Origin of the sequence: Streptomyces sp. NRRL S-118 (assembly GCF_000716335.1) — a bacterium.
GTDB lineage: Bacteria > Actinomycetota > Actinomycetes > Streptomycetales > Streptomycetaceae > Streptomyces.
This window is the reverse complement of the sequence record NZ_KL591007.1, coordinates 435-57066: the sequence shown is the minus strand read 5'-3', so window position 1 is coordinate 57066 and position 56632 is coordinate 435. Positions and strand designations below refer to the sequence as shown.

50 protein-coding genes and 3 pseudogenes (1 of these 53 running past the window's edge) are annotated in these 56632 nt (G+C 72.5%); 35 read left to right on the top strand and 18 right to left on the bottom strand.

Going from position 1 to position 56632, the window contains the following annotated elements; translation table 11 throughout:
• On the top strand, positions 1 to 817 hold the end of the coding sequence (locus IH00_RS0114665; RefSeq protein WP_031073558.1) for an MMPL family transporter. It extends 1394 nt beyond the left edge of the window; only the last 817 of its 2211 coding nucleotides appear in the window; its start codon lies off the left edge, out of view; the stop codon is at positions 815 to 817.
• Positions 818 to 912: 95 nt separating this feature from the next.
• Here the strand turns inward: IH00_RS0114665 and IH00_RS0114660 are convergent, their stop codons facing one another.
• The gene (locus IH00_RS0114660; protein WP_031073556.1) at positions 913 to 2307 is read right to left on the bottom strand and encodes a S41 family peptidase; all 1395 of its coding nucleotides are present in this window, start codon (positions 2305 to 2307) and stop codon (positions 913 to 915) included.
• A 410-nt stretch (positions 2308 to 2717) separates the two neighbouring features.
• Between IH00_RS0114660 and IH00_RS0114655 the strand changes: the two genes are divergently transcribed.
• The 3 genes from IH00_RS0114655 (at position 2718) to IH00_RS0114645 (ending at position 6700) form a co-directional block, all read left to right on the top strand.
• Positions 2718 to 3275 (top strand): GNAT family N-acetyltransferase, encoded by a 558-nt coding sequence (locus IH00_RS0114655; RefSeq protein ID WP_031073554.1) that lies wholly within the window; start codon positions 2718 to 2720, stop codon positions 3273 to 3275.
• Between the two features lie 139 nt (positions 3276 to 3414).
• Entirely contained in the window at positions 3415 to 3612 is a 198-nt protein-coding gene (locus IH00_RS0114650; RefSeq protein ID WP_031073552.1) for a hypothetical protein, read from the top strand.
• 10 nt (positions 3613 to 3622) lie between these two features.
• Positions 3623 to 6700, top strand: coding sequence for a helix-turn-helix transcriptional regulator (locus IH00_RS0114645; RefSeq protein WP_420710876.1), 3078 nt, complete (start codon positions 3623 to 3625; stop codon positions 6698 to 6700).
• On the opposite strand, the gene IH00_RS45425 is transcribed toward IH00_RS0114645, so the two are convergent.
• From IH00_RS45425 to IH00_RS0114635, 3 genes are all read right to left on the bottom strand, one after another.
• On the bottom strand, positions 6581 to 6895 hold the full coding sequence (locus IH00_RS45425; RefSeq protein WP_420710878.1) for a DUF6191 domain-containing protein: 315 nt from the start codon (positions 6893 to 6895) through the stop codon (positions 6581 to 6583). The genes IH00_RS0114645 and IH00_RS45425 overlap by 120 nt on opposite strands.
• Positions 6896 to 6920: 25 nt before the next feature.
• Positions 6921 to 8075, bottom strand: a complete 1155-nt coding sequence (locus tag IH00_RS0114640) for a PQQ-dependent sugar dehydrogenase (RefSeq protein ID WP_031073549.1) — start codon at positions 8073 to 8075, stop codon at positions 6921 to 6923.
• 165 nt (positions 8076 to 8240) lie between these two features.
• Complete coding sequence (locus tag IH00_RS0114635; RefSeq protein WP_031073547.1) at positions 8241 to 9260, bottom strand: aldo/keto reductase; 1020 nt, start codon at positions 9258 to 9260, stop codon at positions 8241 to 8243.
• 47 nt (positions 9261 to 9307) lie between these two features.
• Between IH00_RS0114635 and IH00_RS0114630 the strand changes: the two genes are divergently transcribed.
• The 6 genes from IH00_RS0114630 (at position 9308) to serA (ending at position 19017) form a co-directional block, all read left to right on the top strand.
• Positions 9308 to 10258 carry a 2-hydroxyacid dehydrogenase gene (locus IH00_RS0114630; RefSeq protein ID WP_199819757.1) on the top strand — a complete coding sequence of 317 codons (951 nt, stop codon included), beginning with the start codon at positions 9308 to 9310 and terminating at the stop codon, positions 10256 to 10258.
• Between the two features lie 340 nt (positions 10259 to 10598).
• Positions 10599 to 13484: a putative bifunctional diguanylate cyclase/phosphodiesterase gene (locus IH00_RS0114625; RefSeq protein WP_234334849.1), complete on the top strand. Its 2886-nt coding sequence runs from the start codon at positions 10599 to 10601 to the stop codon at positions 13482 to 13484.
• A 219-nt stretch (positions 13485 to 13703) separates the two neighbouring features.
• Positions 13704 to 15557, top strand: coding sequence for an acetolactate synthase large subunit (locus IH00_RS0114620; protein WP_031073541.1), 1854 nt, complete (start codon positions 13704 to 13706; stop codon positions 15555 to 15557).
• 20 nt (positions 15558 to 15577) lie between these two features.
• Positions 15578 to 16102 (top strand): acetolactate synthase small subunit, encoded by a 525-nt coding sequence (gene ilvN, locus IH00_RS0114615; protein ID WP_019889675.1) that lies wholly within the window; start codon positions 15578 to 15580, stop codon positions 16100 to 16102.
• Positions 16103 to 16177: 75 nt separating this feature from the next.
• Entirely contained in the window at positions 16178 to 17179 is a 1002-nt protein-coding gene (gene ilvC / locus IH00_RS0114610; RefSeq protein WP_031073538.1) for a ketol-acid reductoisomerase, read from the top strand.
• 248 nt (positions 17180 to 17427) lie between these two features.
• Positions 17428 to 19017: a phosphoglycerate dehydrogenase gene (gene serA, locus IH00_RS0114605; protein WP_031073536.1), complete on the top strand. Its 1590-nt coding sequence runs from the start codon at positions 17428 to 17430 to the stop codon at positions 19015 to 19017.
• Between the two features lie 84 nt (positions 19018 to 19101).
• Here the strand turns inward: serA and IH00_RS0114600 are convergent, their stop codons facing one another.
• Positions 19102 to 20589, bottom strand: a complete 1488-nt coding sequence (locus IH00_RS0114600) for a PucR family transcriptional regulator (protein WP_031073535.1) — start codon at positions 20587 to 20589, stop codon at positions 19102 to 19104.
• Between the two features lie 182 nt (positions 20590 to 20771).
• On the opposite strand from IH00_RS0114600, the gene IH00_RS0114595 reads away from it, so the two are divergent.
• The 3 genes from IH00_RS0114595 (at position 20772) to IH00_RS0114585 (ending at position 23816) form a co-directional block, all read left to right on the top strand.
• The gene (locus IH00_RS0114595; protein ID WP_031073534.1) at positions 20772 to 21698 is read left to right on the top strand and encodes a proline dehydrogenase family protein; all 927 of its coding nucleotides are present in this window, start codon (positions 20772 to 20774) and stop codon (positions 21696 to 21698) included.
• Between the two features lie 16 nt (positions 21699 to 21714).
• A complete protein-coding gene (pruA, locus tag IH00_RS0114590; RefSeq protein ID WP_031073532.1) occupies positions 21715 to 23346 on the top strand; it encodes an L-glutamate gamma-semialdehyde dehydrogenase in 1632 nt (543 codons plus the stop codon).
• 122 nt (positions 23347 to 23468) lie between these two features.
• Complete coding sequence (locus IH00_RS0114585; protein WP_052411386.1) at positions 23469 to 23816, top strand: hypothetical protein; 348 nt, start codon at positions 23469 to 23471, stop codon at positions 23814 to 23816.
• A 104-nt stretch (positions 23817 to 23920) separates the two neighbouring features.
• Here IH00_RS0114585 and IH00_RS0114580 read toward each other — a convergent pair whose 3' ends face one another.
• A complete protein-coding gene (locus tag IH00_RS0114580) occupies positions 23921 to 24625 on the bottom strand; it encodes a nitroreductase family protein (protein ID WP_031073528.1) in 705 nt (234 codons plus the stop codon).
• 135 nt (positions 24626 to 24760) lie between these two features.
• Between IH00_RS0114580 and IH00_RS0114575 the strand changes: the two genes are divergently transcribed.
• Entirely contained in the window at positions 24761 to 25306 is a 546-nt protein-coding gene (locus IH00_RS0114575; RefSeq protein ID WP_031073526.1) for a GNAT family N-acetyltransferase, read from the top strand.
• A 79-nt stretch (positions 25307 to 25385) separates the two neighbouring features.
• On the opposite strand, the pseudogene IH00_RS0114570 reads toward IH00_RS0114575, so the two are convergent.
• Positions 25386 to 26051: pseudogene (locus IH00_RS0114570) on the bottom strand (zinc-binding dehydrogenase); the annotation flags it as partial.
• Here IH00_RS0114570 and IH00_RS41840 point away from each other — a divergent pair.
• From IH00_RS41840 to IH00_RS0114550, 4 genes and pseudogenes are all read left to right on the top strand, one after another.
• Positions 26022 to 26183, top strand: a pseudogene (locus tag IH00_RS41840) (LysR family transcriptional regulator); the annotation flags it as partial. The pseudogenes IH00_RS0114570 and IH00_RS41840 sit on opposite strands and share 30 nt — an antisense overlap.
• Before the next feature lie 176 nt (positions 26184 to 26359).
• On the top strand, positions 26360 to 26494 hold the full coding sequence (locus tag IH00_RS45055) for a hypothetical protein (protein ID WP_267882567.1): 135 nt from the start codon (positions 26360 to 26362) through the stop codon (positions 26492 to 26494).
• 171 nt (positions 26495 to 26665) lie between these two features.
• Positions 26666 to 27709, top strand: a complete 1044-nt coding sequence (locus IH00_RS0114555; RefSeq protein ID WP_031073520.1) for a 3-isopropylmalate dehydrogenase — start codon at positions 26666 to 26668, stop codon at positions 27707 to 27709.
• 261 nt (positions 27710 to 27970) lie between these two features.
• A complete protein-coding gene (locus IH00_RS0114550; protein WP_031073518.1) occupies positions 27971 to 29059 on the top strand; it encodes a branched-chain amino acid aminotransferase in 1089 nt (362 codons plus the stop codon).
• A 73-nt stretch (positions 29060 to 29132) separates the two neighbouring features.
• On the opposite strand, the gene IH00_RS0114545 is transcribed toward IH00_RS0114550, so the two are convergent.
• Positions 29133 to 30545 carry a cytosine permease gene (locus tag IH00_RS0114545; protein ID WP_031073516.1) on the bottom strand — a complete coding sequence of 471 codons (1413 nt, stop codon included), beginning with the start codon at positions 30543 to 30545 and terminating at the stop codon, positions 29133 to 29135.
• A 160-nt stretch (positions 30546 to 30705) separates the two neighbouring features.
• On the opposite strand from IH00_RS0114545, the gene ureA reads away from it, so the two are divergent.
• The 6 genes from ureA (at position 30706) to cimA (ending at position 37391) form a co-directional block, all read left to right on the top strand.
• Positions 30706 to 31413, top strand: coding sequence for an urease subunit gamma (ureA, locus tag IH00_RS0114540; RefSeq protein WP_031073515.1), 708 nt, complete (start codon positions 30706 to 30708; stop codon positions 31411 to 31413).
• Entirely contained in the window at positions 31410 to 33131 is a 1722-nt protein-coding gene (locus IH00_RS0114535) for an urease subunit alpha (RefSeq protein ID WP_031073512.1), read from the top strand. Before ureA ends, IH00_RS0114535 begins: the two co-directional genes overlap by 4 nt.
• A gap of 11 nt (positions 33132 to 33142) precedes the next feature.
• Positions 33143 to 34153, top strand: a complete 1011-nt coding sequence (locus tag IH00_RS0114530) for an agmatine deiminase family protein (RefSeq protein ID WP_031073510.1) — start codon at positions 33143 to 33145, stop codon at positions 34151 to 34153.
• Positions 34154 to 34196: 43 nt separating this feature from the next.
• Entirely contained in the window at positions 34197 to 34751 is a 555-nt protein-coding gene (locus IH00_RS0114525) for a hypothetical protein (protein ID WP_063835371.1), read from the top strand.
• 92 nt (positions 34752 to 34843) lie between these two features.
• Complete coding sequence (locus IH00_RS0114520) at positions 34844 to 35386, top strand: TetR family transcriptional regulator C-terminal domain-containing protein (protein WP_234334853.1); 543 nt, start codon at positions 34844 to 34846, stop codon at positions 35384 to 35386.
• 391 nt (positions 35387 to 35777) lie between these two features.
• On the top strand, positions 35778 to 37391 hold the full coding sequence (cimA, locus tag IH00_RS0114515; RefSeq protein WP_031073504.1) for a citramalate synthase: 1614 nt from the start codon (positions 35778 to 35780) through the stop codon (positions 37389 to 37391).
• Between the two features lie 43 nt (positions 37392 to 37434).
• Here the strand turns inward: cimA and IH00_RS0114510 are convergent, their stop codons facing one another.
• The 3 genes from IH00_RS0114510 to IH00_RS0114500 are packed head-to-tail and all read right to left on the bottom strand — an operon-like array spanning position 37435 to position 39844.
• Positions 37435 to 37755 (bottom strand): STAS domain-containing protein, encoded by a 321-nt coding sequence (locus IH00_RS0114510; protein WP_031073502.1) that lies wholly within the window; start codon positions 37753 to 37755, stop codon positions 37435 to 37437.
• Positions 37749 to 39044 (bottom strand): PP2C family protein-serine/threonine phosphatase, encoded by a 1296-nt coding sequence (locus tag IH00_RS0114505; RefSeq protein ID WP_052411385.1) that lies wholly within the window; start codon positions 39042 to 39044, stop codon positions 37749 to 37751. Before IH00_RS0114505 ends, IH00_RS0114510 begins: the two co-directional genes overlap by 7 nt.
• Positions 39041 to 39844 carry an alpha/beta fold hydrolase gene (locus IH00_RS0114500; protein WP_031073497.1) on the bottom strand — a complete coding sequence of 268 codons (804 nt, stop codon included), beginning with the start codon at positions 39842 to 39844 and terminating at the stop codon, positions 39041 to 39043. The genes IH00_RS0114505 and IH00_RS0114500 overlap by 4 nt, the downstream gene beginning before the upstream one ends.
• Positions 39845 to 39952: 108 nt before the next feature.
• Between IH00_RS0114500 and IH00_RS0114495 the strand changes: the two genes are divergently transcribed.
• A complete protein-coding gene (locus IH00_RS0114495) occupies positions 39953 to 41296 on the top strand; it encodes a hypothetical protein (protein ID WP_031073495.1) in 1344 nt (447 codons plus the stop codon).
• Positions 41297 to 41384: 88 nt separating this feature from the next.
• On the opposite strand, the gene IH00_RS0114490 is transcribed toward IH00_RS0114495, so the two are convergent.
• Positions 41385 to 41627 carry a DUF397 domain-containing protein gene (locus tag IH00_RS0114490; protein WP_031073493.1) on the bottom strand — a complete coding sequence of 81 codons (243 nt, stop codon included), beginning with the start codon at positions 41625 to 41627 and terminating at the stop codon, positions 41385 to 41387.
• The gene (locus IH00_RS0114485) at positions 41624 to 42448 is read right to left on the bottom strand and encodes a helix-turn-helix domain-containing protein (RefSeq protein WP_031073492.1); all 825 of its coding nucleotides are present in this window, start codon (positions 42446 to 42448) and stop codon (positions 41624 to 41626) included. Before IH00_RS0114485 ends, IH00_RS0114490 begins: the two co-directional genes overlap by 4 nt.
• A gap of 112 nt (positions 42449 to 42560) precedes the next feature.
• Here IH00_RS0114485 and IH00_RS40220 point away from each other — a divergent pair.
• A pseudogene (locus IH00_RS40220) lies at positions 42561 to 42959 on the top strand (ATP-binding protein); the annotation flags it as partial.
• Between the two features lie 18 nt (positions 42960 to 42977).
• Here the strand turns inward: IH00_RS40220 and IH00_RS0114480 are convergent.
• Complete coding sequence (locus IH00_RS0114480) at positions 42978 to 43586, bottom strand: YceI family protein (RefSeq protein ID WP_031073490.1); 609 nt, start codon at positions 43584 to 43586, stop codon at positions 42978 to 42980.
• 245 nt (positions 43587 to 43831) lie between these two features.
• Between IH00_RS0114480 and IH00_RS0114475 the strand changes: the two genes are divergently transcribed.
• Entirely contained in the window at positions 43832 to 44341 is a 510-nt protein-coding gene (locus IH00_RS0114475; protein WP_031073488.1) for a hypothetical protein, read from the top strand.
• Positions 44342 to 44398: 57 nt separating this feature from the next.
• On the opposite strand, the gene IH00_RS0114470 is transcribed toward IH00_RS0114475, so the two are convergent.
• On the bottom strand, positions 44399 to 45091 hold the full coding sequence (locus tag IH00_RS0114470; RefSeq protein ID WP_031073486.1) for a DUF4386 domain-containing protein: 693 nt from the start codon (positions 45089 to 45091) through the stop codon (positions 44399 to 44401).
• Positions 45092 to 45206: 115 nt separating this feature from the next.
• On the opposite strand from IH00_RS0114470, the gene IH00_RS0114465 reads away from it, so the two are divergent.
• On the top strand, positions 45207 to 46007 hold the full coding sequence (locus IH00_RS0114465; protein ID WP_031073485.1) for a TetR/AcrR family transcriptional regulator C-terminal domain-containing protein: 801 nt from the start codon (positions 45207 to 45209) through the stop codon (positions 46005 to 46007).
• An 84-nt stretch (positions 46008 to 46091) separates the two neighbouring features.
• Here the strand turns inward: IH00_RS0114465 and IH00_RS0114460 are convergent, their stop codons facing one another.
• Positions 46092 to 46649 carry a TetR/AcrR family transcriptional regulator gene (locus IH00_RS0114460; protein ID WP_031073483.1) on the bottom strand — a complete coding sequence of 186 codons (558 nt, stop codon included), beginning with the start codon at positions 46647 to 46649 and terminating at the stop codon, positions 46092 to 46094.
• Positions 46650 to 46723: 74 nt separating this feature from the next.
• Between IH00_RS0114460 and IH00_RS0114455 the strand changes: the two genes are divergently transcribed.
• Together IH00_RS0114455 and IH00_RS37305 are read left to right on the top strand one after the other, a co-directional pair.
• Positions 46724 to 47878, top strand: coding sequence for an FAD-dependent monooxygenase (locus IH00_RS0114455; RefSeq protein ID WP_031073481.1), 1155 nt, complete (start codon positions 46724 to 46726; stop codon positions 47876 to 47878).
• 270 nt (positions 47879 to 48148) lie between these two features.
• A complete protein-coding gene (locus IH00_RS37305) occupies positions 48149 to 48490 on the top strand; it encodes a DUF6191 domain-containing protein (RefSeq protein WP_063835377.1) in 342 nt (113 codons plus the stop codon).
• 356 nt (positions 48491 to 48846) lie between these two features.
• Here IH00_RS37305 and IH00_RS0114440 read toward each other — a convergent pair whose 3' ends face one another.
• Positions 48847 to 50079, bottom strand: coding sequence for a glycoside hydrolase family 64 protein (locus IH00_RS0114440; RefSeq protein ID WP_420710875.1), 1233 nt, complete (start codon positions 50077 to 50079; stop codon positions 48847 to 48849).
• Positions 50080 to 50205: 126 nt separating this feature from the next.
• Between IH00_RS0114440 and IH00_RS44045 the strand changes: the two genes are divergently transcribed.
• Positions 50206 to 50529, top strand: coding sequence for an NPCBM/NEW2 domain-containing protein (locus tag IH00_RS44045; protein ID WP_234334848.1), 324 nt, complete (start codon positions 50206 to 50208; stop codon positions 50527 to 50529).
• Positions 50530 to 50612: 83 nt separating this feature from the next.
• On the opposite strand, the gene IH00_RS0114435 is transcribed toward IH00_RS44045, so the two are convergent.
• Positions 50613 to 51644, bottom strand: coding sequence for a substrate-binding domain-containing protein (locus IH00_RS0114435; RefSeq protein WP_031073474.1), 1032 nt, complete (start codon positions 51642 to 51644; stop codon positions 50613 to 50615).
• Positions 51645 to 51789: 145 nt separating this feature from the next.
• On the opposite strand from IH00_RS0114435, the gene IH00_RS0114430 reads away from it, so the two are divergent.
• The 4 genes from IH00_RS0114430 to IH00_RS0114415 all read left to right on the top strand — a co-directional run bounded on the left by IH00_RS0114430 (position 51790) and on the right by IH00_RS0114415 (position 56414).
• Entirely contained in the window at positions 51790 to 52014 is a 225-nt protein-coding gene (locus IH00_RS0114430) for a hypothetical protein (RefSeq protein ID WP_031073472.1), read from the top strand.
• Between the two features lie 160 nt (positions 52015 to 52174).
• A complete protein-coding gene (locus tag IH00_RS0114425; RefSeq protein WP_078887769.1) occupies positions 52175 to 54469 on the top strand; it encodes a polysaccharide lyase 8 family protein in 2295 nt (764 codons plus the stop codon).
• 154 nt (positions 54470 to 54623) lie between these two features.
• Positions 54624 to 56207 (top strand): acyl-CoA carboxylase subunit beta, encoded by a 1584-nt coding sequence (locus IH00_RS0114420; protein WP_031073468.1) that lies wholly within the window; start codon positions 54624 to 54626, stop codon positions 56205 to 56207.
• 12 nt (positions 56208 to 56219) lie between these two features.
• Positions 56220 to 56414, top strand: a complete 195-nt coding sequence (locus IH00_RS0114415) for an acyl-CoA carboxylase subunit epsilon (RefSeq protein ID WP_031073466.1) — start codon at positions 56220 to 56222, stop codon at positions 56412 to 56414.
• The last annotated feature ends 218 nt before the right edge of the window (positions 56415 to 56632 follow it).

Genomic DNA, 56632 nt, shown 5'->3' with positions numbered 1-56632 from the left:
CCTCACCGTCGTCCCCGACTCCGCACCCCAGTCCCAGCAGACCAGCGACCTCGTCGACCGGCTGCGCGACGACGTCCTGCCGCGCGCCGGGCACGGCACCTCCCTGGAGGTGCACGTCGGCGGCGTCACGGCCGGCTACGACGACTTCGCCCAGGTCATCATCGGCAAGCTGCCCCTCTTCGTCGGCGTCGTCATCGCCCTCGGATGCCTGCTGCTCCTGCTCGCCTTCCGCTCGATCGGCATCCCGCTCAAGGCCGCCGCGATGAACGTCGCCGCCGTCGCCGCCGCCTTCGGCATCGTCGTCGCGGTCTTCCAGTGGGGCTGGGGCAGCGAACTGCTCGGCCTCGGCCGGGCCGGGCCCATCGAACCCTTCCTCCCGGTGATCGCCGTCTCCGTGCTGTTCGGCCTGTCCATGGACTACCAGGTCTTCCTGGTCAGCCGGATGTACGAGGAGTGGCTGGAAACCGGCGACAACCGGCGGGCTGTCCGGGTCGGCCTCGCCGAGACCAGCCGTGTGATCAACTCCGCCGCCGTCATCATGATCGCCGTCTTCCTGGCGTTCGTCCTGTCCGGCGACCGGGTCATCGCGATGTTCGGCATCGGTCTGGCGGCCGCCGTCGCCCTCGACGCCTTCGTCCTGCGGACGCTGCTCGTGCCCGCCCTGATGCACCTGCTCGGCGGCGCCAACTGGTGGCTGCCGCGCTGGCTGGACCGGATCCTGCCGCGGATCAGCATCGAAACCCCCGAGGCCCGCGCCACGACCCGTGCGAGGATCGCCGGTCAGCGCACGAGCGAGGACGGGGAACTCGTGCCCTAGGTTCTGTCGTCGAATGTCACGCCCCCATCAGGAGTGAGGCGAGGGTGACGGCTGCTTCGAAGGACGGGGCGACATGATCCACCAGCGATGATCATTCAAGACGCCGCCCGGTCCCGCAGGACCTTCACGGCCCGGTCGAAGGCCGAGTCCTTGTTCTGGTCGAACTCCTCCGCGGTGAAGACCGGCTCGGTGAGGTGCGGCGGAATGCCCGCGCCGTCGAAGGTCCTGCCCGACCGGCTCAGCAGCTCCTCGTTCGGCAGCCAGACCGACATGCCGTTGGGGAGCTTGCGCACCATGACGTCCGAGAAGACGCCCTGCGTGGGCTGCCCGATCCGCACGGTCCGGCCGGGCCGGTCCATGAGGGCCTGGGTGAAGGTCTCTCCCGCGCTGACGGTCGAGCCGCCGGTCAGCACGGCGACCGGTCCGGTGTAGCGGGGGCCCTGGGCGGGCGTGACGTACAGGGGCTGGGGGCGCGTGTGCCGGGTGGGGTCCGCGGGATCGTTGCGAGCCCGCTTGGAGTAGGCGAGGTAGGGGGTGTCGGTCAGCCGCCCGGCGATGTGGAGCCCCATGGCGTCGGAGCCGCCGCCGTTGATCCGCAGGTCGATGACCAGGCCCTTCAGGTGCCGGGTGCGCTCCTGGTCGAGGACCGTGTCGAGCGCCTTGTCGAGCTCGGCCAGCTCGGCGGCGTAGGAGGCCTCGCCGCCCGCGTAGCCGCCGAAGCCGGAGATCCGCAGGTAGCCCTGCCCGCCGGGGAGGTCGGCGTAGGTGATCCGCCCGGCGGCGAAGTCCTGGAGGGTCCGGGCGTTCTTGAGGTCGCGCTCCACGACGAACTTCTTGACCTTGGCGTCGAGCTTCCCGTCGGGCCGGACGGTGCCTGGGCGGACCTGCGCGAAGGCCCGGTCGGGGTCGCCGTCGCCGTCGCCGTCGGCGTCCCGGACGGCGACGTGGGCGTCGTGGAGCGGCTCGACCATCCTGCTGAAGACGGCGAAGAGTTCGTCCGGGGTCGTCCCTTCGTGGACGGTGGGCCGGTAGCGGTCGCGTACGGCGTGCCAGTCGATGCCCTTGGCGGCGAAGAAGGGGTAGTTCTCCTCGAAGGACTGCCAGAAGACGTCGAAGGAGGCGAGCGGGCCCCCGGGGGCGGGACGCCTGCAGGCGTCGGGTAGTTCCGTCATCCGGCGCAGGTTCCGTTCGCCGACGTCGCCGTCCAGCCGTACGGAAGCGCGGTCGCGGTCCCCGCGGGTGCGCACGGTGAGGACGGTGCCTCCAGGCGCGGTGTAGGCGCCGGGGCCGGTCCGCTGCGCGGTGTCGCCCGCGATGCAGCTGACGGCGGTGATCTGGTACTCCTGGAGGGTTCCGTTCCGGATGGACAGCACGGTGCCGTAGCCGTCGGTGCGCCAGATTCCGTCGGTGGCCGGCTGGTGGGCGGTGGCGGCCGGCGCGGCTGCGCCGACGAGGGCCAGGACGACGGCGGTGGCCGTGACGATGCGCACGATCTTGCCTTGTCTGTGGGTGACTTGCTGGGTACCACCCCACGGTCGCCGACAGGGGATCCACCGGGCCATCCGGCTGCCCGGCCGATCGGGGGTGGGGCCAGCCCCCGCTACCCGCGGTACCCGGGGAGCACACACCTGGGGAGTGTCCTCGAAGTGGCGCCAGCCGGACGAGACTTCGACGACACGGCCCAGGGGTGTCCTGCCGGCCGGGTCGGCCCGACGAGCGGTGTCCGGTGCGTGCAGCTGCCAGGCGGAGGAGGGAGCCACCGCGGTGGGGGCGCCTCCCGTGCCGAAGGGCGACGGGGGACACGGGCGGCCGGCCACAGCCGGTAAATGCGTGTGCCGGACGCCGCCGGCCCGGCATGATCGGCAGGACACCCCCTGCCGGTCGTGGAGGACTGAGGACGATGTACGCGATATCCCTGGGCGACGACGGAGCGGAACTGCGTCCCCTCGAACCGTGGCAGGCCGAGGAGTACCTCGCCCACCTCGACAGGGGACGCGACTACATCGGCCGGTACGTCGGCCTGCCCGACGTCTGCACGGACCTGCCCGCGACGCGGGCCTTCCTCCAGGGCTACGCCGACAAGGCCGCCGCCGACACCGGCCGCATCTGCGGCATCTGGCTGGAGGACGTCCTGGTGGGCGGGGTCATGCTGCGCACCATGGACGTGGCCACAGGGGTGTGCGAAGCCGGCTGCTGGCTGGAACCCACGGCCGCCGGACGCGGGCTCGTCACCCGCGCCGCCCGCGTCCTGATCGACTGGGCGGTCGAGCAGCGCGGCATGCACCGCGTCGAATGGCACGTCTCCTCCGAGAACACCGCCAGCATCAACGTCGCAAAGCGCCTCGGCATGAGCAAGGACGGCGTGCTGCGCGAGTCGTACCCCTACCGGGGCGTCCGGCACGACATGGAGGTCTGGTCCGTCCTCGCCCCCGAATGGCGTGCCCTGCGCACGACTTAGACCCCGCCCCGGGGCGGGCGGGTGCCCGCCTAAGGCCCTCCGGGGCCCCGGGATGAGGCACTCGCCCGATGCGGCCGCCCCACCTGGCGCACGAGAGTGGAGACACACCGCACGTCCCACCTCGACCAGGGAGAACACGATGTTCGCGTACGAACTCCACCGGGCCCGCCACGCCGACCTCGTCCGCCAGGCGGAGGCCCACCGGCTGGCCGGACTCGTCCGCAACGGCCGCCGCGCCCGCCGCACCACCGTCCGCCGCCCCGGCGGCAACGGCCCCGAAGGGCCGGTGAACAGCACCGGCGACAGCCCGCGGTCCCGCTTCGCCCGGGCCGCGTGAGCCCGGCGCCATGGCGGCCGCGCCCGTCCTGCCGAAATCCTGTCCCGCGTGGTCGGACGCCTGTGCGATGCTCGGCGACGTGGAAACCAGGTCCGTCAGCCCGGTGTTCGTCGGCAGAGCCGGCGAACTGACCGAACTCACCGAAGCGCTCGCCCGCGCCGCCGCGGGCGAGCCGCAGGCACTGGTCGTCGGCGGCGAGGCAGGCGTGGGCAAGACCCGGCTCCTGGAGGAGTTCCTCGACCGGGCGCGCGCCGAGGGCGCCGTCGTCGCCGTCGGCGGCTGCGTGGAGATCGGCGCGGACGGGCTGCCCTTCGCCCCCTTCTCCGCCGCCCTGCGCTCCCTGCGCCGACTGCTCCCCGACGAGCTCGTCGCCGCCGCCGAGGGCCAGGAGGGCGAACTGGCCCGGCTGCTGCCCGAACTGGGCGACGCGGCCGGTCACGAGCCGCACCACGAGGACAGCACCGCCCGGCTGTTCGAGCTGACCGTCCGCCTGCTCGAACGCATCGCCGCGGACCGTACCGTCGTCCTCGCCCTGGAGGACCTGCACTGGGCCGACGCCTCCACGCGCCACCTCCTCGCCTACCTCTTCCGCACACTGCGCCGAGGACGGCTCGTCGTCGTGGCCACGTACCGCGCGGACGACATCCACCGCCGCCACCCGCTGCGCCCCCTGCTCGCCGAGCTGGACCGGATGCGCACCGTGCGCCGCATCGAGCTGCCCCGCTTCACCCGCACCGAGGTGCACCGCCAGCTCACCGGCATCCTCGCCGCCGAGCCCGCCCCCGCCCTGGTCGACGACATCTTCGGCCGCTCCGACGGCAACGCCTTCTTCGTCGAGGAGCTCGCCGTCTGCAGCGACTGCGGCCCCGGCGAGCTCAGCGCGTCGCTGCGCGACCTGCTGCTCGTCCGCGTCGAGCGGCTCCCCGAGGACGCCCAGAAGGTCGTCAGGACCGTCGCCGAGGGCGGCTCCACCGTCGAGTACGGACTGCTGGCCGCGGTCGCCCGGCTGCCGGAGGACGACCTCATCGAGGCGCTGCGGGCCGCCGTCAACGCCAACATCCTGCTCGCCGTGCCCGACGGCGAGGGGTACCGCTTCCGGCACTCCCTCGTCCGCGAGGCCGTCAGCGACGACCTGCTGCCCGGCGAGCGCTCCCGCCTCAACCGCCGGTACGCCGAAGCGCTGGAGGCCGAACCCGCGCTCGTACGGGCCGACGAGCGCGCCACCCGGCTCGCCAGCTACTGGTACCACGCCCACGACGCCGCCAAGGCCCTCCCCGTCGTCCTGCAGGCCTCCGTCGAGACCCGCAAGCGCCACGCGTACGCCGAGCAACTCCGCCTGCTGGAGCGGGCCATGGAGCTGTGGGACGACGTCCCCGAGGAGGTCCGCGCCTCCCTGCGGCCGATCGACCACGCCGACGCCTACCCCGCGTGCGGCTGCGACTCCGACGCCACCCCGCTGCGCTACCTCGACCTGCTCGCCGAGGCCGCCGTCGCCGCGCGGCTGTGCGGCGAGCGCGAACGGGCCCTGAAGACGGTCAAGCGGGCGCTGCGCCTCCTCGACGAGGAGAACGACCACCTGCGCGCCGCCTGGTTCTGGGCCGAGCGCTCCCGCCTCATCTCCAACCTGGGCCGCGGCGACGGCTGGGCCGAGATCGCCAGGGCCCAGGAACTGGTCAGCGGTCTGCCGCCGTCCGCCGTGCACGCCCGGGTCCTCGCCGTCGCCGCCGGCTGGGGCATGCTGCACGCCCCCGGCCCGGAGAGCCTCGCCGCCGCCGAACGGGCCGTCGAGTACGCCCGGCTCGTCCAGGCCGAGCCCATCGAACTCAACGCCCGGCTCACCCTCGGCGGCCTCATGGTCGACGCGGGTGACATCGAGGACGGGCTGGCCACCATGTACGCGGTACGGGACCGGGCCCGCGAACTGTGCCTGCGCGCCGAGACCGGGCGCGCCTACACCAACCTCAGCTCCTGCCTGGAGGCCGTCGGCCGGTCCCGTGAGTCGGTACGGGTCGCCACGGAAGGCGTCGCGTACTCGCGCAGCCGCGGCCTCATCGACAACGAGGGCTGGGTCCTCAGCAACCTGATCGAGGCACAGATCTCGCTGGGCCACTGGGACGAGGCGAGCGAGGGCGCCCACCGGCTCCAGCGCATCGCCTACAGCACCAAGCCGCGCGGCTCCGCGCACCAGAAACGCGCCGAGATGGCCCTGCTCCGCGGCGAGGCGTCCCTGTGCCAGGAGCACGTGGCGCTCGCCCACGAGGCCTACGGCAAGCACGACCCGATGATGCAGTACCTGCTGCCGCTGGACCGGCTCGCCCTGGGCGCCGCCGCAGCGCGGGGCTGCATCGCCGACGTACGCACCGGACTCGCCCGCACCGCGCGGACCGGGTTTCCGACCGGCAGCCATCGGTACGCCTGGCCGCTCCTGCTCACCGCCGCCACCGCCGAGGCGGACACCCTGGGGCTGCCCTCCTCGGCCGAGGGGCGACCCGAGGCGCTGGAACTGATCCGCTCCTGCGCCCGGCAGCTCGCCACGCCCGTCCCCCTCTGGCGTGCCTACGCCCTTTACGTCGCCGCCGAGCTGGACCGCGCCGAGGGCCGCACCGACGCCGACCGCTGGGCGGAGGTGGCCGGCGCCTTCGCTCCGCTGGAGCGCCCCTACGACCTCGCCCGCGTCCGGCACCGCTGGGCCGACGCGCTGCTGGTCGAGGGCGGCAGCCGCGAGCGGGCCGCCGCGCTGCTGCGCGAGGCGCACCTGGTCGCCGTCCACCTCGCGGCCCATCCCTTGCGCGAGGAGCTCGAACTGCTCGCCGCCCGTGCCCGGCTTCCCCTGAGTCCCGAGCCCGCCGCGCCCGGCCCCGGGGAGGAGACCGGTGACGGCTTCGGCCTGACGCCCCGCGAACAGGACGTCCTGCGACTGGTGGCGGAGGGCCGCACCAACCGCCAGATAGCCGAGGAGCTGTTCATCTCACCGAAGACGGCGAGCGTCCACGTCTCCAACATCCTGTCCAAGCTCGGCGTCTCCGGCCGTGGCGAGGCGGCCGCCCTCGCCCACCGCCTCCACCTGCTGTCCGGGGCCACCGCCTGACGCCCCGCGGGGCGCCGGCGCCGGGGGCTCGGGAGTGTCGCCGGCCCGGGGAGCGACGCGGATCGTGACCCGGCCCGACGTGAGGTCTATCGGACCGCGCGAGGGGTCGTTGTCCCCCAGGTCCTCACGGGTCAGGGCGAGGCGGCGCTCCTCGTCACGGGTGTGCTTGCGGCCCGGCGCGAAGAGCTCTTCCATCAGGTTGAACACCGGCTGCCGCCTCTCAGGTCACCTCCAGCAGGAGGATCTTGTCGTCGCCCGGCTCCGGCGTGCCCCTGGTGTCCGTCTCGCTGGTGACCAGCCAGAGCCTGTTCCCGCCCGCCGACAGCACCGTGCGCAGCCGGCCGTGCTCCTGACCGAGGAACGCCTGCGGGTCCGCGGAAGGTTCCGCTCCGGCCAGCGGCACCCGCCACAGTCGCTCGCCGCGCAGCCCCGCCATCCACACCGAGCCCGCGGCGACGGCGATCCCGCTCGGTGAGGCGTCCTCCGGCTTCCACTGCGCCACCGGGTCGACGAGCCCGCGCCGGCCCGCCCGGCCCTCCGCCTCCGGCCAGCCGTAGTTCTTCCCGGGCTCGACCAGATTGAGTTCGTCCCAGGTGTTCTGCCCGAACTCGGCCGCCCACAGCCGCTTGTCGGCGTCCCAGGCGAGCCCCTGCACATTGCGGTGCCCGGAGGAGTAGACGACGGAGTCCTCCGCCGGATTGCCGTGCACCGGCTGCCCGTCCGGGGTCATCCGCAGGATCTTGCCGCCCAGCGAGGACATGTCCTGCGCCAGGCTCGTGTCACCGGTCTCACCCGTGCCCGCGTACAGCATCTTGTCCGGGCCGAAGGCGATCCGGCCGCCGTTGTGGACGGTGCCCTTCGGGATGCCCCGCAGCACCGTGTCCGGCGCTCCGAGCTGCTGGCCGGCCGGCTTCTTCTCGTCGTACAGCATCCGGGCGATGCGGTTGTCCGACTCGGTGGTGAAGTAGGCGTAGACCAGGTGGTCCGAGGCGTACGACGGCGACACCGCGAGCCCCATCAGGCCGCCCTCGCCCGCCGGAGCCACCCCGGGCACGGAGCCGATCACGGTCTCCTCGCCGCTCTCCGCGTCGATCCGGCTGATCGTGCCCTCGTCACGCGAGGAGACCAGCAGGTCCCCGCCGGGCAGCGCGGCCAGGCCCCACGGCGACTTCAGCCCCTCGGCCAGGGTCCGCACCACCTTCACCGTGCCCTTGGCGGGGGGCGCGGACGGCGACGGCGAGGGGGACGCGTCAGGTGAGGCGGGCGAGGACCTGGCCGGGGGCGAGGTGCTGGCGGCGCCGGCGGGCCCCGGGCCCCCGCTCCCCGAGCAACCGGCCGCGAACACGAGCGCGGAAGCGGCCAACACGGCCGTCACAGCGGGACGTTGCACGGTACGAATTCCTTCCACAACGGCGGTGCGAGCTGCATGACACCCCTTGATACACCGCCCGGGTCGATCAGGTTCCCCTCCCGGCCGGGCCGATCCGACGAGGTTCCCGTTCCCGTCCCCTGTCCGGCCCGGCCGGCCCGGACCGGCGGGTCAGTCCCACGAACCCTGCGCCGGCGGCAGCGCCGCGATCTCCGCGAGGTCCTCGGCCGAAAGCCTCAGCGCGGCCGCCCGCGCGTTCTCCACCGCCCACCGCTCGTGCTTCGTGCCCGGCACCGGTACGACATGGCGGCCCCGCGTCAGCGCCCACGCCAGCGCCACCTGCGCCGTCGTCACCCCGGCCGCGGGGCCGCCGTGCCGCGCGGCGATCCGGCGCAGCCCCGCCACCACCGGCTGGTTCGCCGCCATCATCTCGGCCGTGAAGCGCGGGTGCCGCGCCCGCAGGTCCTCCGGCTCGAAGCCGCCGCCCGGCGTCAGTGTGCCGGTCAGGAAGCCGTTGCCCAGCGGCATCGCGGCCAGGAACCCCACGCCCCGCGACTCGCACCACGGCAGCAGCCGCCGGAGCGCCTCCGGCGACCACACCGACAGCTCGGCCTGCACGGCGCTCACCGGGAAGACCTGCTGGACCCGCTCCAGCTGGCGAATCGTTCCGTCGTACAGGTCCGCCGCACCGTCCCCGCCCCCGCGCCGGCCCGACCGGACCGCCATCGCGCACAGCCCCAGCGCCCGCACCTTCCCCGCCGTCACCAGCTCCGCCATCGCGCCCCACGTCTCCTCGACGGGCACCTCCGGATCGGCGCGGTGCAGCTGGTACAGGTCGATCACGTCGGTCTGGAGGCGCCGCAGCGAGGCGTCGCACGCCCGGCGCACGTACCCGGGGCGGCCGTTGGCGACGATGTGCTGGTCCCCGACGAGCAGTCCGCACTTCGTCGACACGAAGGCATCCGCCCGGCGCTCCTTCAACACCCGCCCCAGCAAAAGCTCGTTGGTGAACGGCCCGTACATGTCGGCCGTGTCGAGCAGGGTCACACCCGCGTCGAGCGCGGCGTGCACGGTGCGCACGGAGCGGTCGCCACGCTGCTGCGAGGCGCTGTACGCCCAGCTCATCGGCATGCAGCCCAGGCCGATCGCCCCCACTTCGAGCGCCGTCGCCCCGATTGTCCTGCGCTCCAACTCCCCGTACCCCTCCTCGTGCCGCTCCCCAAACTAACCTCCTGGCCATGACTACCGATGTGTGGCTCCCCTTTCCCGCCGAGGAGATCGACGGGCTCCCCGACCCCGCCGACTCGGGCCTGACGTACCGCCTGTGGGACGGGGAGCCCGACTTCCCGGCCGACCCGGCCGACTGCGTCTTCTACGTCGTCCCGTACATGAAGCCGACGAGCGTCGCGGTGCGCCCTTTCGCAGGCATGACCTCCCTGCGCGTCGTGCAGACCCTCACCGCCGGGATGGACCACGTGACGCCGGGCATCGGCTCGCTCCGGCCCGGTGTGGTGCTGTGCAACGCCAAGGGGGTGCACGAGGCCAGCACCGCCGAGCTCACGCTGGCGCTCATCCTCGCCTCGCTGCGCGGCATCCCGGGCTTCGTGCGCGGCCAGGAACGGGAGGAGTGGCGGTCCGGCTTCTACCCGGCGCTCGCCGACAAGTCCGTGCTGATCGTCGGGTACGGATCGATCGGCGCCGCCATCGAGGACCGGCTCGCGCCCTTCGAGTGCGCGCGGGTGGTACGCGTCGCGCGCTCCGCCCGTGCCACCGAGCGCGGTCCCGTCCACGCGCTGGCCGAGCTCCCCGCGCTCCTTCCGCACGCCGACGTGGTCGTCCTGTCCACGCCGCTCACTCCCGACACCCGCCACCTCGCCGACGCCGGTTTCCTCTCCCGCATGAAGGACGGCGCCCTGCTCGTGAACGTCTCGCGCGGTCCCGTCGTCGACACCGAAGCCCTGATCACCGAGGCCGGCAAGGGCCGCATCACGGCTGCCCTGGACGTCACCGACCCCGAGCCGCTGCCCGCCGGCCACCCCCTGTGGCACACCCCCGGCGTGCTGATCAGCCCCCATGTCGGCGGTTCCAGCTCCGCCTTCCTGCCGCGCGCCCGGCGGCTCCTCGCCGGGCAGCTCTCCCGCTTCGTGCGGGGTGAGCCGATGCGGAACCTGGTGTTCACTACCACGTGAGCACGGTGCGAAGTCGTATGCGCGCGGTACGCACTCGTAACTCCGATGATCGTCACGGAGCGTAGAGAACCCCTGTCCCTGAGTGACGGATCTGGTGTATCGTCCCGATCTGGGGGACGCGTCGAGCATGACGACGCGGGGGAACGACGTGATGAGCGATCACAATCCGAGGGGGGCGACGGGCGATGCACGGTCGATGGACCAACGAACCGACGCGACGGGGAACTCGGCTGCGAACCTGCGGGACGCCGGTCGGCGTCTCCACCGGCACCCGTGCGCGGACCTCCGCGCAGGCACCCGTCCGGCCGCCGCGGCGGCACGCACGCGCAGGGGCGTTCCGGTGAGCGCCCCGGGGATGCTCATCGAGCGGCCGCCGGTGGCGGGCGGCGGTCCCGGGCGGGGCTCCGGAAGTGAAGCGGGCAGGGCGCGCGGTCTCCACTACCAGCTCGCCCTCGCCGTCGTCTGCGCGGCCTACGCCACCGGGGCCGCGGTCGGCTGGGGATCCCAGAAGGTGGCCCAGATCATGGGGGACTTCGGCCTCAGTGTCGCCGCCCTGACCGCCTCCGTCTCGTGCTTCCTGTACGCCCGCGCGCCGGGCAGCCGCTTCCGGCCGGCCTGGCTGCTGTTCGCGTTCTCCTCCGCCATGGCCGCCGCCGGCAACGGCGTATGGGGCTGGTACGAGGTCGTCCTCGGCCGGCCGGTGCCCAGCCCCTCCGTGGCCGACCTGTTCTTCCTGCTCTTCGCGCCGCCCGCCATCGTCGGGCTGCTCGTCCTCGCCAAGCGGCCCGTCACTCGCGCGGGCTGGGTCTGCCTCGGGCTGGACTCGTGGCTCATCGGCGGCTCGCTGCTGACCCTGTCCTGGAGCCTCGCCCTCACGCACACGGCCCAGGTCGAGGGCGAGAGCGTCGCGCGGGCCGCGCTGTCCCTGGCGTACCCGCTGCTCGACATCGTGCTGGTGAGCATGGTGCTCGCGCTGCACTTCCGGCGTTCCCAGGCCAACCGCTCGGCCATCCACACGGCCATCGCGGCCCTCGCCCTGACCGTCCTGTGCGACGCCCTGTTCACCTCGCCGCTGCTGCGTGAGAACTACCGCTCGGGCCAGTTGCTGGACGCCGGCTGGTTCGCCGGGTCGCTGCTCCTGGCGTACGCCCCCTGGGGCGCGCGCCGCACCGTCGAGAGCGCCGCACCCGCGCGCGGGCAGCGGCACCTGCGCCACCTCAGCCGACCCGTCGCCGGCTCGCTGGCGGCCCTCACCCCGTACCTGGCGGCGGCCGTGTGCACCCTGGGGATCCTGTACAACGTCATCGAGGGCCGCCGCGTGGACCGCGTCGTGGTCTTCACCGGCTGCACGGTCGTGCTCGCGCTCGTCGTCCGGCAGGGCATCATGCTCGTCGACAACATCGCCCTCACCCACGAGCTGGCCCAGAAGGAGAACCACTTCCGGTCACTCGTGCAGGGCTCCAGCGACGTCATCATGATCGCCGCGCCCACCGGTGTCCTGCGCTACGTCAGCCCGGCGGCCTCCGGGGTGTACGGACGGGAGGCCGAGGAGCTCATCGGCTCGGAGCTCGCTTCCCTCATCCATCCCGACGACCTCGGCGCCGTCGTCCACGAGGTACGGCGCTTCCTGGCCGCCTCCCCGTCGGAGGAGCCCACCACCCGGATCGAGTGCCGCTTCAAGTCCGGCACCGGCGAATGGCTCAACGTCGAGTCCACCGTCAACCGCCACCAGGGCGGCTTGATCTTCAACAGCCGGGACGTCACCGAACGGGTCCGCCTCCAGGCCCAGCTCCAGCACAACGCCGAGCACGACCCCCTCACCGACCTGCCCAACCGGGCCCTGTTCACCAAGCGCGTCCGGCAGGCGCTCAGCGGGCGCCGGGCGGGCGACTCGGGCACCGCCGTGCTCTTCATCGACCTCGACGGCTTCAAGGGCGTCAACGACCGGCTCGGCCACCAGGCCGGTGACGAGCTGCTCGTCCAGGCCGCCCGCCGCCTCCAGGACTCGGTACGCGCCGGGGACACCGCCGCGCGGCTCGGCGGCGACGAGTTCGCCGCGCTGATCCTCGGCGACGGCGGCCACGACCGGTCCGGCCGCGAGCTCCGGGTCCACGAGATCGCCGACCGTCTGCGGCTCACCCTCTCCGAGCCGTACCGGGTCGAAGGCCAGGAGGTGCGGGTCGCCGCCTCCATCGGGGTCGCCTTCGCCGAGCCCGGCATCGGAGCCGGGGACCTCCTGCGCAACGCCGACCTGGCCATGTACCGGGCCAAGGCCGGCGGCAAGAACCGCGTCGAGTTGTACGCCCCCCAGATGCAGACCGAGGTGGTGCGCAGCACGGCGGTCGCCACCCGGCTGCGCACCGCCCTGGAGGACGGCGAGTTCAACCTGGTCCACCAGCCCGTGGTCGACCTCACCACCGGACGCGTCACCGCCGTCGCCGCCCAGGCCCGCTGGCGCTCCGCCCAGAGTCTGCTGTTCACCCCGGCCGAATTCCTCCGGGTCGGCGAGGACAGCCGCCGCACCGGCGAGCTCGGCCGCTGGCTGCTGGAGGAGGCCGTCGAGCAGGCCGCCGAACGCGCCCGGCAGGGCCACCGCGTCCCGGTCGCGGTCCGCCTGCCGGCCCGCGGACTGCTCGACCGGTCCCTGCCGCTCAGCACCGTCGAGAACCTGCTCACCAAGCACGAGATGCCCACCGGCGCCCTGATCATCGAGCTGGCCGACAGCGACCCGAGGATCTCCTTCGACGAGCTGGAGCAGCGCCTGGTGGCCCTGCGCAGGCTCGGCGTGCGCATCGCCCTCGACGGTTTCGGCAGCGGATACGCCGCGATCACCGCGCTGCGGCGCCTTCCGGTGGACATACTGAAACTGGACAGAGGACTGGTCGAAGGTGTGGTCGAGTCTCCTCGGCTGCACAAGATCACCAGTGGGCTGCTCCGGATCGCCCGCGACCTCGGCATGCAGTCGGTGGCCGACGGCGTCGACGTGCCGGAGCAGGTCCTGGCGCTGCGGGCGATGGGGTGCACGCATGGGCAGGGAATGGCCTTCTCGGGGCCGCTCGACGAGTACCGGCTGCGGCGCGCCCTGGTCAGGGACGAGTTCCCGGTGCCGGACCGCGTCGCCCTGCCCGTCCTCACCGGTTCCGCCGTGCCCTCGGCCCTGCCCGGACTGCCCGCGGGGCTTCCCTCGATGCGCTCACATGATGAGACGCGCGTCCCACCCACTTGACACTGGTAGTGCGCCGGGTGGAGGGTCAATGCCATGCGCACCCGAATTCTCGTACTTGGAAAGCGCGTCGGCTGAGCACGGCCCCCTGTTGGCCGTGCGGACCCACACCGGCGCGCTCCCCTCGCTTGCCTCACGGCACGAGGGGTTTTTTGTTGCACTGGCACCCCGCCAAACCAGTCAAACCTCGCGAAAACCCTCAGCTTCGAGAAGAGAATGCCGATGACCGAGCAGGCCACCGGGGCCCACCATCCGCAGCCGCGGGCCCGTACCGGCGGACAGTCCTCCGCCACCGTTGAGCACGTCACGGGCGCGCAGTCCCTCATCCGCTCTCTCGAGGAAGTGGGTGCCGACACGGTGTTCGGCATCCCCGGCGGTGCCATCCTCCCCGCGTACGACCCGATGATGGACTCCACGAAGGTCCGTCACATCCTGGTCCGGCACGAGCAGGGCGCGGGCCACGCCGCGACCGGCTACGCCCAGGCCACCGGCAAGGTCGGCGTCTGCATGGCCACCTCCGGGCCCGGCGCCACCAACCTGGTCACCCCGATCGCCGACGCCCACATGGACTCCGTCCCGCTGGTCGCGATCACCGGTCAGGTGTCCTCCAAGGCGATCGGCACGGACGCCTTCCAGGAGGCGGACATCTGCGGCATCACCATGCCGATCACCAAGCACAATTTCCTGGTCACCAAGGCCGAGGACATCCCGAAGACGATCGCCGAGGCGTTCCACATCGCCTCCACCGGCCGCCCCGGCCCGGTCCTGGTCGACATCGCCAAGGACGCCCTCCAGGCGCGGACCGTCTTCAGCTGGCCGCCGCAGCTGGACCTGCCCGGCTACCGCCCGGTGACCAAGCCGCACGCCAAGCAGATCCGCGAGGCCGCCAAGCTGATCACCCAGGCCAAGCGCCCCGTCCTGTACGTCGGCGGCGGTGTCCTGAAGGCCGGTGCCACCGCCGAGCTGCGGGTCCTGGCCGAGCTGACGCAGGCCCCCGTCACGACCACCCTGATGGCGCTGGGCGCGTTCCCCGACAGCCACCCGCTGCACGTCGGCATGCCCGGCATGCACGGCAGCGTCACCGCCGTCACGGCCCTGCAGAAGGCCGACCTGATCGTCGCCCTGGGCGCCCGCTTCGACGACCGCGTCACCGGCAAGCTCGACAGCTTCGCCCCGTTCGCCAAGATCGTCCACGCGGACATCGACCCGGCGGAGATCGGCAAGAACCGCGCCGCCGACGTGCCGATCGTCGGCGACGCCCGCGAGGTCATCGCCGACCTGGTCCAGGCCGTCCAGGCCGAGCACACCGAGGGCAACGCCGGCGACTACACCGCCTGGTGGAGGGACCTCAACCGCTGGCGCGAGACCTACCCGCTCGGCTACGACCAGCCCGAGGACGGCTCCCTCGCCCCCCAGCAGGTGATCCAGCGCATCGGGCAGCTCGCCCCCGAGGGCACGATCTACGCGGCCGGCGTCGGCCAGCACCAGATGTGGGCCGCGCACTTCATCGACTACGAGAAGCCCGCCACCTGGCTGAACTCCGGCGGCGCCGGAACCATGGGCTACGCCGTCCCGGCCGCCATGGGCGCCAAGGCGGGCATGCCGGACCGCACGGTCTGGGCGATCGACGGCGACGGCTGCTTCCAGATGACCAACCAGGAACTGGTCACCTGCGCGCTGAACAACATCCCCATCAAGGTCGCCATCATCAACAACGGCGCCCTCGGGATGGTCCGCCAGTGGCAGACCCTCTTCTACAACCAGCGCTACTCCAACACCGTGCTGCACTCCGGCCCGGAGGCGACCGGCAAGGAGCCGAGCGCGGGCACCAGGATCCCGGACTTCGTGAAGCTGTCCGAGGCGATGGGCTGCGTGGCCCTGCGCTGCGAGCGCCCCGAGGACCTCGACAAGGTCATCGCCGAGGCCAACGCCATCAACGACCGCCCGGTCGTGATCGACTTCATCGTCCACGAGGACGCCCAGGTGTGGCCCATGGTCGCAGCCGGCACCTCCAACGACGAGGTCATGGCCGCCCGCGGCGTCCGCCCCGACTTCGGCGACAGCGAAGACGACTGAGAGAGAGCTGAGTCAAGAACATGTCCAAGCACACGCTCTCCGTCCTGGTGGAGAACACCCCCGGCATCCTCGCCCGGATCGCCGCGCTGTTCTCCCGCCGCGGATTCAACATCGACTCGCTCGCCGTCGGCGTCACCGAGCACCCCGACATCTCCCGCATCACGATCGTGGTCAATGTCGAGGACCTTCCGCTGGAGCAGGTCACCAAGCAGCTCAACAAGCTGGTCAACGTCCTGAAGATCGTCGAACTCGAGCCCAGCGCCGCGATCCAGCGCGAGCTCGTCCTGGTGAAGGTCCGCGCCGACAACGAGACCCGCTCCCAGATCGTCGAGATCGTCCAGCTGTTCCGCGCCAAGACCGTGGACGTCTCGCCCGAGGCGGTCACGATCGAGGCCACCGGTTCGAGTGACAAGCTCGACGCCATGCTGAAGATGCTCGAGCAGTTCGGCATCAAGGAGCTGGTCCAGTCCGGCACGATCGCCATAGGGCGTGGCGCCCGGTCCATCACGGACCGTTCGCTGCGGGCGCTCGACCGTTCCGCGTAGCGAGACCCCCCGACTTCCACATCCCTCCCCACCGTACGGTGGGACGCAACACCAGCACACCAAGGAGAAGACCCAGTGGCCGAGCTGTTCTACGACGACGACGCCGACCTGTCCATCATCCAGGGCCGCAAGGTCGCGGTGATCGGTTACGGCAGCCAGGGCCACGCCCACGCGCTGTCGCTCCGTGACTCGGGTGTCGACGTCCGCGTCGGTCTGCACGAGGGCTCCAAGTCCAAGGCCAAGGCCGAGGAGCAGGGCCTGCGCGTGGTGACGCCCGCCGAGGCCGCCGCCGAGGCCGACGTCATCATGATCCTGATCCCGGACCCGATCCAGGCCCAGGTCTACGAGGAGTCCGTCAAGGACAACCTGAAGGACGGCGACGCGCTGTTCTTCGCCCACGGCTTCAACGTCCGCTTCGGCTTCATCAAGCCCCCGGCCGGCGTCGACGTCGCCCTCGTCGCCCCCAAGGGCCCGGGCCACCTGGTCCGCCGCCAGTACGAGGAGGGCCGCGGCGTCCCGGCGATCGCCGCCGTCGAGCAGGACGCCACCGGCAGCGCCTTCCAGCTCGCCCTCTCCTACGCGAAGGCGATCGGCGGCACCCGCGCCGGCGTCATCAAGACGACCTTCACCGAGGAGACCGAGACCGACCTGTTCGGCGAGCAGGCCGTGCTCTGCGGCGGCGCCTCGGCGCTGGTCAAGGCGGGCTTCGAGACCCTGGTCGAGGCCGGCTACCAGCCGGAGATCGCGTACTTCGAGTGCCTCCACGAGCTGAAGCTGATCGTGGACCTGATGTACGAGGGCGGCCTGGAGAAGATGCGCTGGTCGGTCTCCGAGACCGCCGAGTGGGGCGACTACGTCACCGGCCCGCGGATCGTCACCGACGCCACCAAGGCCGAGATGAAGAAGGTCCTCTCCGAGATCCAGGACGGCACGTTCGCCAAGAACTGGATGGACGAGTACCACGGCGGCCTGAAGAAGTACAACGAGTACAAGACGCAGGACTCCGAGCACCTGCTGGAGACCACCGGCAAGGAGCTGCGCAAGCTCATGAGCTGGGTGGACAACGAGGAGGCGTGAGCCTCGCGGCGGCGGGTCCGGGGCTTCTCCGGGCCCGCCGTCCCCGTGTTGTTCGCCGTTGGACAACCAGTCCAACCACGGACGGGTGATCCTTCCGCCACGGCGGAATGAATGGCACCGACCGCCACTACACTTCAGAACAACAAACGCGTCAGGCCCACAGCGTCGTGCGTCTTCCACGCGGCATGCCCCCCTCCACCGCCTGCGGCCTCGGGACGGCCGTCTGCACTGGACTTGTGAGGACTCACGTGAGCTCGAAACCCGTCGTACTCATCGCTGAAGAGCTGTCGCCCGCCACCGTCGACGCGCTGGGCCCGGACTTCGAGATCCGGCACTGCAACGGCGCCGACCGGGCCGAGCTGCTCCCCGCCGTCGCCGACGTGGACGCGATCCTGGTGCGGTCCGCCACCAAGGTCGACGCCGAGGCGATCGCCGCCGCGAAGCGCCTGAAGGTCGTCGCCCGTGCGGGCGTGGGCCTGGACAACGTCGACGTCTCCGCCGCCACGAAGGCCGGCGTGATGGTCGTCAACGCGCCGACGTCGAACATCGTCACCGCCGCGGAGCTCGCGTGCGGCCTGCTCATCGCCACGGCGCGCAACATCCCCCAGGCCAACACCGCCCTCAAGAACGGCGAGTGGAAGCGCAGCAAGTACACCGGCGTCGAGCTCAGCGAGAAGATCCTCGGCGTCGTCGGCCTCGGCCGCATCGGCGTGCTGGTCGCCCAGCGCATGTCCGCCTTCGGCATGAAGATCGTCGCGTACGACCCGTACGTGCAGCCGGCGCGCGCCGCGCAGATGGGCGTCAAGCTGCTGTCGCTGGACGAGCTGCTGGAGGTCTCCGACTTCATCACCGTCCACCTGCCGAAGACCCCCGAGACGCTCGGCCTGATCGGCGACGAGGCGCTGCACAAGGTCAAGCCGGCCGTCCGCATCGTCAACGCCGCCCGCGGCGGGATCGTCGACGAGGAGGCGCTGTACTCGGCGCTCAAGGAGGGCCGGGTCGCGGGCGCGGGCCTCGACGTGTACGCGAAGGAGCCGTGCACCGACTCCCCGCTGTTCGAGCTCGACCAGGTGGTGTGCACCCCGCACCTCGGCGCGTCGACGGACGAGGCGCAGGAGAAGGCCGGTATCGCCGTCGCCCGCTCCGTGCGGCTCGCGCTCGCCGGTGAGCTGGTCCCCGACGCGGTCAACGTCCAGGGCGGTGTCATCGCCGAGGACGTCAAGCCGGGCCTGCCGCTGGCCGAGCGCCTGGGCCGGATCTTCACCGCGCTGGCGGGCGAGGTCGCGGTGCGTCTCGACGTCGAGGTGTACGGCGAGATCACCCAGCACGACGTCAAGGTGCTGGAACTGTCCGCGCTCAAGGGTGTGTTCGAGGACGTCGTCGACGAGACCGTGTCGTACGTCAACGCCCCCCTGTTCGCGCAGGAGCGCGGCGTCGAGGTGCGCCTCACCACCAGCTCCGAGTCCCCGGACCACCGCAACGTGGTCACCGTGCGCGGCACCCTGTCGGGCGGCGAGGAGGTCGCGGTCTCCGGCACCCTGGCCGGCCCCAAGCACCTGCAGAAGATCGTCGCCGTCGGTGACTACGACGTCGACCTCGCGCTCGCCGACCACATGGTCGTCCTGCGCTACGAGGACCGTCCCGGTGTCGTCGGCACCGTCGGCCGGATCCTCGGCGAGGCCGGGCTGAACATCGCGGGCATGCAGGTCGCCCGCGCGACGGAGGGCGGCGAGGCCCTCGCGGTCCTCACCGTCGACGACACGGTCCCGCAGCAGGTGCTGACCGAGGTCGCCGAGGAGATCGGCGCGACGTCGGCCCGCTCGGTGAACCTCACCTGACGGTTTCCCGCTCCGCTCCCCGGCCCCCGGGCGCTCGTTCCCACGAGTGCCCGGGGGCCGGATGCGTGAGCGGCCCCCGCGCCGTCACAGCCGCGCGGCCTTCAGGGCCATGTGGAGCAGCAGGCGGTCCTCGCCGTCGTCCAGGTCCAGACCGGTGAGCTGCTCCACCCGGGACAGGCGGTAGTAGAGCGTCTGGCGGTGGATGCCCAGGGCGGCCGCGGTGCGTCCCGCCTGGCCGGCGCAGTCGAGGAACACCTCCGCGGTGCGGGCGAGCTCGCGGTGCGCCGGGGCGAGCAGGGCGCGGGCGGCCGGGTCCCCGGCCGCGGCGGGCGGGAGCGCGGTCAGCAGCCGGTACGGGCCGATGGCCGACCAGCGCGCGACCGGCCCGAGCCGGGGCTGGGCCGCCGCGGCGCGGGCCGCGGACGACGCCTCCCGCCACGCCTCGCCCACGTCGGCCAGTCCCCGGCGCGGCTCCGCGATCCCGGCGACCATACCCGGCGCAGCCCGGTCACCGCGTACGGCACCGGACTGCGCCGGCGCCCCGGCCGCGTCTGGTGCTCCCGGTGCCCCAGGGGCGCCCCGGCCACCGGTCGCCGCCGCGCGCAGCCGGTCCGCCGCCGTGAGGGCGGGCTCCGGCGCGTCGACGGAGCGGAGGCGGATCAGGGCGGCCAGGGCATGCGTTCCGGGCACGTCGCCCCCTGAAGCACCGGGGACCGCGGCCGTCCCGGAGGCCCCGGAGCCGGCGGGAGCCCGGTCGGCCCCGCCCGCCCCGACCGACCCCGCCCCGGCCGACCCCGCCCCGGCCGACCCCGCCCCGGCCCGGGAAGCCGGGCCACCCCCCGTACGGGAACCCAGGACCGGCCCGACCCCAGGACCCGTCCCCGCACGCGGCCCGCGCGCCGCGTCCGGCACGGTGCCGCTCGCCAGCAGGGGGCCCGGCCAGGGCAGCGTGCACAGGGCCGCGGCGCCGGGAGCCGTGCGCGGCGAGGGAACCTCGCCCCCCTGCCACGGCACCACGCACACCAGGGCGTGCAGGCCGTCCGCGTCGGGGCCGAGCGCCGAGCGCAGGGCGGTCAGCGCCATGTCGTACTGCCAGCCCGGTTCGGCCGTCAGCGCGGCGCGCAGCTCGCGCGAGAGGTCGGCGCCCGCCCGCTCCTCGTCCGCGAGCAGTGCCCCGATCCGTTCCGCCACCTCCATCGCCGCCGTCAGCCGGTCGGGCGAGGGCCCCGGGTCGGCGTCGAGCAGCCACACGTACCCGAGGACGACACCCCGATGGCGTACCGGCAGGCAGATGCGGTCACGGTAGACGCCCGCGTCGGGCGCGGCGGGGATGCGGACCGGGCCGGTCGCCCGGGTGATGCCGAAGCCCTCGAACCAGGCCCGTACCGCGGGCGTGGACTTCCTGGTGAGGATCGAGCGGGTGCGCACCGGGTCCATGGCGGTGTCGTCCTCGCTGTCGTGCGCGCCGAAGGCGATCAGCCCGAAGTCGCGGTTCTCCAGCGTCGCGGGGGCGCCCAGCAGCGCCGAGATCTCGTCGACCAGGTCCTGGTAATCACCGTAAGCGCCCTTCACCCCGACATTCTGCCACCCGATCAGACATCTGTATGAGATCCGGGGCACGGATGCGTGACAGGTGTCGATGGCCGGGCATCGGAGCGATCCTTAGGTTTCACGGTGGTTCTCCGTGCCGATACGTATTCGTTCCGCGAGTCCGTTTCCGGCCCCCTTCAGCCCCTGTTCCGTGGAGGTGCCCCGTGCTGGGTCCCGTGATCCTCGCCGCGTCGCGCAGTGACCGCATGCGCCGCTTCGTCTCTGCCGCGCCGGGCACCAAGCAGGTCGTCGCCCGGTTCATCGCCGGCGAGACGGTCGAGCAGGTCGTCCCGATCGTCCGGGAGGCGGCGGCCAAGGGCCTGGAGGTCACCCTGGACGTGGTCGGTGAGGACATCACCACGCGCGAGCAGGCGTTCGCCGCGCGGGACGCCTACCTGGAGCTCATCGAGCACCTGAAGGCGCTGGAGCTGGGCACCAGGGCCGAGATGTCGGTCAAGCTGTCCATGTTCGGCCAGGCGCTGGACGGCGGACACGAGCTGGCGCTCGCCAACGTCCGGCCGGTCGTCGAGGCCGCGGCCGCCATCGGCACCACGGTCACCCTGGACGCGGAGGACCACACCACCCTCGACTCGATGTTCGCCATCCACGAGGAGCTGCGGAAGGACTTCCCCCAGACGGGCTGCGTCATCCAGGCGTACCTCTTCCGCACCGAGGAGGACGCCCGGCGCCTCGCCGCGAACGGCAGCCGCGTCCGGATCGTCAAGGGCGCCTACAAGGAGCCCGCCTCCGTCGCTTACCAGGACAAGGCGGAGATCGACAAGGCGTACGTCCGGATCCTGAAGATCCTGATGGAGGGTGACGGCTACCCGATGATCGGGTCTCACGACCCGCGCCTCATCGCCGTCACCCAGGAGCTCGCGCGCCGCGCCGGGCGCAAACTGGACGAGTACGAGTTCCAGATGCTGTACGGGATCCGCAGCGACGAGCACGTACGGCTCGCCGCCGAGGGTCACCGCATGCGCGTCTACACCGCGTACGGAACCGACTGGTACGGGTACTTCATGCGCCGCCTCGCGGAGAAGCCGGCCAACCTGCTGTTCTTCGTCCGCTCGATGATCACCAAGAACTGAAGGAGTTACGGAACTCATGGACGCTGTGACCCAGGTCCCCGCTCCGGTCAACGAGCCGGTCCACACCTACGCCCCCGGTTCGGCCGAGCGCATCCGTCTGGAGGCCAAGCTCAAGGAGCTGGCCGAGAACCCCATCGACCTGCCGATGACCATCGGCGGGGTCAAGCGGATGGGCGGCGGTGAGCGCGTGGACGTCGTCCAGCCGCACAACCACGCCAAGGTCCTCGGCACCTTCGCCGGCGCCACGCAGGCGGACGCCCAGGACGCGATCGACGCGGCGCTCGCCGCCGCCCCGGCGTGGCGCGCGATGTCCTTCGACGACCGCGCGGCGATCATCCTGCGCGCCGCCGAGCTGCTCGCCGGCCCGTGGCGCGAGACCATGGCCGCCTCGACCATGCTGGGCCAGTCGAAGACGGTCCAGCAGGCCGAGATCGACACGCCGTGCGAGCTCGTCGACTTCTGGCGCTTCAACGTCAAGTACGCCCGCGACCTGCTCGCCGAGCAGCCGCCGGCCAACTCCCCGGGTGTGTGGAACCGCCTCGACCACCGCCCGCTGGAGGGCTTCGTCTACGCGATCACGCCCTTCAACTTCACCGCCATCGCCGGCAACCTCCCCACCGCCCCGGCCCTCATGGGCAACGTGGTGGTCTGGAAGCCGTCCCCGACGCAGACCCACGCCGCCGTGCTGCTCATGCAGCTGCTGGAGGAGGCCGGCCTGCCCAAGGGCGTCATCAACCTGGTCACGGGCGACGGCATCGCCGTCTCCGAGGTGGCCCTGCACCACCCGATGCTCGCCGGTATCCACTTCACCGGCTCGACCAGGACCTTCCAGCACCTGTGGAAGACGGTCGGCAGCAACATCGAGAAGTACCGCTCCTACCCGCGCATCGTCGGCGAGACGGGCGGCAAGGACTTCGTCGTCGCGCACCCGAGCGCCGACCGCGCCGTCCTGAAGACCGCGCTGACCCGCGGAGCCTTCGAGTACCAGGGCCAGAAGTGCTCGGCGACCTCGCGCGCCTACATCCCGGCCTCGATCTGGAACTCCGGCTTCAAGGAGGAGTTCGCGGCCGAGGTCGACGGCATCAGGATGGGTGACGTCACCGACCTGACGAACTTCATCGGCGCCGTCATCGACGAGCGGGCCTTCGCCAAGAACAAGGCCGCGATCGACCGGGCCAAGGAGGACCCGTCCTGCACGATCGTCGCCGGCGGCACGTACGACGACTCGGTCGGCTGGTTCGTCCGCCCGACGGTCGTCGAGTGCACGGACCCGGCCAACGAGGTCTTCACCACCGAGTACTTCGGCCCCTTCCTCGCGGTGCACGTGTACGAGGACGACCAGTACGACGCGATGCTGGAGCAGATGGAGTCGGTGTCGGCGTACGCGCTGACCGGCTCGGTCATCGCGGGCGACCGTGCCGCGGCCGCGTACACGATGGAGAAGCTGCGCTACGCCGCGGGCAACTTCTACATCAACGACAAGTCGACCGGCGCCGTCGTCGGCCAGCAGCCCTTCGGCGGCGGCCGCGCCTCCGGTACGAACGACAAGGCGGGCGCCCCGCAGAACCTGATGCGCTGGACGCTGACCCGCGCCATCAAGGAGACGCTGGTCCCGCCGACCGACTACACGTACCCGCACATGGGCTGACCTTCCCCGGTCCTCCCCGCACGCCGCCCCCTTCCGGCCCCACACCGGACGGGGGCGGTTTTGTGAGCGAGGTGTGAAAGGCGGTCAGTTTCGGGACGGCGCAGCCGGTAACACGCACTTCCATGGCTGACACGAAAACGAACCAGAAGCAGACGCGCACGACCACCGCCGCCAAGAAGACGACCCAGGCGGCCCAGGACGCGGCCGAGTCCGCGCGCGGCATCGGAGGCGTGACCGCCGACAAGGCGCTGGCCACGGCACGGACCGTCCAGCGCACCGCCGTCTCGGCGGCCGAACGCGCCGCCGGCACGGCGGGTGTGGTGTGGACGGTGGTCAAGGCCCGCAAGGCCGTGGTGGCCGGTGCGGGAGCGGGCGTCGCCACCGCCGTGGCCGGCTCCTACGCGCTCGGCCGCCGGGTGGGCCTGCGGCAGCGCGGACCGCTGTCCCGGCTCACCGGCGGCCGGCTCTGAGGCCGGACGCCGGCAGGCGCACGGCACCCGGGCTCGCGGGGCCGCCCGGACCCGACCCGGGCGGCCCCGCGAGCGGGTGACGCCGCAGAGCTCCGGGCAACGCCTCAGAACTCCACGAGCACCTGGTCGAGCGACTTGCGCACCAGGTCCGGCACCTGGCAGTCGTCCGCCGGATAGCCGACCGGGATCACGGCGAACGCCTTCTCGTTCTCCGGGCGGCCCAGCACCTCCGACAGGAAGCGCATGGGGCTCGGCGTGTGCACCAGCGCGGCCAGGCCCGACAGGTGCAGCGCCGACAGCAGCATGCCGACGGCGATCCCGACCGACTCGTCGACGTAGTAGTGCTTGTGCCTGGTGCCGTCCTCGCCCAGCCAGTAGCGCTGCTGGAAGACGACGATCAGGGCCGGGGCGTCCGTCAGGTGGGTCTTCACCGCGTCGGTGCCCAGCGGGCGCAGCGCCGCCAGCCACTCCTCGCCGAGCCGCCCGTCGTACGAGGTCCGTTCCTCGCGCTCCGCGGCCTCGCGGATGCGCCGGCGGACCGCGGCGTCCTTGACCAGGACGAACGTCCACGGCTGCTGGTGAGCGCCGGACGGGGCGGTCGACGCGCACGCGACGGCGTCGCGCACCACCTGGTCCGGCACGGGATCGGGGGCGAACTGCCGTACCGTACGCCGCTGCTCCATGCGCGCGCGCAACTGTGCCGCACGGGCCAGCGACTCGGTCGCCGGCATGCGCTCCGGGCGGTACGGGACGGGCCGGTAGGGGGCGCCGTGGGTGGGCGTCCACCGTCGTTCGGTCGTGGGTGACATACGGCCGAGTCTGCTGCGGGGGTGGCCGCGGCGGGAAGGGCCCGGCACGGGTACCGCCGGTGACCTGGCCGGATCCGCACCACGCACCGCGCCCGCACAGGAGCGCGGCGGGCCCGGCCTGCCACAGTGGGCCGTATGACCGACTCACTGCACACCGCCCACACCTACGAGCTCTCCTCCGCCACGCTCGACGCCATACGCGCGCTGCTGGACGCCGCCTTCCACGGGGACTTCGGCGACGAGGACTGGGACCACGGGCTCGGCGGCATCCACGCGTACGTCCGGGACGAGCGCGGCATCGCCGCGCACGGCAGCGTGATCATGCGCCGGGCGGTGCACGCGGGGCGGGCGTACCGCGTCGGCTACGTGGAGGGGGTCGCCGTACGCGCCGACCGGCGGCGGCAGGGCCTGGGCGGCAGGGTGATGGCGGCGCTGGAGGAAGTCATCGACGGGGCGTACGCGTTCGGCGCGCTGTCCGCCTCCGACGACGGCGCCGAGCTGTACCGGGCGCGCGGCTGGCAGCTGTGGAACGGAGCGCTCCAGGCGTACGGCCCGGGCGGGGTCGTGCCCCTGCCGGACGAGGAGGACTCGACCTACCTGCGCCCCTCGCACGGCCGGGCGCTCCCGGTGGCGGCGCAGGGGGCGCTGCTCTTCGACTGGCGCGACGGCGACGTGCTGTAGCCGGCGGCCGGCGCTCCGGGCCGGTGCTTCGGGCCGGTGCTCCGGGCCGAGGGATCCGGGGAAGAGCGCCTGCGTCCGCCTACGGGCGGGCGGCCACCAGCATCTTCCCGGTGTTCTCACCGCGCAGCATCCCGAGGAACGCCTCCACGATCCGCTCGAAGCCCACCACCACCGTCTCGTCCGGGGCCACGCGGCCCGCGCGCAGATGCGGCACCAGGAAGTCCTCGAACTCCTCCTGCGCGTCACGGTGGTTGCTCACCATCACGCCCTCCAGGCGCAGCGACTTGTCGACGATCCGGAACAGGTTGCGGGGCGCGGCGGGCGGCTCGGTGCTGTTGTACTGGGCGACCGCGCCCACCCACGCGATCCGACCGTGCTCGCGCAGCACGTCGATGGCACCGGCGAGGTGGTCGCCCCCGACGTTGTCGACGTACGCGTCGATGCCGCCCGGCGCCGCCCGCGCGAGCAGCTCGCCGACCGGGCCGTCGTGGTGGTCGAAGGCGGCGTCGTACCCGACGTGCTCCGTCAGGTGCTTCACCTTGGCGGGGGAGCCCGCGCTGCCGACGAGCCGCCCGGCGCCGAGCAGCCGCGCGATCCGGCCGGCCGCGGTGCCGACACCGCCCGCCGCGGCCGAGACGTACAGGTCCTCGCCGGGCTGCAGGCGCAGGGTGCGGGTGAGGGCGACGTACGCCGTGAGGCCGGTGCCGCCCAGGAGATCACTGATCTCGGCGCGGAGCGCCCCACCCGTTCCGTCGGCTACGTCACCACGCCCGAACCGGCCTCCACCGCGGCCGTACGCGCCCTCATCCGCGCGCTCCGCGACGCTTCGTACGCCCCGGGCCAGGGCTCCGTCTCAGATAGTAGGAAGTCAAAGTAATTGTGGAGACAGACGCTCCGCTCGCGCGTAGCGTTGTAGGAGCCGAACGTCTCGCTCCATCCAGCGAACGGCGGTCGTGAGCGCCCGTGCCCCCGGCAGGTGACCCCTGCGGCCGTGCTCCCCGCCCCTTCCGGCGCCTGTCGATCATCTTTCTGATCCCAAGGAGTCGATCCCCCATGGCCGCTGAGACCGCCCGCCGCCGCGTCCGCCACGCCTCCCCCCGCCCCACCGACGCCGAGCGCCGCAACGCCGCCGCCGCCCTCCAGCGCGCCCTGGACCGCAGGGACAACGGCGGCGAGACCGGCCACTGAGCCGTACCGCCGACCGGCCCCGGCGCGCCGAGGGCACTGCCCGGGAGCGCCCCGGGAGCACTGCCCGGGAGCGCTGCCCGGGGCGCGCCGGGCCACCCGCGGGGTCACCTTCAAGGTCCACATGGTGGACGGATGAGTGTCAGGCACTGGGACGGGGAGTAGGGTGCGGACATGTCTCGCAGCATCAATCTCGCAGTGATCCCCGGTGACGGCATCGGCCAGGAAGTCGTGGCCCAGGGCCTCAAGGTCCTCCGCTCGGTCCTCCCGCAGGATGTGAAGCTGGAGACCAAGGAGTACGACCTCGGCGCGCAGCGCTGGCACCGCACCGGAGAGACCCTCCCCGACGCGGAGCTGGAGTCCCTGAAGAACCACGACGCCATCCTGCTCGGCGCGATCGGCGACCCGTCCGTGCCGTCCGGAGTGCTGGAGCGCGGGCTGCTGCTCAAGCTGCGGTTCGCCTTCGACCACTACGTCAACCTGCGCCCGTCGAAGCTCTTCCCCAGCACCGCGACCCCGCTGGCCGGCCGCCCGGACATCGACTTCGTGGTCGTCCGCGAGGGCACCGAGGGCCCGTACACCGGCAACGGCGGCTCGCTGCGCACCGGCACCCCGGCCGAGGTCGCCACCGAGGTCAGCCTGAACACGGCGTACGGCGTGGAGCGCGTGGTCCGTGACGCGTACGAGCGGGCCAACGCCCGGCCGCGCAAGAAGCTGACGCTGGTGCACAAGAACAACGTGCTCGTCTACGCCGGGCACATGTGGAAGAACATCTTCGACAAGGTCGGCGCCGAGTACCCGGACGTCACCACCGACTACCTGCACGTCGACGCCGCGACGATCTTCTTCGTCACCCAGCCGGAGCGCTTCGACGTCATCGTCACCGACAACCTCTTCGGCGACATCCTCACCGACCTCGCCGCTGCCGTGACCGGCGGCATCGGCCTGGCCGCGTCCGGCAACATCAACCCGACGGGCGCGTTCCCGTCGATGTTCGAGCCCGTGCACGGTTCCGCGCCCGACATCGCGGGCCAGGGCAAGGCCGACCCCACCGCGACGATCCTCTCCGTCGCGCTGCTCCTGCGTCACCTCGGGTACGAGGCGGAGGCGGTCCGCATCGAGGACGCCGTCGCCGCTGACCTCGCCGCCCGGGACGGCTCGGCGCTGCGGACGACGGACGAGATCGGCGACGCGCTCGCGGTACGCGTAGCGAGCTGACCCGCCGCCTGGGAGAACCCAGACTCAGCCGCCGGGTCGCACCTGCACCCGGCGGCTTCTCCTGTGCGGCCCCGGGTGTCACCATCAACCCTGGACCGCACTCAGCCGTGCCTCCCTGCGTCGCTCCATGTCGTTTCGTTCACCCGGCCCCCCGGGCGATAATCGAACGCGGGGCCGCGGCATGCGGGAAAGCTCGGACGTCCTAGTGGTAGCGGCGTGAGCGCGGTCCGTCACAACCAACCGGTGAAGGACACAGCACTCATGACGACGCCCACGATCGAGCTCAAGCCCTCCTCGAACCCGCTGTCCGACGCGGAGCGCCAGGCGATCCTGGCGAACCCCGGTTTCGGCCGCCACTTCACCGACCACATGGTGACGATCAAGTGGACCGAGGGCCGCGGCTGGCACGACGCCGAGCTCACGCCGTACGCGCCGCTGTCGATCGACCCGGCGAACATGACCCTGCACTACGCGCAGGAGATCTTCGAGGGGCTGAAGGCCTACCGGCGTCCCGACGGCTCGGTTTCGATGTTCCGGCCGGAGGCCAACGCCGAGCGCTTCCAGCGTTCCGCGCGGCGCCTGGCGATGCCGGAGCTGCCGGTGGAGACGTTCGTCGCCGCGTGCGACGCCCTGGTCCGGCAGGACGAGGCATGGGTGCCGCCGCACGGCGGCGAGGAGTCGCTCTACCTCCGGCCGTTCATGATCGCCAATGAGGTGGGCCTGGGGGTCCGCCCGGCCAGCGAGTACCTCTTCATCGTCATCGCCTCGCCCGCCGGCGCGTACTTCCCCGGCGGCGTCAAGCCCGTCTCGGTCTGGCTGTCGGAGAACTACGTCCGCGCCGTCCCCGGCGGCATGGGCTTCGCCAAGACCGGCGGCAACTACGCGGCCTCGCTGCTCGCCCAGGCCGAGGCGGCCGAGAAGGGCTGCGACCAGGTGGTCTGGCTCGACGCGCTGGAGCACCGCTGGGTCGAGGAGATGGGCGGCATGAACCTGTACTTCGTGTACGGGGACAGGATCGTCACGCCCGAGCTGACCGGCTCCCTCCTCGCCGGCATCACCCGTGACTCGCTCCTCCGTCTCGCCCGCGACCTCGGGTACGAGTCGGAGGAGGGCCGCATCTCCACCGAGCAGTGGAAGCGCGACACCGAGAACGGCACCCTCACCGAGGTCTTCGCGTGCGGCACGGCCGCGGTCATCACCCCGGTCGGCACGGTCAAGTCGACCGGCGGCGAGTGGACCCAGGGCGACGGCACGCCCGGCGAGGTCACCCTGAAGCTGCGCAAGGCGCTGCTGGACATCCAGACCGGCGCCGCCGAGGACGTCCACGGCTGGACCCACCGGGTCGGCTGACCTCCCGCCCGTACGCGACGCGAAGCGCCCGTGCCCCCCGCTCGAAGGGCACGGGCGCTTCGCGTGCCGCGGGTCAGGACGCGGCGGTCCGGGGCTCCGGTGCCGTGGCCGGGGAGAGGGCCGTCAGGGCCGCGTACAGCAGGCCGCCCGCCAGGCCCGACAGGATGAAGCTGCAGTCCACGCCGCCGGTCAGCGCCAGCAGCGGACCCTCGTACAGCGGCGTCGACACGGACGCGAGACCCACCGCGGCGCCCAGCGCCCAGGCGGCCGTGGCGCGGGGCTCCCAGCCGGCGCGGAACCAGTACGCACCGCCCCGCGCGCGGCGGTTGAGGACCTGGAGCGCCTCCGGGTCGTAGGCGCCGCCGCAGCGGAGGTGGCCCATCAGCGTGATGACGGCCCACGGGGTGCCGATCGCGGTCAGCAGCAGCACGAACGACGTCATCGCCGACTGCGCGTCCCACGCGAAGTGCCCCACGAACACGAACGCCGTCGCCACGGCCGCCACCACCAGCGTGGCCGTGGTGCGCGTGGCACGCGGCACGATGGCGTCCAGGTCGAGTCCCATCGAGTAGAGCATCAGGCCCGCGTTGCCGACCGACCCGGCGCCCGCCGCCACCAGCAGCGGCAGCAGGTACCACGGCGCCGCCGTCCCGACCAGCGGCCCCGCGTAGTCCGTCCCGGCCCGCGCGGCCAGCGCGGTGAACGTACCGAAGAGCTGCGGGAGCAGCAGGCCGGCCAGCAGCCCCGCGCAGGTGGCCCGCCACACGGAGCGCGGGCTGTGCCGCCGGGGCGAGACGTACCGCGTGTAGTCGCCGAGCAGGGTGATGAAGGCGATGGGCCCGCTCAGGCCCGCGGCGACGGCGGACAGCAGCCAGGTGGGCCAGAACGAGCCCAGCAGGTACGGCGTGTCCGGCGGCGGTGCGGTGGTGAAGTCGCCCGCGTACGCGACGATGCCGAGGACGAGGAGCAGCGTCATGCCGAGCGCCAGCACCCTGCTGAGCCGCAGCAGCAGCCGGTAGCCGTACACGGCGGCGACCACCGTGCAGCCGGCGAGGAGCACGTACACGAACGTGTGGGCCCCGGCTCCGGTCGGCACGTCGAAGAGGCGGGAGAGCGTGCCGAGCACCACGTCGCCGCCGATCCAGAGCGTCAGAGCGGTGTACCCGAGCGACAGCAGCAGTCCGACGACCGAGCCGACGAGCCGCCCGCGCACGCCGAAGAAGGCGCCGCTGGAGGTCGACAGGTTGGTCGCGGTGCGCAGCGAGACCAGGGCGAGCGGGGCGGTGACGGCCACGCCGAGGACCGTGCCGGCCACGATCGAGCTCACCGCGGGCCACAGCCCGAGCCCGAAGGAGACCGGCAGCCAGCCGAAGACGATCACGCCCAGGCACAGGTTCGACCCCACCAGGATCGACATCAGGTCGCGCGGGCCGCTGGTGCGTTCCGCTTCGGGGATGGTGTCGACTCCGTGCTGTTCGATCGGCATGCGCTGCTCCCTGTTCGCCGGGCGCCGGCTCCTGCGGTGGTTTGAGTGTCGCTCTAATTCGAGCGACGCTCAATGTGACGCATGCCCGTGCCGCACGTCAACGGTTCCACCGGATGAAAACCATGGTTAGAGTGATGCTCAAACAGGAAGGTGTGGTGACGTGCGACTGACCCCCACGGAACGCGACCGGTTGCTGATCTTCGGCGCCGCCGAGCTCGCCCGGGCCCGCCGGGCCCGGGGCCTGAAGCTCAATGTCCCCGAGGCGACCGCCCTCATCGCGGACACCGTCTGCGAGGCGGCCCGCGACGGGCGGCGGCTCGCCGAGGCGATCGAGGCGGCCCGCTCGGTGCTCGGCCCCGACGACGTCCTGCCGGGCGTCGCGGACGTGGTGACCGAGGTCCATGTGGAGGCCGTCTTCGACGACGGTTCCCGGCTCGCGGTGGTCGGCGACCCCATCGGGGGAGGCAGCCGGGAGAGCGACGCCCCCGGCGCGCTGCTGCCGGGCCCGGAGCACTCCGACCCCGAGCCCGTGGTGCGGCTGAGCGTCACCAACACCGCGAGCGTGCCGGTCTCCGTCACCTCGCACTTCCACTTCTTCGAGGCCAACCCGCGCCTCGACTTCGACCGCCCCCGGGCCTACGGCATGCGGCTCGCCGTCCCCGCCGGATCGTCCGTGCGCTTCGGACCGGGCGAGAGCGACGAGGTCGGGCTGGTGCCGATCGGCGGCGACCGGATCGCGATCGGCTTCGCCGGACTGGTCGACGGGCCGCTGGACGCGCCCGGCGCCCGAGAAGAGGCACTGCGCCGCGCCGCCGCCTGCGGCTACCTCGGCGTACCGGGGACGACCGAGCAGGAGGCCGAGCGATGAGCCGCCCCGGAGGCCACCCCGCCGAAGCACGCCGCCTCACTCCGTACGAGTACGCCGCCACCCACGGCCCCCGGGCCGGCGACCGCGTGCGCCTCGGCGACTCGGGCCTCACGGTCCGCGTCGAGTCGGACGCCCAGCAGTACGGCGAGGAGTTCCTCGCCGGCTTCGGCAAGACGGCCCGCGACGGACTGCACCTCAAGGCCGCCGCCGTCCGCGAGACCTGCGACGTCGTGATCAGCAACGTCCTGGTGATCGACGCCGTGCAGGGCATCCGCAAGGTGTCCATCGGCATCCGCGAGGGCCGCATCCACGCCATCGGCCGGGCGGGCAACCCCGACACCCTCGACGGCGTCGACGTCGTCGTCGGCACGGGCACGTCGATCGTCTCCGGGGAGGGCCTCATCGCCACCGCGGGCGCCGTCGACACCCACGTCCACCTGCTGTCCCCGCGCATCATGGAGGCCTCGCTCGCCTCCGGCGTCACCACGGTCATCGGCCAGGAGTTCGGCCCGGTGTGGGGCGTCGGCGTCAACTCGCCGTGGGCGCTGCGCCACGCCTTCAACGCCTTCGACGCGTGGCCGGTCAACATCGGCTTCCTCGGCCGCGGTTCGTCCTCGGACGCGGCACCGCTGGTCGAGGCGCTCGCCGAGGGCGGCGCCTGCGGTTTCAAGGTCCACGAGGACATGGGCGCCCACACCCGGGCCCTGGACACCGCGCTGCGCGTCGCCGAGGAGTACGACGTCCAGGTCGCCCTCCACAGCGACGGCCTGAACGAGTGCCTGTCGGTCGAGGACACCCTGAAGGTCCTGGACGGCCGGACCATCCACGCCTTCCACATCGAGGGCTGCGGCGGCGGGCACGTCCCCAACGTCCTGAAGATGGCGGGCGTCCCCAACGTCATCGGCTCGTCCACCAACCCCACCCTGCCCTTCGGGCGGGACGCGGTCGCCGAGCACTACGGGATGATCGTCTCCGTCCACGACCTGAAGACCGACCTGCCCGGCGACGCGGCCATGGCCCGCGACCGGATCAGGGCCGGGACGATGGGCGCGGAGGACGTCCTGCACGACCTCGGCGCGATCGGCATCACGTCGTCGGACGCGCAGGGGATGGGAAGGGCCGGCGAGACCGTACGCCGGACCTTCGCCATGGCCGGGAAGATGAAGGCCGAGCTCGGTCCGCTGGAGGGCGACGGGGACGGCGACGACAACGCGCGCGTCCTGCGCTACATGGCCAAGCTCACCATCAACCCGGCGATCGCCCACGGCCTCGCGCACGAGGTCGGCTCGATCGAGGCCGGCAAGCTCGCCGACATCGTGCTGTGGCGGCCGGAGTTCTTCGGCGCCAAGCCGCAGCTCGTCCTGAAGTCGGGCTTCCCCGCGTACGGGGTCGTGGGCGATCCGAACGCCGCCACCGACACCTGCGAACCGCTCGTGCTCGGACCGCAGTTCGGCGCGTACGGCGCCACCGCCGCCGATCTCTCGGTGGCGTTCGTCTCCGGTGCGGCGGCGCAGCTCGGCGCCGACCGGATGCCCACGCGCCGCCGCCGGGTCGCGGTGCGCGGCACGCGCGGCATCGGCCCCGGGAACCTGCTGCTCAACTCCCGCATCGGCGACGTCGCCGTGGACGGCCGTACCGGCCTGGTCACGCTCGACGGCGAACCGGTCCGCTCGGACCCCGCCGACTCCGTCTCCCTCAACCGCCTCTACTTCCTGTGAAGGACCACGCGATGTTCCGCATGCCCGCCGAATGGGCCCCGCACGAGCGCACCTGGATGGCCTGGCCCGGCCCCAACCCGACGTTCACCGACGACGAGGAGCTCGCCGAGGCGCGCCGCGCCTGGGCGTCGGTGGCCCGCGCCGTACGCCGCTTCGAGCCCGTGACGATGGTCGTGGGCACGGGCCAGGCGGCCGGCGCCCGGGAGCTGCTCGGCCCGGACGTCGACCTGGTCGAGCGGGACCTGGACGACGCCTGGATGCGCGACATCGGCCCCACCTTCGTCACCGACGGCGAGCGGCTCGCCGCCGTGGACTGGGTGTTCAACGGCTGGGGCGCCGCCGACTGGGCGCGCTGGGAGCACGACTCCAAGATCGCCCGGCATGTCGCGGACCTCGCGGGCGTCCCCGTGCACAGCAGCCCCCTGGTGAACGAGGGCGGCGCCATCCACGTCGACGGCGAGGGCACGGTCCTGCTCACCGACACCGTGCAGCTCGGCCCCGAGCGGAACCCGGACTGGACCCGCGAGCAGGTCGAGGCGGAGATCCACGCCAGGCTCGGCACCACCAAGGCGATCTGGCTCCCGCGCGGCCTGACCGGCGACTACGGCATGTACGGCACCCGCGGCCACGTCGACATCGTCGCCGCCTTCGCCCGCCCCGGCGTCGTCGTCGCCCACACCCAGCCCGACCCCTCCCACCCGGACCACGAGCTGTGCAAGGCCAACGTCGCCCTGCTGCGCCGGCAGACGGACGCCAGGGGCCGCCGCCTGGAGGTCGTCGAGGTCCCCGCTCCGACCCTCCTGCAGGAGGACGGCGAGTGGGTCGACTACTCCTACATCAACCACTACCTGTGCAACGGCGGCGTGGTGCTGTGCGCCTTCGACGACCCGCGCGACGAGATCGCGGCGGGCATCTTCCGCCGCCTCTTCCCGGACCGCACGGTCACCCTGGTCGACGCCCGCACGATCTTCGCGGGCGGTGGCGGCATCCACTGCATCACGCAGCAGCAGCCGAAGGTCTGAAAACCGCCTCAGGGGCCGGCCGCGGCTGTGGCAGCCTGCGGCCATGCCCCTGATCGAGCACGACGGCCGCGACTACGCGCTGCAGATCATGTACGCCGTACCGGACGACGCCTGGTACCTGGAGCTGTACGACGTCCCCCGGCAGCGGCTCCTCGCCCTCGCGATCGTCCCCGACGAGGACCCGGCGCGCGAGCCGACGGTCTGCTTCCACCCGGGCCCCGACCCGGACGCGGAGCACCACGAGGTGCCGTACGAGGTCATGCGCTGGTTCATGGACCAGGTGGAGGCGGAGATCCGCACCAGCCGAGGCTGGATGCGACTGCGTCCCCGGCTCGTGGAGATCGTCCGGCAGCTGCGCGAGATCTACCAGGGCGGCCCGCGGGACGAGGAGTACCCGGCGCTGATGGTGATCCTGCGCGAGCTCGTCGCCGAGGACGAACTCGGCCCGCTCCTGGAGGGCGCCTTCGGCGAGGTGCCGGATCCCGGCCTGCCGGAGGCGTCCCCCGCCGAGGTCGCCGCCCTGCGCGAGCGCCTGGCCGGGGACGGCTGGGCGATCCCCGCCGGCGACCTGCAAGGATCGGGTACAACGTACGAGTGAACGAACCCCGCCCGACCCCCGCCCCGGCGTCCGCAGCCCGGCGGCGGGGCCGCAATGCCGCGCCGCCGCGCGAAGAGGTGCTCGCCGCCGCCATGGAGACCATCGCCGAGCGCGGGCTCGAGGGCCTCACGATGGCCGGGCTCGGGCGCGAGGTGGGCATGAGCAGCGGGCACCTGCTGTACTACTTCCGCACCAAGGACGAACTGCTGCTGCAGACCCTGGAGTGGAGCGAGGGCCGCCTCGGCGCCGAGCGCAGCGCGCTGCTGTCCCGGCAGGCCGCGCCGGTCCGCGAGCGGCTCGCCGCCTACGTCGACCTGTACGTGCCCGACGGGCCGCGCGACCCGCACTGGACGCTGTGGCTGGAGGTCTGGAACCGCTCGCAGAACGCCGACGCGGACGCCCGCGCCCGCCAGGCCGCCATCGAGGGCGCCTGGCACCGTGACCTGGTGGCCCTCCTCGCCGAAGGCGTCTCGCACGGCGAGCTGCGGACCGTGGACCCCGACCGGTACGCGGCCCGCCTGCGGGCCCTGCTCGACGGGTTCAGCGTCCACGTCGCCGTCGGCATACCCGGCACGAGCCGCGCGCAGGTGCTGGACCACGTCCGCGAGTTCATCGAGCAGACGCTGCTGCCGTGAGCCGTCCCCCGCTTTGGCGGGGCCGGCGGGCGCGGGCCGGCAGGCGCGTGGCGGCGGTGCGACCGCATCGTGAGATCTGTGTCCGTGCGTCTTCACATCTGTGGCAGACTGCCCACGTGCTTGCTACCGCCATGATTATGGGCAGCAGCGCGCCGGTCCGCAGTGACCGCTGAACTCGCGGCAGAACACCCGCAGGCGGCGGCCACCGTGCCTCAGACCCGCGCGCAGACCTCTCGCACCCGCGAGGGGTTTTTTCGTTTTCCGGCCCCACCCCGGCGGAAGGCGAGCGGCGCGCGACGATGGGGGCAGGTGGAGCGTTTCTCCTCCGAGCCCGGTTCCGCCGGGCAGGGGGGACCCCCAGAAGCCGTTTCCCACAGGAGCCAACACCGTCATGACCACGGAGACCGACAGCCGTTCCGTCGACGACAGCTTCCATGTCTTCGACACCACGCTGCGCGACGGCGCCCAGCGCGAGGGCATCAACCTCACCGTCGCCGACAAGCTGACCATCGCCCGGCACCTGGACGACTTCGGCGTGGGCTTCATCGAGGGAGGCTGGCCCGGCGCCAACCCGCGCGACACCGAGTTCTTCGCCCGCGCCAAGAACGAGATCCGCTTCCGCAACGCCCAGCTCGTGGCCTTCGGCGCCACCCGCCGGGCCGGCGCCCGCGCCGCCGACGACCCGCAGGTCAAGGCGCTGCTGGAGTCCGGCGCCCCGGTCGTCACGCTCGTCGCCAAGTCCCACGACCGGCACGTCGAGCTCGCGCTGCGCACCACCCTGGACGAGAACCTCGCGATGGTCGCCGACACCGTCTCGTACCTGCGCGAGCAGGGCCGGCGGGTCTTCGTCGACTGCGAGCACTTCTTCGACGGCTACCGGGAGAACCCCGCCTACGCCAAGGCCGTCGTCCGCGCGGCGCACGACGCCGGTGCGGACGTCGTCGTGCTGTGCGACACCAACGGCGGCATGCTGCCCGCCCAGATCCAGGCCGTCGTCTCCACCGTGCTCGCCGACACCGGCGCCCGCCTCGGCATCCACGCCCAGGACGACACCGGCTGCGCCGTCGCCAACACCCTCGCCGCCGTCGACGCGGGCGCGACCCACGTCCAGTGCACCGCCAACGGCTACGGCGAGCGCGTCGGCAACGCCAACCTCTTCCCGGTCGTCGCCGCGCTGGAGCTCAAGTACGGCCGCAAGGTCCTGCCCGAGGGCGCGCTCGCCGAGATGACCCGCATCTCGCACGCCATCGCCGAGGTGGTCAACCTGACCCCCTCCACGCACCAGCCGTACGTGGGCGTCTCCGCCTTCGCGCACAAGGCCGGGCTCCACGCCTCCGCGATCAAGGTCGACCCGGACCTGTACCAGCACATCGACCCCGAGCTGGTCGGCAACACCATGCGGATGCTCGTCTCCGACATGGCCGGCCGCGCCTCCGTCGAACTCAAGGGCAAGGAGCTCGGCATCGACCTCGGGGGCGACCGCGATCTGGTCGGCCGGGTCGTCGATCGCGTCAAGGAGCGGGAGCTCAAGGGGTACACGTACGAGGCCGCCGACGCCTCCTTCGAACTGCTGCTGCGCGCCGAGGTGGAGGGCAGGGCGCGGCGCTACTTCCGTACGGAGTCGTGGCGCGCCATCGTGGAGGACCGTCCCGACGGCACCCACGCCAACGAGGCGACGGTCAAGCTGTGGGCCAAGAGCGAGCGGATCGTCGCGACCGCCGAGGGCAACGGCCCGGTCAACGCCCTGGACCTCGCGATGCGCGCCGGCCTGGAGCGGATCTACCCGCAGCTCGCCAAGCTGGAGCTGGTGGACTACAAGGTCCGCATCCTGGAGGGCGTCCACGGCACCCAGTCGACCACCCGCGTCCTGATCACCACGACCGACGGTACCGGCGAGTGGTCCACGGTCGGTGTCGGCGAGAACGTGATCGCCGCGTCCTGGCAGGCGCTGGAGGACGCGTACACGTACGGTCTGCTGCGGGCGGGCGTCGAGCCCACGGAGTGACCACGGGGTGACCCCCGGTCCGCCATCACCCGGCCGTGCCCGCTCAGGCGCGGTCGGGTTCCTCGATGGTGAAGATCTGGTCGAGGCCGACGACGCGCAGGATGCGCACGGTGTTGTCGGGTACGGCGGCGAGGGCGACGTCCGCGCCGGCCGCCACCGCGTGGTTGCGGGCGGCGAGGAAGGCGGTGATGCCGCTGGAGTCGCAGAACCGCAGTCCGGCCAGGTCCAGCACGAGCCGCTCCCCGGCGTCGAGGGCGACGTCGTTCAGGGCTTCGCGGAACTGCGGCGTGGTGCGGAAGTCCAGGTCGCCGTCGATGCGCAGCACGGCTCCGGAGGCCGTGGGCGTGTGAATGATCTTCAGCATGGTGTCGTCAGGGTGGGGTCGGATGGAGGGCTGCCGACGACCGGGACGCCGAGCGCGAGCACGGCGGTGTCGTCATCGAGACCGTCACCGAATCCGTCGAGGAGATCGGCGACGGCCTTGACCGTGGCTTCGGCGCCGCAGGGTGCCAGACCGGCGGCGAAGCCGAGAAGTGCCTCATCACCGTAGCGCCCGCCACCGGTGCGCGCTTCGGTGAGTCCGTCGGTGTAGAGGACCAGGGTGTCGCCCGGGCCCAGAACCGTACGGGCCACGGAGATGGCGGGGTCGGGCAGTATGCCGATGAGCACCCCGCCCGGGGTCGGCAGGTAGGTGGCGCCGCCGTCTCCCCGCAGCACCAGCGCCGACGGGTGGCCGCCGCTGGCGAGGGTGACCTCGAAGCCGTCCGCGCCGTCCGGCCCCCGGCGGTCCAGCACCCCGAAGATGGCGGTGCAGTAGCGGGGGTCGCCCGCTCTGTAGTGGTCGGCCAGCACGGTGTTGAGCGTCTGCAGCACCGCCCGCGGGTCGGGGTCGTTCATCGCGGCGGCGCGCAGCGTGTAGCGGGCCAGCGAGGTCACGGCCGCCGCCTCGGGACCCTTGCCGCACACGTCGCCGAGGAAGAAGCCCCAGCGTCCGCCGCCCAGGGCGAACAGATCGTAGAAGTCGCCGCCGAGGTGCTCCGGCGAGGCGGTGTGGTAGTGGGCGGCGGCCTCCAGGCCCGGCACGGCGGGCAGGGCGGGCGGCAGCAGGCTGCGCTGGAGCGTGGCCAGGACGTCCTTGAGCCGCTTGCGGTCCTGCTCGGCCCGGCGGCGGTCCTCCTCGGCGGCCTGGCGGCCCCGCAGGAGCTCCTCCTCGTACGAACGGCGGTCGCGCGCGTCTATGACGGTGGTGCGGATCAGCAACGGCTGGCCCGCGGCGTCGCGTTTGACGGTGGAGGTCACCAGCACGGGCAGGCGGCCGCCGTCCGTGGTCCGCAGCTCCATGGCGATGCCGCGCACCTCTCCCTGGAGGTGCAGCAGCGGGGCGAAGTGCGTCTCGTGGTACAGCTTGCCGCCGACCGTGAGCAGGTCGGTGAACGACCGGCGCCCGACCAGGTCCTCGCGGTGGTGGCCGAGCCAGCTCAGCAGGGTGGTGTTGACCTTGGCGATGGTGCCGTCCATGAGGGTGGACAGGTACCCGCACGGCGCGTTCTCGTACAGGTCCTCGACGCTGTCCTCCAGGAGCGTCGCGAACAGCGCGTCCCGGTTCTCGGCCGTACAGCCGCCGGCCCGGTCCGGCTCCGCGGCGCGGGTCACCGCACGTCCTCGACGAATTCGATGATCGCGGCGGCGGTCGCCTGCGGGGCGCTCAGCTGCGGGCAGTGACCGGTGGCGTCCAGCGTCACCAGCCGGCTGCCCGGGATCGCGGCGTGGACGTACGCGCCGACCTCGCGCGGGGCGATCACGTCCTGGGCGCACTCCACGACCAGGGCGGGCACGGTGACCTTCGCCAGGTCGCGGCGGCTGTCGGTCAGGAAGGTCGTGCGGGCGAAGACCCGGGCGATCTCCGGGTCGGTGCGGCAGAAGCTGTTGGTGAGCTCCTCGCCGAGCGCGGGACGGTCGGGGTTGCCCATGATGACCGGTGCCATCGTCGCCGACCAGCCGAGGTAGTTGGCCTCCAGGGACCGGAGCAGCTCGTCGATGTCCTCCCGGCTGAAGCCGCCGCGGTAGCCGTCGTCGTCGATGTAGCACGGCGACGGGGTCAGCAGCACGAGCTTGCCGAACCGCTCCGGCTGCCGGGCGAAGGCCACGACGCCGATCATGGCGCTCACCGAGTGGCCGACGAACACGGCGTCCCGCAGGTCGAGCTCCTCGCACACGTCCAGGACGTCCTGCGCGTACCCGCCGAGCGAGCCGTACCGCTCGGCGCTCCAGGCGGACAGGTCGGACTTGCCGGAGCCGACGTAGTCGAACATGACGACACGGAAACGTTCCGCCAGAGCGGGCGCCACGAGCCGCCACATGTTCTGGTCGCAGCCGAAGCCGTGCGCCAGCACCACCACCGGTCCGTCCTCGGGGCCGGTGAGCGACACGTTGTTCCTGCTGCGGATGTCCATGGTGGGCAATCCTGCCACTTGGGCCGCCGGCACCTCGAAGTCGGCGACAGGGGTTCTTCTCACACACTCGTATGTCTTGTTTATGCGCATTCGGGTAGCGTCGATGATATGAGGACCAGGCCGTTCCCCTTCTTGTCGGCCCTGGCCGGGCTGGCACTGATCCTGCTCATGGCGTTCGCCCCCTCAGCGGGGGCCGCCACGGGCCTCGACGACGCCGCGGCGGCCCTGAAGAGGGGGCCGGTGTACGTCCACCCCGCCGCTGCCGACCAGCTCCCGCCCGCCGAGGCGGACGCGCTGGCGGAGCGGATCAAGAATGCCGACAAACCGATCTTCGTGGCCGTACTGCCCGCCACGAACGAATTCCCGCCGGACGGACTGCTACGCAACCTGCGCTCCGAGACCGGCATCACAGGCGTGTACGCGATCCGGCTGGGCGACCGGTTCACCGCGGGCGCCGACCGGACCGTGCTGTCCAACCAGGCGGTCCAGAACATCCTGAGCTCCGTCCGCCAGCCCGGTATCAGCGCCGACGAACAGCTCAACGACTTCGTCGGCCAGGCGCTGCCGAGCACTCGCGGCTCCGCACCCGGCTCCTGGGCCGGAGTCCCCGGCGACGGCGTCCCGGTCGGCGGTCTGATCACGCTCGGTGCCGTCGCGGTCGCCGGCACCGCCACGGTGGTCGCCGTCCGGCGGCGCAGGAAGCAGCGGCAGGAGGCCGAGGAGCGCGAGGCGCTCGACCGGCTCCGGGTCGTCGTCGACGAGGACATCACCGCGTACGGCGAGGAACTGGACCGGCTCGACTTCCACCCGGCCGAACCGGGCGCCGACGACGCGATGCGCACCGACTACGAGCGCGCCCTGGACTCGTACGAGAAGGCCAAGACGCTGATGGGCCAGGCCCGGCACCCCCACGACGTCAGGGGCGTGACCGAGGCCCTGGAGGACGGTCGCTACGCCCTGGCCGTCCTCGCCGCCCGCCGCGAGGGCCGCCCGCTTCCCGAGCGGCGGGCACCTTGCTTCTTCGACCCGCGCCACGGCCCGGCGGCCACCGAGGTCCAGTGGGCCCCGGCCGGCGGCGCGGCGCGCGAGGTGCCCGTGTGCGCGGCGGACGCGACGCGGCTGGAGCAGGGCGAGGCACCGATGGCCCGCACGGTCGACACCGAGTACGGCCGCAGGCCGTACTGGGAGGCCGGGCCGGTGTACGGCCCGTGGGCGGGCGGCTACTTCGGCGGCGGCCTGCTCCCCGGCCTGCTCGTCGGGACCATGATGGGCTCGATGCTCGCCACCCCGGCGTACGCGACGGAGTACGGCGGCGGTGACTTCGGCGGCTTCGAGGGCGGCGACGTCTCCGGCGCCGACTTCAACGCCTCCGACTTCGGCGGGGGCTGGGGCGGAGGCGGCGGAGGCGACTGGGGCGGAGGCGGCGGCGACTTCGGCGGCGGCGGCTTCTGACCCCCGCCCCCGGGAAGCGGGGGGAGGCCCCGGGAAACATGGAGGCCCCGGCCCATCCCCTCCGGCCGGGGCCTTCCACCTGTGGTGCTTATCCCCGGCCGGTGAGGAACGCCGACCAGGCGGCGGGGGAGACGGTGAGGACGGGGCCGTCCTGGACCTTGGAGTCCCGGACGTGGACGGCGGCGGGGTGGGCCGCGACCTCGACGCAGTTTCCGCCCTCGCTGCCGCTGTAGCTGGACTTGCGCCAGACGTAGGCGACCTCGACGCAGGCGCCGCCTTCGGGACCGCTGTAGCTGGACTTGAACCAGGTCAATGCTGCTGCGGGTGTCATGACTCTCCTGCCAGATCGTCCAGCAGACCCCTGCTCTCCTCGGGGCTCAGGGCCTGTGACCGCAGCATCCCATACATCTGGTGCAGCACACTGACCTCGTCGGGGTCGTCCACGAGGAAGCTGACCCGCTGCCCTTCGATATAGGCCAGTTGATCGTGGTCCGGCGTCTCCAGCAGCACGATCGGGCCGTTGAGCCCTGCGTGCTTCTCGCGAGCGGTCGGCATGACCTGGACGCCCATGAAAGGCAGTTCGGCGCAGCGGCGCAGATGGCGGAGCTGCTCGCGCAGGATGTGCCGGCCGCCGAGCGGCTGCTCCAGCACAGATTGCTCAATGATGAAGTTCATCATCGGTGGCCATGGTTTGCGGTCGAACACCTTCTGCCGGTCGAGCCGCGCCGAGAGCCGTTCCTCGGCGTCCTCCGTGCTGATCGGCGGGAAGAGGGAGGCGAAGACGGCCGCCGCGTACCCCTCCGTCTGGAGCAGCCCGGGCACCAACTTCTGCTCGTACCACAGCAGCGTCAGCGCCTGCTGCTCATGCTCGATGAAGTCCCGCGCGAACGCCGGGTACCGCTCGCGCTCCGGCACTCGCGCCACGCCCGCCGCCAGTACGCCCCGGCCGCCCAGCACCTGGTCGAGCTGCTCGGCCAGGTCGTACTTCAGCGGTCTGCGGCCCTGCTCGATGGAGGCGATGGTCTCGGGGTGGATGCAGAGCTGCTCGGCCAGTTCGGGCTGCGTGAGGCCCGCCGCTCTGCGGAGCTGCCCGAGCTGGGCACCGATGAGGTGCCAGGTGGCGTTCTTCCTGGGCTTGGTCGCTGGGTGCATGGTCGCCCTCTTCCCACCCGCCGGAGTACATGACTCGGTCAGGAGCCGTACAAATGGTTTGTACGGCCTGACGCTGTGGTCCAGCATGGTGACGCACAGTGACAGTGGGTCCATGAACGACGAACGACAACTGCCGTACCTGTGCGAGGCCTTCTACCGGCGGGAGCGCAGGTCGGTGCGGGAGGCCCGGCGCTTCGCGGCGCGGGTGCTCGCCGTGTGGGGGATCGGGGGCCGAGCCGATGACGTCGTGCTCTGCGTGGGCGAGCTCGCGACGAACGCGCTGCTGCACGGCGTTCCGCCGGGGCGGGGCTACCGGCTGCGGCTGCTGCGGCCCGCGGGCGCCGGCCTGCTCCGGGTCGAGCTGCACGACAGCGGCGACGGCACGGTGGACGCGCGGCAGCCCGACACCCGGTCGGAGTCCGGGCGCGGGCTGCTGTTGGTGGCCGCGCTGGCCGATGCCTGGGGAGTGGGGGAGCGGAACCCCGGCAAGATCGTGTGGTGCGAGTTCCGCACCGGATCGCGCACTCCGTCAGGCGGTGCGGATGGCGGAGATCTCGAAGGTGAGCTTGATCTTGTCGCTGACCAGGACGCCGCCGGTCTCCAGGGCCGCGTTCCAGGTGAGGCCCCAGTCGGAGCGCAGCAGCTCGGCCTTGCCCTCGAATCCGACGCGCTCGTTGCCGAACGGGTCCTTGGCCGAGCCGTTGAACTCCAGGTCGATGGAGATCGGCTTGGTGACGCCCTTGATGGTCAGGTCGCCGGTGATGCGGTAGTCGCTGCCGCCCAGGGCCTCGGCCGAGGTGGAGCGGAAGGTCATCAGCGGGAACTGCTCGGCGTCGAAGAAGTCGGCGCTGCGCAGGTGCCCGTCGCGGTCGGCGCTGCCGGTGTCGATCGACCCGATCTTGACGTCGATCGAGGCGGTGGACGCGGCGGGGTTCGAGCCGTCGAGCGTCAGGGAGCCCGAGTGGTCGGCGAAGGAGCCCCGGACGTTGGTGACCATGGCGTGGCGGGCCGTGAAGCCGATGCTGCTGTGGGCCGGGTCGATGGCGTACTCGCCGGTCAGGGCGGCGAGAGCCGGGTCCACGGCGGCGGGGGTGGTGGCGGTGGTGGTGGTGGCGGAGGTGCGGTTGAACAGACCCATGACGTGCTCCTCGGGGACGGGCGGCCGGTCGGGACCACCATTCGTTGAACCTTCAACGACACCGACTGTAGCCCCATTCCGTTCAACTTTCAACAAGTCGGTTCGAGGATTCCTCCGGGATGCTCCGACGCCGTCCGGCGACGCCCTCTGGCGGACGCGCGTAGAGCTCGGGCACCATCTGTCTGCTCCACCTCTGTGCTGCTCCACCTGCACCGCCCGCCACAGCAACAGCAGGAGGAATCCCCATGAAGGTCCGCTCGGTCCTCAGCGCGCTGGCGCTCGTCCTCGGCGCGCTCTTCGCGCCCGGTTTCGGTGTCCTCACCGGAGCGGGTGACGCCCATGCCGTCACCAAGATCAGCCACGCCACCGCGACCTCGATGTTCCGCTCGTCCGGCATCACCTGGTCGTCGTCCGGCGGCTGCTCCGACCGCAACAACCCGACCTGCACGTCCTTCGAGCAGCTCAACCTCGCCACCGCCAAGGGCGCCCAGACGCTGAAGAGCGCGAGCGGCTGCGCGCTCAACATCACCGGCGGCACGGAGACCGGCCATGCCGGCGGCACGTACTCCCACTGGAACGGCTACAAGCTCGACTACAGCAAGTACACGTGCATCGGGAGCTACATCAGGAACACCTTCGCCTACATCGGTGTGCGCGGGGACGGTGCGCCCCAGTGGAAGTCCGGCTCCGGCAACATCTACGCCGACGAGGGCAACCACTGGGACGTGACGTACTACAACTGCGGCGGCTGCTGAGCTTTTTGGGCTCCGGCCGCCGCTCCCGGCCACCGCTCACGGCTTACGGCTCATCGCTCAGGCGGACGCCGGAGCCGGAGCGACCGGCTCGAAGCCGCGGGTCAACAGCCGTACGGCCAGGATCACTTCCCAGGCGAACACCGGGAGGGCGGCGGCCGAACCGGCGACCGACACCTGCGGGTAGATGCCGAACAGCACGGCCACCGCCGAGGCGCAGATCGCCGTGCCGCCCACCAGGCCCAGCAGGGTGAGCGGCCGCGGGACCAGCCCCGACCGGTGCATCGCGTACGCCAGGACCAGGGTGTTCGCCCCCAGGACGACGTTGGGCCCGAGCAGGAAGGTCCAGTCGTGGATCGCGGTCAGGGCGGTGGCGGCGGCTTCGAACGCGGCGCCGTCGCCGCTCCCGGCGTCCGTCGCCTTCCACCGCAGCGTCACCACGGCCAGCATGCCGACGATGCCGACCGCGATCACGGCCGCTTCGAGCAGGCGGCCGCACGCGTAGCCCAGTGCGAGCGCCTCGTCCCGGCGCCGCAGGACCGGGAAGAGGCTCACCCCGGTGCCCACCACGGCGAGGAGCAGGACCATCTCGCACAGCGCTCCGAGCAGCACGCGCTGGTCCGCGCCCGTCCCGGTGACGTACGCGGCTCCGTCCAGGGCGGGGCGGTACAGCGCCAGCCCGGCGATCGCGGTCACCTCGGTCACCAGGAACAGCGCTCCTGTCACCGCGGCGGTCCTTCTCGTGGCCTCCATCGGGCTCCCCTCCTGGAACGTGCGAGGTGTACGGCGTACACCTCGACTCTGCCGGCAACCATAGGTGTACGGCGTACACTCGTCAACAGAGGTGGAAGTGAAGGGAAGAGGGCGGATGAATCGGCAGCGGGACACCGGTGGCCGTACACCCCTGAGCAAGGACCGGGTGCTGCGCGCGGCCGTGGAACTGGCCGACGCCGCCGGGGCGGAGGTGCTCAGCATGCGCCGACTCGCCCAGGAGCTCGGAGTGGTGCCGATGGCGCTCTACAAGCACGTCGCCAACAAGGACGAACTCCTCGACGGCATGGTCGACGTGGTCGTCGGCGAGATCGAGCCGCCCGAAGCCGGGGTCCACTGGAAGAGCGCCGTGCGGCAGCGGATCCTCGCGGCGCGGCGGGCCCTGCTGCGTCACCCCTGGGCCGCGGGCGTGATCGAGTCGCGGACCGGGCCGACGCCCGCCGTGCTGGCGTACCTGGACGCGATGATCGGGACGTTCCGGGACGGTGGCCTCTCCGTGGACCTCACCCATCATGTGATGCACGCGCTGGGGAGCCGGCTGCTGGGCTTCTCCCGGGAGCTGTTCGACGGCGGCCGGGCGCAGGGGGGCGCTGCGGCCTCGGCTCCGGCTTCGGCTCCGCCTCCGGTTTCAGCTCCTCCTCCGTCGCCGGGTCCGTCTTCGGCGTCGGCTCCGTCCTCGGCGTCGGCGCCGGTGGGGCCGCCGGCCGCGGCGTACCCGCATGTCGCGGAGATCGCGGCAGCGGCCGCCCATGACGCGGACTCGGTCGTCGGCGGGGGCTGCGACGACCAGTTCGAGTTCGAGTTCGCGCTGGACCTGCTCCTGGACGGCTTCGAACGCCTCCACCTGCAGGGCTGGACCTCCGCTCCGGCGGTCCGTGAGGCGCGGCCGGGCGGATGACGTGCCCGGGGGTGTCCGCGGGGAGCGCCGTAGTCCGCCGACGGGCCGGCGGCACCTCGCAGGCACGCCCCGTGGGCGCCGGACCTACCGCAGAGCGGCGGCGACCAGACCTTCGAGGGCCTCGCGCGGTACGTCGCCGCCGCTCACCAGCCGATCGAAGACCAGTCCGTCGACACAGGTCAGCAGAGTGTGAGCGCGATTTTCGACGTCGGTCACGCCGTGCCGCGAGAGGAACAGCCGAACGGCCTCGCGGCCGGCGTTCTCACGGGGTACGAGGATCTCGCGCAGTTCGGGATCACGCACGCTCTCGACGGCGCAGGCGTACCGGGCGAGCGAGCGGCGACGGCCCTCGCCGGTGAGCCGCTGCCGGGTGAGCCGGGCCATGCCGTCCACCAGTTCCTCCACCGTGCGCAGGGACGGAAGCGCTTCGGCCATCGCGTGCAGTTCCGCTTGGTCGCGTTGGACGAGGCGGGTGACGAGTCCGGTGAGCAGTGCGGCCCGGGTGCGGAAGTAGGCCGACGTGGTGCCGAGCGGAAGAGCCGCTCTCCGGTCGACCGCCCGATGGGTCAGGCCGCGTATGCCTTCGTCGGCGAGTACGTCGAGAGCCGCGTCCGCGAGGAGGGTGCGCCGGTCCGGAGTCATACCCCCTTTCTACACCTGTAGAGCTCTTCCGGTAGCGTCGGTCTTCTACGGATGTAGAAGGGTGGGGGTGCGGCATGGGCGGCACGGCAGTGGTGGTCGGAGGGGGCATCGGGGGGCTGGCCGCCGCGATCGGCCTGCGCCGCATCGGATGGGACGTGAGGGTCGTCGAGCGCGCGTCCTGGCCCGAGGACGCCGGGGCGGGCATCTCCCTGGCCGCCAACGGCCTGCGCGCACTGGACGAACTCGGCGTCGGCGAGGCGGTCCGGGACGCCTCGCGAGGCCAGTACAGCGGTGGCACCCGCACTCCGCGGGGCGGTTGGCTGGCCCGTATGGACGGCGCGGTGCTGGAGCGGGCGGTCGGTACGCCGATCATGGGCATCCCCCGCTCCGTCCTCCACCGGCTGCTGCGCGCCGCCCTGCCCGCCGAGGCACTGCTGATCGGCTCGGAGGCGACGGTCGAGCAGGCCGGCCCCGGGACGGTGCGGGTCGACTGCGGCGCCACCGTCCTGGACGCCGATCTGGTGGTGGCAGCCGACGGCATCGGCAGCACGGTGCGCGGCAGTCTCTTCCCGGCCCACCCCGGCCCGGTCCACAGCGGCTCGGCGGTACTGCGCGCCATCACGGAGCAGGCGGTCGACCTGGACACCGACTTCGAACTGACCTGGGGCCACGGGGCCGAGTTCGGGCACATCGCCTTCGACGACGGGCGGGCCGAGTGGCACGCCGTCCTCGGCCTCCCCGCGGGGACGCGGTTCGCCGACCCGCTGTCCGAACTGCGCCGGCGGTTCGGCACCTGGCACGAGCCGATCCCCGCGCTGCTCGACGCGACGCGGCCCGCCGCCGTACTCCACCACGACGTCGGCGAACTCCGCACCCCGCTGCCGTCGTTCGCGGTCGGCCGCATCGCGCTGCTCGGTGACGCGGCCCACGCGATGACGCCCTACCTCGGACAGGGCGCCTGCCAGGCGCTGGAGGACGCGGTCACCCTGGCCGCCGCCCTCTCCACCGAGTCCACCGTCGCGGCCGCGCTCGCCCGCTACGACGCCGAGCGCCGGCCACGCTCCCAGGCGGTGGCACGGGCCGCCCGGCAGGCCGGGCGGATGGGCCAGCAGCTCTCCCACCCGCTGGCCGTCGCCCTGAGGAACACGGCGATGCGCCTGACACCCTCCCGCGCCTCGACGCAGCTGATCCTTCGGCACCACGCCTGGGTTCCCCCACGGCTGCGCTGATCCGGCACGCGACCGCGTCCCGGCTCCGTACTCCTCCGTGGGGCCGGTCTCCCGTGGGCTCTGCCTCCGCCGCACGGCGGAAGCGGATCATGCGCTGGTCCGATCCCCGGAGGCCGCGGACCCGGCACAGTGAGCCCATGGTGATCAGTGGTACGGGTCCCTCGCCGCCGCGGATCGAGCACCCTGTGCGGTTCCGGGCGGAGCGCTCGCCCACGGAATCACGCCGACGGAATCCGAGGAGGGTGGGGAACAGCTGTGGCGACGTGGGCCATGTCATTCCCGGCGTTCGTGTGTCTCCTGGCCCTGTTCGGCTTCGTGGAGAGCGTGTGGCGATGGTTCACGGGGCTGGGCCTGATTCCGTGGCTGCGCAGGCGCACGGGACGGTCGTTGTCGGCCATCGCCTTCGATGAGTTCACGGCGGTCGTGAACGGAAACAAGTCGGTGGAGATGGAGCAGCGGAGGGTGGAGCTGCTGCGGCGGGACGACGAGAGCGACGGTGCGCCGCCCTGCTCCCGCATCGACCTCACCAGGGGTACCGCGTTCATCGTGGTGCCACGGGAAGCGGACGGCCCGCGCGCTGACGGGCGCGATGCCCGTGGGGGCCGGCGGTGAAGCGGGCAGCGGGGAAACCGGCGCGGAACCGCCCACGCTATGGGGGCGCATCGCCTGCGGGTGGGCGGTCGCGATCGCCGGGCTGCACCTCTGCCGGCCCGTCGGCGGTGATGCCGGCCCGTCGGTGGTGATGGGGGGCTGAGCGTCTCCGCCGGCCCGCAGCCGCCGAGCGCCCGCTGGGGTGCGTCGCGACGCACCTGGACCCCTGCGTGAGCGTGGGGCGGCGAGCCCGGATGCCGGCCCTCCGGGACCCCTGGTCCATCCTCGGAGGGCCGGCCTTCGGCGTCGCCGCCCTTCGCGGTGGGCAAGGGCGCGGCCTCGCACGTTGCGCCGGGCTCGACGCCCCCGGACGTTCCCTAGGATCCGACGGAGACGGTGAAGCGGCGCGGGTTCGGGTCGTGGGCCGCGCCCGAGACGTCCGGGCGCCCGTCCGGGCGGACGTCGTCGTACGGGAAGGCGTAGCCGATCGGGGTGTTGGCGTGGACCACCCGCGCCCAGTGGTTCGTCGACGGGTCGCGGTAGTAGTCGGTGGGTGCCGGACCGTTGGGCTGGTCGGGGTGGGTGAGCAGCGTGGTGCGGTTGAAGCCCGCCGCCAGCCGGGCCAGCAGGGCCTTGCGGTCGTCGGAGTCCGCGGGGTTGTTGGCGAAGGGACCGTGGTTGCAGGTGAACACGTCCCGGGAGCTCGGCTTGGTGAAGCTGTGGCCGCCGGTGAAGGTCAGGACGTCGCCGTTGACCCGGCCGACCCGGACACCGCGCCCGCCCTGGAGGTCGATGCGCAGGTCGGTGGTGCGGTACTTCTGCCAGACGCGGTCGATGTAGCCGGTGAGAGCGTTGCGGAACGGCATCTGGTCGGGACGGTCGAAGTAGGGGGCCATGAGGTTCTGCGGCGAGATCACCCGGAGCACCGAGCCGCCGGAGGAGCGGATCACCAGCTTGTCCCACGGCTGGCCGTCCCGCGCGGCCTGCGCCACCAGCCCGTCCGCTATCCGCTGGAGTGCTCCTGCGGGGAGCGGGGCGACGGTGTGCGTCGCGTCGCCGGTGAGCGTGATGCCGATGGGCAGGGCCGTCACGAGGTCGACGTAACTGATGTTGGCGTACAACTGGAAGGGGTTGAACGTGAACTCGGCGAAGGACCACACACGGCCGTAGTTGGGGTCCGCGGGCGTCGCGAAGGCGGGTTCGACCAGGGCGGGGCCGGGGTTGAGGAAGAAGTCCAGCTTGGTGTTGCGGACGAAGTAGACGCGGGCGCCGAACATCTGCGGCAGCGTCAGGACGACCGGGCCCGCGCCGGCCGGGCGCAACGGGATGGCGCAGTCGACGGGCAGCGGGGTCAGCGGGCGGGCGGGGGACTCGGGGCGGTAGACGCCGCCGCCCGGGCGCAGCAGCACCCAGCGGCCGGTGCCCTGCTCGTGACCGGTGACGTACGCGTGGACCGTGCCCGGCAAGGAACGGTTCACCAGCGCCAGTTCGCAGGTGGCGGGGGCCGCGGAGGCGGAGGTGCGGGAGGTCAGCGCGGCGGTGGCGGCGGCGGCCGCGGTGCCCGCGAGGAAGCCGCGGCGGGTCATGCGGCCGGAGGGGCGGATGGTCATGGGGGCACTCCTTGTGGGGGTCGGGAGTGGTGGGAGGTGGCTCACACTCTCGTGGCGCCCGGATGACGCGTCAAGACATGTGGCTGAGAGCGCTCTCGCATTTCGTATGTCTTCACAAGTTGGCGTGTGTCGGCGGGAGTTGGGTGCACGGGCGGGGAGCGCCGGACCGGCGGGCGCTGCGGATCGGGGCGTGGTCCACGCCGAGGGCCTGGGCACCCGCGCCCCGGTGACCGTCCGCTCCTGGCCGGTCGGCGGTGCACGTCCTTCACCGCCGGGGCGGGGGTCGAGGACGAGCAACTCACGCGCGGCACGATCCGCTTCCGCGTCCCGGCGGACGGCACCGGGAAGGCGGCCTCACCGGTCCTGGCGGCGACGGACGCCGCGCACCCCCCGGCGGCGGACCTCACGGCGCGCGTCGTACGCCGACCTCGCCGTCCCGGACGCCGGTGACGGCAACGGCAACGACCACGCGGACCGGGGCGACGCGCGCTGCCGCTGCGGGGGCCGAGCGCGTGCCCGGCACCGGCACCGGACTAGTCCACACCCGTCGACGCGCGCACATGCAGCTCGGGCAGGAGCGTCAGGCGGTGGCGGGGGGCGGCCGGGTCCGACACGCGGCGGGTCAGGAGGCCGACGGCCGCCGCGCCCATGGCGTGCTTCGGCGGGGCCACCGCGGTGAGCGGGATGTCCGCGAGCGCGGCGACCTCGTCGTCGTACGCGACGACGGCGAGGTCGCCGGGCACGTCCACGCCGTGCGCCCGCAGCCGCTGCAGCAGGACGAGCGCGTCGTGGTCGTTGTGGACCAGGACGCCGTCCAGTGCCCCGCCGGTCACCGCCTCCGTGAACGCGGCGAGCTGCCCCTCGCGCCCGGCGTCCTCGTCGGCGGGCGGCGCCAGGTGCAGGACGCCCCCGTCGGGTGCGGTCAGGCCGGCCGCCGCGAGGCCGCGGTGGTAGCCGTCCCGCACCGCCGCGGCGTGCGGGCCGTCGTCCCGCACCACCAGGCCGACGCGCCGCCGCCCGGCCGGTCCGGCGAGGTGCCGGACGGCGAGCCCCGCGCCGTAGGCGTGGTCCGTGGCGACGTGTTCCGCCCGCGACAGGTCGTCCGCGGGGCGGCGCTCCACCAGGACGTACGGGACGGGGAGTTCCGTCTCGTCCAGGCTGCCGCAGGGGGTGATCAGCAGGCCGTCGACCCCGTCCGCGAGCATCCGCCGCAGCTGCGTCCGCTCCTGCTCCCGGCTGTACTGGGAGATGCCGAGCACCAGCCGTACGCCGCGCTCGGCGGCCGCCTCCCGCGCGCCCTTGATCACCTCGGGGTAGTAGTGGTCGGCCGCCGGTACGAGGAGACCGAACACCAGCTCCTCGTGCGGGGCCGCCGCCGCGTCCGCCCCGGACAGCACCGCGCCCCCGTGGACCCGGGCGAGGAGGCCCCGCTCCGCGAGCTGCTCCACGTCCCGGCGGATCGTCACCGGGGAGACCCGCACCTCGTGCGCGAAGTCGGTGACGCGCAGCGAGCCGCGCTCCCGCAGCCTGCGGAGTATCGCCTGGTGCCTCTCTTCGGCGTGCATGTGCAGCTCCGGCTCCCATCCCGTCGAGCGTCTCTGAACGTTTCGTGCGGTTCGTTGACCACTTGTTCGTACGCGTGAGGAAAACCGCCCCCGGTGGTGGTTCTCGGTTCAACGACGCACCCCGTTCCCCGGAGGTTCCCCCCGCATGCCCTCCCGCCGTGCCCTCCTGCGGATCGCCACCGCCCTCGCCGCCACCGCGAGGGCCCGCCGCGACGGCGCCGCGATCGACCTGACACGGCACCGGGCAGCGGCGTCCGCCTCGACCGGCGATCCATCCGTTCAGGTGCTGTCGACCGGCTCCGCGCTGCGGCTGCGGATCACGCCCGGCACACTGGGCGCCGTCCATCAGGCGGTGGTACGACTGGGATGAGCCGCGATTGTCATGCGCATTAAACGGAGTGAGTGACACGCCGGACCGGCCCGGCCGGTCCGCACCACTTCCCCGGGAGGCCCCCGTGCAGCCGAACGCGTCCGACTGGTCCCGTCGCACCTTCCTCGCCGCCACCTCCGCCACAGCCCTCGGAATCGCCATGGCGCCACCCGCCCGAGCCGACCGGCACCCCCACGACGTCGACGAGTTCGAAAAGCTCCGCCTGCGCTGGCTCGACCTCCAGCTCGGCAGCGGCTACGACCCCGCCGCCGAGCCCTACGCCTCCCGCCTCGCCGAGACCGGCGACCTCGCCGCCCGCTTCCGCGTCTCCATGGCCCCCACCCCCACCTCCCTGTGGCCCGGCCACGCCTTCGACCCGCCCTCCGGCATCACCCAGAGCTACCACCGCCTGTGGACCATGACCCAGGCGTACGCCCAGCAGGGCACCGGCCGTACCGGCGACCCCGACCTCCTCGCCGACGTCCTGCGCGGCCTCGACCACCTCACCGAGCGCGTCTACAACCCCGCCACCTCCCGCTACGGCAACTGGTGGGAGTGGCAGATCGGCAGCCCCCGCCTCCTCATGGACATCACCGCCACCCTGTACGAGGAGCTCGGGCCCGCCCGGACCGAGGCGGCCTGCGCGGCCGTCGACCACTTCATCCCCGACAGCGTGCTCGGCGACTACAGCGGCACCTCCACCGGCGCCAACCGCGTCGACCTGTGCCGCTCCGTCGCCCTGCGCGGCGTCCTCGGCCGGCACCCGGCCAAGATCGCGCTGGCCCGCGACGCCCTCTCGCCCGTCTTCCCGTACGTCACCTCGGGCGACGGGCTCTACGCCGACGGCGGCTTCATCCAGCACACCTGGGTCGCCTACTCCGGCACGTACGGACAGGTCCTGCTCGACGGCCTCGGCCGGCTCTTCGCCCTGCTGACCGGATCGTCCTGGGCGGTCACCGACCCGGCCCGCCGGATCGTCCTCGACTCGGTCGAGAAGGCGTACGCCCCCCTCCTCCGCAACGGCCTGATGATGGACTGCGTCAACGGCCGGGCCATCAGCCGCGGCCTGCTCAGGAGCGACGTCCGCGGCACCCTGCGCAGCGACCACTACCACGGGCAGGGCATCATCGCGGCCATCGCGCTGCTCGCCGACGCGGTGAGCCCCGCCGAGCGCGAGCGGTGGCACGCCCGGGTGAAGGGCTGGATCGAGCGCGACACCGTGAGCCCCGTGCTGACCGCCGGCCGGTTCGGCGTCGCCGACCTCGCCCGGCTGCACGCGGTCGCCGCCTCACCCGTCCCCGCCGCCCCCGAACCGGTCGGCCACACCCTCTTCGCCTCCATGGACCGGGCCGTGCACCGCCGCCCCGGCTGGGCCGCCTCCATCGCCATGGCCTCCGACCGCATCGCGTACTACGAGTGCGGCAACGGCGAGAACCCGCGCGGCTGGCACACCGGCGCCGGCATGCTCTCCTGGTGGGGCCCCGGCGCCGGACCGGGCGGCGACGCCCAGTACACCGACTGGTTCTGGCCCACCGTCGACTGGTACCGGCTCCCCGGCACCACCGTCTCCACCCGGCGCCTGCCCGACCGCGCCGGCGGCGAGTGGGGCGAGCCCAAGCCCGGCGTGCGGTGGGTCGGCGGCGTCACCGACGGGGAGTTCGCCGCCGTCGGCCAGCACCTGCGGGGCCTCGGCTCCACGCTCCAGGCCCGCAAGTCCTGGTTCTGCGCCGCCGACGCCCTCGTCTGCCTCGGCGCGGGCATCACCGCCACCGACGGCGTCCCCGTCGAGACGATCGTCGACAACCGCTGCCTCGGGGACCCGGCCGGCGGCTCCGCCGGCCCCGCCTTCACCACCGGCTCGCACTGGGCCCACCTCGAAGGCCACGGCGGCTGGATCCTCCCCGGCGGTACGGCGGCGCTGCGCACCCTGCGCGAGGACCGCACCGGTGCGTGGCGCGACATCAACACGACCTCCACCACCGAACGCCGCACCCGCAGCTACCAGACCCTCTGGCTCGACCACGGCACCGACCCGGCCGACGCCACGTACGTGTACGTCCTGATGCCCGGGGCCGCCCGCCGGACGGTCGCCGCCCGCGCCCACGACCCCCGCTGGCTGGAGATCCACGACAACACATCCGCCCGCCAGGCCGTCACCGTCCACCCGCTGGGTCTGACCGCCGCGAACTTCTGGGAGCCCGGCCGATCGGGGCCGCTCGCCGCCACCTCGCCCGCGAGCGTCCTGCTGCGCCGGCGGGCCCGCATCGCCACCCTCCACGCGAGCGAGCCTCCGCGCACCGGCGAGCCCCTGGAGATCACCTGGCACCACCCCGTCCACCGGGTCCTCGGTCACGACCCCACTGTCGAGGTCCTCACCACCGGGCGTACGCTACGGCTGCGCATCACGCCGGGCACGGCGGGCGCGGGCCACCACTGCCGGGTGGCCCTCGGTTGAGGGCCTTGTCGGACCCCCACAAGGGGGAGTGGTCCCCCGATGGTGGTTTCGCCGCTCCGCCGAATGGTTCTGTTCAAGGCTGACAGGAGATGACTCCGGAGACTGTACGGAGTCAACGGCGTGATTTTCTTGGTCGGCTTCGTAGGGTCAGTACATGACCGTTGTGGACGAAACCCAGGGCGAGCCGACCGACGCCCGTGGGCGTGTGGCCGAGCTGCACGCCCTGCGCGAGGAGGCCCGCCGTGGCCCGAGTGACCGTGCCACGGAAGCACAGCACGCCAAGGGGAAGCTGACCGCGCGTGAGCGCATCGAGCTCCTCCTGGATCCGGACTCGTTCCGCGAGGTCGAGCAGCTGCGCCGACACCGCGCGACCGGCTTCGGTCTGGAGCACAAGAAGCCCTACACCGACGGTGTCATCACCGGCTGGGGCACCGTCGAGGGCCGCACGGTCTTCGTCTACGCGCACGACTTCCGGATCTTCGGCGGCGCGCTGGGCGAGGCCCACGCCACCAAGATCCACAAGATCATGGACATGGCCATCGCCGCGGGCGCGCCGCTGGTCTCCCTGAACGACGGCGCCGGCGCCCGCATCCAGGAGGGCGTCTCCGCGCTCGCCGGCTACGGCGGCATCTTCCAGCGCAACACGCGCGCCTCGGGCGTCATCCCGCAGATCAGCGTGATGCTCGGCCCGTGCGCGGGCGGCGCCGCCTACAGCCCGGCGCTGACCGACTTCGTGTTCATGGTGCGCGAGACCTCGCAGATGTTCATCACCGGCCCGGACGTGGTCAAGGCGGTGACCGGCGAGGAGATCACCCAGAACGGCCTCGGCGGCGCCGACGTGCACGCCGAGACCAGCGGCGTGGCGCACTTCGCGTACGACGACGAGGAGACCTGCATCGCGGAGGTCCGCTACCTGCTGTCGATGCTGCCGTCGAACAACCGCGAGAACCCGCCGGTCCACGCCGTCGACGACCCGGCAGACCGCCGCTCCGACATCCTGCTCGACCTGGTGCCGGCCGACGGCAACCGGCCGTACGACATGGCCAAGGTGATCGAGGAGCTCGTCGACGACGGCGACTACCTGGAGATCCACGAGCGGTGGGCCCGCAACATCATCTGTGCGCTCGCCCGCCTCGACGGCCAGGTCGTCGGCATCGTCGCCAACCAGCCGCAGACGCTCGCGGGCGTCCTGGACATCGAGGCGTCCGAGAAGGCGGCCCGCTTCGTCCAGATGTGCGACGCCTTCAACATCCCGATCATCACGCTGCTGGACGTGCCCGGCTTCCTGCCCGGCGTCGACCAGGAGCACGGCGGCATCATCCGCCACGGCGCCAAACTGCTGTACGCGTACTGCAACGCCACCGTGCCCCGGATCTCCCTGATCCTGCGCAAGGCGTACGGCGGCGCGTACATCGTCATGGACTCCCAGTCCATCGGCGCCGACCTCACCTACGCCTGGCCCACCAACGAGATCGCGGTGATGGGCGCCGAGGGCGCGGCCAACGTCATCTTCCGCCGCCAGATCGCGGACGCCGAGGACCCCGAGGCCATGCGCGCCCGCATGGTCAAGGAGTACAAGGCCGAACTGATGCACCCGTACTACGCGGCCGAGCGCGGACTGGTCGACGACGTCATCGACCCCGCCGAGACCCGCGAGGTGCTGATCAAGTCCCTCGCGATGCTGCGCACCAAGCACGCCGACCTGCCGTCGCGCAAGCACGGCAACCCGCCCCAGTAAGAGGAGCACCACGTGACCAACGCATCCCTCCTCCGCGTCGAGAAGGGCCACGCCGACCCCGAGGAACTGGCCGCCATCACGGCCATCCTGATGGCCCGCGCGGGCTCCCGCCCCGCCGAGACCGCCGCCAGGAGCCGCTCCACGGCCGGCTGGCGCCGCCTGGAACGCCAGCCCGGGTTCCGCGCCCCGCACAGCTGGCAGGGCTGACCCCGCCGTCCGAAGGGCCCCGCACTCCGAGCGAGTGCGGGGCCCTTCGCCATGCCGCCGTTCACCATGCGGGCTTCCGGTCATGTGGCCCTGTGAGGCTGTGGGGGCCGCGTGCGGCGGTACGGCGAAGGCCCCGGCCCACCCGGAGGTGGTGCGGGGCCTTGCGCGAAGGAGCAGCGCCTACCGGAGTCGTGCCATCAGCGCGTGCTCCACGAGCG

Excerpts from the sequence above, each read along its gene's own strand:
- IH00_RS0114620 (WP_031073541.1), top strand. The coding sequence starts at position 13,704 with ATGACCGAGCAGGCCACCGGGGCCCACCATCCGCAGCCGCGGGCCCGT.
- IH00_RS0114525 (WP_063835371.1), top strand. The coding sequence starts at position 34,197 with ATGCCCCTGATCGAGCACGACGGCCGCGACTACGCGCTGCAGATCATG.
- IH00_RS0114650 (WP_031073552.1), top strand. The coding sequence starts at position 3,415 with ATGTTCGCGTACGAACTCCACCGGGCCCGCCACGCCGACCTCGTCCGC.
- IH00_RS0114455 (WP_031073481.1), top strand. The coding sequence starts at position 46,724 with ATGGGCGGCACGGCAGTGGTGGTCGGAGGGGGCATCGGGGGGCTGGCC.
- IH00_RS0114555 (WP_031073520.1), top strand. The coding sequence starts at position 26,666 with ATGTCTCGCAGCATCAATCTCGCAGTGATCCCCGGTGACGGCATCGGC.
- IH00_RS0114575 (WP_031073526.1), top strand. The coding sequence starts at position 24,761 with ATGACCGACTCACTGCACACCGCCCACACCTACGAGCTCTCCTCCGCC.
- IH00_RS0114475 (WP_031073488.1), top strand. The coding sequence starts at position 43,832 with ATGAAGGTCCGCTCGGTCCTCAGCGCGCTGGCGCTCGTCCTCGGCGCG.
- IH00_RS0114580 (WP_031073528.1), bottom strand. The coding sequence starts at position 24,625 with ATGTCACCCACGACCGAACGACGGTGGACGCCCACCCACGGCGCCCCC.
- IH00_RS0114490 (WP_031073493.1), bottom strand. The coding sequence starts at position 41,627 with ATGACACCCGCAGCAGCATTGACCTGGTTCAAGTCCAGCTACAGCGGT.
- IH00_RS0114435 (WP_031073474.1), bottom strand. The coding sequence starts at position 51,644 with ATGCACGCCGAAGAGAGGCACCAGGCGATACTCCGCAGGCTGCGGGAG.
- IH00_RS0114425 (WP_078887769.1), top strand. The coding sequence starts at position 52,175 with ATGGCGCCACCCGCCCGAGCCGACCGGCACCCCCACGACGTCGACGAG.
- pruA (WP_031073532.1), top strand. The coding sequence starts at position 21,715 with ATGGACGCTGTGACCCAGGTCCCCGCTCCGGTCAACGAGCCGGTCCAC.
- IH00_RS0114535 (WP_031073512.1), top strand. The coding sequence starts at position 31,410 with ATGAGCCGCCCCGGAGGCCACCCCGCCGAAGCACGCCGCCTCACTCCG.
- IH00_RS0114550 (WP_031073518.1), top strand. The coding sequence starts at position 27,971 with ATGACGACGCCCACGATCGAGCTCAAGCCCTCCTCGAACCCGCTGTCC.
- IH00_RS0114645 (WP_420710876.1), top strand. The coding sequence starts at position 3,623 with ATGGCGGCCGCGCCCGTCCTGCCGAAATCCTGTCCCGCGTGGTCGGAC.
- IH00_RS0114655 (WP_031073554.1), top strand. The coding sequence starts at position 2,718 with ATGTACGCGATATCCCTGGGCGACGACGGAGCGGAACTGCGTCCCCTC.
- IH00_RS0114495 (WP_031073495.1), top strand. The coding sequence starts at position 39,953 with ATGAGGACCAGGCCGTTCCCCTTCTTGTCGGCCCTGGCCGGGCTGGCA.
- IH00_RS0114420 (WP_031073468.1), top strand. The coding sequence starts at position 54,624 with ATGACCGTTGTGGACGAAACCCAGGGCGAGCCGACCGACGCCCGTGGG.
- IH00_RS0114480 (WP_031073490.1), bottom strand. The coding sequence starts at position 43,586 with ATGGGTCTGTTCAACCGCACCTCCGCCACCACCACCACCGCCACCACC.
- IH00_RS0114465 (WP_031073485.1), top strand. The coding sequence starts at position 45,207 with ATGAATCGGCAGCGGGACACCGGTGGCCGTACACCCCTGAGCAAGGAC.
- IH00_RS0114470 (WP_031073486.1), bottom strand. The coding sequence starts at position 45,091 with ATGGAGGCCACGAGAAGGACCGCCGCGGTGACAGGAGCGCTGTTCCTG.
- IH00_RS0114510 (WP_031073502.1), bottom strand. The coding sequence starts at position 37,755 with ATGCTGAAGATCATTCACACGCCCACGGCCTCCGGAGCCGTGCTGCGC.
- IH00_RS0114485 (WP_031073492.1), bottom strand. The coding sequence starts at position 42,448 with ATGCACCCAGCGACCAAGCCCAGGAAGAACGCCACCTGGCACCTCATC.
- ilvN (WP_019889675.1), top strand. The coding sequence starts at position 15,578 with ATGTCCAAGCACACGCTCTCCGTCCTGGTGGAGAACACCCCCGGCATC.
- IH00_RS45425 (WP_420710878.1), bottom strand. The coding sequence starts at position 6,895 with ATGGAAGAGCTCTTCGCGCCGGGCCGCAAGCACACCCGTGACGAGGAG.
- IH00_RS37305 (WP_063835377.1), top strand. The coding sequence starts at position 48,149 with ATGTCATTCCCGGCGTTCGTGTGTCTCCTGGCCCTGTTCGGCTTCGTG.
- IH00_RS0114520 (WP_234334853.1), top strand. The coding sequence starts at position 34,844 with ATGGAGACCATCGCCGAGCGCGGGCTCGAGGGCCTCACGATGGCCGGG.
- cimA (WP_031073504.1), top strand. The coding sequence starts at position 35,778 with ATGACCACGGAGACCGACAGCCGTTCCGTCGACGACAGCTTCCATGTC.
- IH00_RS0114630 (WP_199819757.1), top strand. The coding sequence starts at position 9,308 with ATGACTACCGATGTGTGGCTCCCCTTTCCCGCCGAGGAGATCGACGGG.
- IH00_RS0114585 (WP_052411386.1), top strand. The coding sequence starts at position 23,469 with ATGGCTGACACGAAAACGAACCAGAAGCAGACGCGCACGACCACCGCC.
- IH00_RS0114430 (WP_031073472.1), top strand. The coding sequence starts at position 51,790 with ATGCCCTCCCGCCGTGCCCTCCTGCGGATCGCCACCGCCCTCGCCGCC.
- IH00_RS0114440 (WP_420710875.1), bottom strand. The coding sequence starts at position 50,079 with ATGACCATCCGCCCCTCCGGCCGCATGACCCGCCGCGGCTTCCTCGCG.
- IH00_RS0114545 (WP_031073516.1), bottom strand. The coding sequence starts at position 30,545 with ATGCCGATCGAACAGCACGGAGTCGACACCATCCCCGAAGCGGAACGC.
- IH00_RS0114460 (WP_031073483.1), bottom strand. The coding sequence starts at position 46,649 with ATGACTCCGGACCGGCGCACCCTCCTCGCGGACGCGGCTCTCGACGTA.
- IH00_RS45055 (WP_267882567.1), top strand. The coding sequence starts at position 26,360 with ATGGCCGCTGAGACCGCCCGCCGCCGCGTCCGCCACGCCTCCCCCCGC.
- IH00_RS0114500 (WP_031073497.1), bottom strand. The coding sequence starts at position 39,844 with ATGGACATCCGCAGCAGGAACAACGTGTCGCTCACCGGCCCCGAGGAC.
- IH00_RS0114530 (WP_031073510.1), top strand. The coding sequence starts at position 33,143 with ATGTTCCGCATGCCCGCCGAATGGGCCCCGCACGAGCGCACCTGGATG.